This is a genomic window from Paenibacillus radicis (ex Gao et al. 2016) (assembly GCF_014641555.1).
Lineage (GTDB): Bacteria > Bacillota > Bacilli > Paenibacillales > Paenibacillaceae > Pristimantibacillus > Pristimantibacillus radicis.
In genome coordinates, this window is record NZ_BMHY01000002.1 from 173,015 (window position 1) to 230,685 (window position 57,671).

Annotated in this window: 50 protein-coding genes and 1 riboswitch (1 of these 51 cut by a window edge); of the genes, 38 read left to right on the top strand and 12 right to left on the bottom strand. The window is 48.7% G+C overall.

Annotated features, from left to right (window positions below; translation table 11 throughout):
* Positions 1-472 precede the first annotated feature (472 nt).
* Positions 473-715, bottom strand: coding sequence for a hypothetical protein (locus tag IEX98_RS06400; protein WP_188888118.1), 243 nt, complete (start codon positions 713-715; stop codon positions 473-475).
* A gap of 116 nt (positions 716-831) precedes the next feature.
* Here IEX98_RS06400 and IEX98_RS06405 point away from each other — a divergent pair, with 116 nt between their 5' ends.
* The 11 genes from IEX98_RS06405 (at position 832) to IEX98_RS06455 (ending at position 15,603) form a co-directional block, all read left to right on the top strand.
* Positions 832-1,878, top strand: coding sequence for a response regulator transcription factor (locus IEX98_RS06405; protein ID WP_188888119.1), 1,047 nt, complete (start codon positions 832-834; stop codon positions 1,876-1,878).
* The gene (locus IEX98_RS06410) at positions 1,879-3,675 is read left to right on the top strand and encodes a cache domain-containing sensor histidine kinase (protein ID WP_188888120.1); all 1,797 of its coding nucleotides are present in this window, start codon (positions 1,879-1,881) and stop codon (positions 3,673-3,675) included.
* Between the two features lie 127 nt (positions 3,676-3,802).
* Entirely contained in the window at positions 3,803-4,723 is a 921-nt protein-coding gene (locus IEX98_RS06415) for an ABC transporter permease (RefSeq protein WP_229692053.1), read from the top strand.
* 12 nt (positions 4,724-4,735) lie between these two features.
* Entirely contained in the window at positions 4,736-5,605 is an 870-nt protein-coding gene (locus tag IEX98_RS06420) for a carbohydrate ABC transporter permease (RefSeq protein ID WP_188888122.1), read from the top strand.
* 114 nt (positions 5,606-5,719) lie between these two features.
* The gene (locus IEX98_RS06425; protein WP_188888123.1) at positions 5,720-7,312 is read left to right on the top strand and encodes an extracellular solute-binding protein; all 1,593 of its coding nucleotides are present in this window, start codon (positions 5,720-5,722) and stop codon (positions 7,310-7,312) included.
* An 834-nt stretch (positions 7,313-8,146) separates the two neighbouring features.
* Positions 8,147-10,693: a glycoside hydrolase family 2 TIM barrel-domain containing protein gene (locus tag IEX98_RS06430; protein ID WP_188888124.1), complete on the top strand. Its 2,547-nt coding sequence runs from the start codon at positions 8,147-8,149 to the stop codon at positions 10,691-10,693.
* Positions 10,694-10,696: 3 nt separating this feature from the next.
* Entirely contained in the window at positions 10,697-11,818 is a 1,122-nt protein-coding gene (locus IEX98_RS06435) for a glycoside hydrolase family 88 protein (RefSeq protein ID WP_188888125.1), read from the top strand.
* Positions 11,819-12,499: 681 nt separating this feature from the next.
* On the top strand, positions 12,500-13,042 hold the full coding sequence (locus tag IEX98_RS06440; RefSeq protein ID WP_188888126.1) for an NADPH-dependent FMN reductase: 543 nt from the start codon (positions 12,500-12,502) through the stop codon (positions 13,040-13,042).
* A 104-nt stretch (positions 13,043-13,146) separates the two neighbouring features.
* Positions 13,147-13,284: riboswitch (cyclic di-AMP (ydaO/yuaA leader) on the top strand.
* 142 nt (positions 13,285-13,426) lie between these two features.
* Positions 13,427-14,599 carry a KamA family radical SAM protein gene (locus IEX98_RS06445; RefSeq protein ID WP_374705325.1) on the top strand — a complete coding sequence of 391 codons (1,173 nt, stop codon included), beginning with the start codon at positions 13,427-13,429 and terminating at the stop codon, positions 14,597-14,599.
* 140 nt (positions 14,600-14,739) lie between these two features.
* Complete coding sequence (locus IEX98_RS06450; RefSeq protein ID WP_188888127.1) at positions 14,740-15,084, top strand: hypothetical protein; 345 nt, start codon at positions 14,740-14,742, stop codon at positions 15,082-15,084.
* A 33-nt stretch (positions 15,085-15,117) separates the two neighbouring features.
* Entirely contained in the window at positions 15,118-15,603 is a 486-nt protein-coding gene (locus IEX98_RS06455; protein ID WP_188888128.1) for a hypothetical protein, read from the top strand.
* 313 nt (positions 15,604-15,916) lie between these two features.
* On the opposite strand, the gene IEX98_RS06460 is transcribed toward IEX98_RS06455, so the two are convergent.
* Positions 15,917-16,198 (bottom strand): ArsR/SmtB family transcription factor, encoded by a 282-nt coding sequence (locus tag IEX98_RS06460; protein WP_188888129.1) that lies wholly within the window; start codon positions 16,196-16,198, stop codon positions 15,917-15,919.
* 227 nt (positions 16,199-16,425) lie between these two features.
* Here IEX98_RS06460 and IEX98_RS06465 point away from each other — a divergent pair, with 227 nt between their 5' ends.
* The 13 genes from IEX98_RS06465 to IEX98_RS06525 all read left to right on the top strand — a co-directional run bounded on the left by IEX98_RS06465 (position 16,426) and on the right by IEX98_RS06525 (position 29,923).
* Entirely contained in the window at positions 16,426-17,319 is an 894-nt protein-coding gene (locus IEX98_RS06465) for an ABC transporter permease (protein WP_188888130.1), read from the top strand.
* 2 nt (positions 17,320-17,321) lie between these two features.
* On the top strand, positions 17,322-18,218 hold the full coding sequence (locus tag IEX98_RS06470) for a carbohydrate ABC transporter permease (RefSeq protein WP_188888131.1): 897 nt from the start codon (positions 17,322-17,324) through the stop codon (positions 18,216-18,218).
* 66 nt (positions 18,219-18,284) lie between these two features.
* The gene (locus IEX98_RS06475; RefSeq protein WP_188888132.1) at positions 18,285-19,958 is read left to right on the top strand and encodes a hypothetical protein; all 1,674 of its coding nucleotides are present in this window, start codon (positions 18,285-18,287) and stop codon (positions 19,956-19,958) included.
* 99 nt (positions 19,959-20,057) lie between these two features.
* A complete protein-coding gene (locus IEX98_RS06480; protein ID WP_229692010.1) occupies positions 20,058-21,869 on the top strand; it encodes a cache domain-containing sensor histidine kinase in 1,812 nt (603 codons plus the stop codon).
* 1 nt (position 21,870) lies between these two features.
* Entirely contained in the window at positions 21,871-23,517 is a 1,647-nt protein-coding gene (locus tag IEX98_RS06485) for a response regulator transcription factor (protein ID WP_229692011.1), read from the top strand.
* Positions 23,518-24,383: 866 nt separating this feature from the next.
* Positions 24,384-25,217 (top strand): hypothetical protein, encoded by an 834-nt coding sequence (locus tag IEX98_RS06490; protein WP_188888133.1) that lies wholly within the window; start codon positions 24,384-24,386, stop codon positions 25,215-25,217.
* A gap of 288 nt (positions 25,218-25,505) precedes the next feature.
* Positions 25,506-26,060: a helix-turn-helix domain-containing protein gene (locus tag IEX98_RS06495; protein WP_188888134.1), complete on the top strand. Its 555-nt coding sequence runs from the start codon at positions 25,506-25,508 to the stop codon at positions 26,058-26,060.
* Positions 26,061-26,103: 43 nt separating this feature from the next.
* Positions 26,104-26,844 carry an AzlC family ABC transporter permease gene (locus tag IEX98_RS06500; RefSeq protein ID WP_229692012.1) on the top strand — a complete coding sequence of 247 codons (741 nt, stop codon included), beginning with the start codon at positions 26,104-26,106 and terminating at the stop codon, positions 26,842-26,844.
* On the top strand, positions 26,835-27,155 hold the full coding sequence (locus IEX98_RS06505) for an AzlD domain-containing protein (protein ID WP_188888135.1): 321 nt from the start codon (positions 26,835-26,837) through the stop codon (positions 27,153-27,155). Before IEX98_RS06500 ends, IEX98_RS06505 begins: the two co-directional genes overlap by 10 nt.
* Positions 27,156-27,322: 167 nt before the next feature.
* Positions 27,323-27,472, top strand: a complete 150-nt coding sequence (locus IEX98_RS06510) for a hypothetical protein (RefSeq protein WP_188888136.1) — start codon at positions 27,323-27,325, stop codon at positions 27,470-27,472.
* A 7-nt stretch (positions 27,473-27,479) separates the two neighbouring features.
* Positions 27,480-28,358: an alpha/beta fold hydrolase gene (locus tag IEX98_RS06515; protein ID WP_188888137.1), complete on the top strand. Its 879-nt coding sequence runs from the start codon at positions 27,480-27,482 to the stop codon at positions 28,356-28,358.
* A 117-nt stretch (positions 28,359-28,475) separates the two neighbouring features.
* A complete protein-coding gene (locus IEX98_RS06520) occupies positions 28,476-28,928 on the top strand; it encodes a helix-turn-helix domain-containing protein (protein WP_188888138.1) in 453 nt (150 codons plus the stop codon).
* Between the two features lie 80 nt (positions 28,929-29,008).
* Positions 29,009-29,923 (top strand): hypothetical protein, encoded by a 915-nt coding sequence (locus tag IEX98_RS06525; RefSeq protein WP_188888139.1) that lies wholly within the window; start codon positions 29,009-29,011, stop codon positions 29,921-29,923.
* Positions 29,924-29,935: 12 nt separating this feature from the next.
* On the opposite strand, the gene IEX98_RS06530 is transcribed toward IEX98_RS06525, so the two are convergent.
* Positions 29,936-31,366, bottom strand: a complete 1,431-nt coding sequence (locus IEX98_RS06530) for an aldehyde dehydrogenase family protein (RefSeq protein WP_188888140.1) — start codon at positions 31,364-31,366, stop codon at positions 29,936-29,938.
* Between the two features lie 229 nt (positions 31,367-31,595).
* Between IEX98_RS06530 and IEX98_RS06535 the strand changes: the two genes are divergently transcribed.
* From IEX98_RS06535 to IEX98_RS06540, 3 genes are read left to right on the top strand one after another with little or no spacing between them, the layout of a single operon-like run.
* Positions 31,596-32,006 carry a MerR family transcriptional regulator gene (locus IEX98_RS06535; protein ID WP_188888141.1) on the top strand — a complete coding sequence of 137 codons (411 nt, stop codon included), beginning with the start codon at positions 31,596-31,598 and terminating at the stop codon, positions 32,004-32,006.
* A 33-nt stretch (positions 32,007-32,039) separates the two neighbouring features.
* Positions 32,040-32,369 carry a hypothetical protein gene (locus IEX98_RS29420; RefSeq protein ID WP_308421754.1) on the top strand — a complete coding sequence of 110 codons (330 nt, stop codon included), beginning with the start codon at positions 32,040-32,042 and terminating at the stop codon, positions 32,367-32,369.
* A 6-nt stretch (positions 32,370-32,375) separates the two neighbouring features.
* Complete coding sequence (locus IEX98_RS06540) at positions 32,376-33,155, top strand: pyridoxal phosphate-dependent aminotransferase (RefSeq protein ID WP_308421755.1); 780 nt, start codon at positions 32,376-32,378, stop codon at positions 33,153-33,155.
* A 184-nt stretch (positions 33,156-33,339) separates the two neighbouring features.
* Here the strand turns inward: IEX98_RS06540 and IEX98_RS06545 are convergent, their stop codons facing one another.
* The 3 genes from IEX98_RS06545 to IEX98_RS06555 all read right to left on the bottom strand — a co-directional run bounded on the left by IEX98_RS06545 (position 33,340) and on the right by IEX98_RS06555 (position 37,416).
* Positions 33,340-34,434, bottom strand: a complete 1,095-nt coding sequence (locus tag IEX98_RS06545) for a GerAB/ArcD/ProY family transporter (RefSeq protein WP_188888142.1) — start codon at positions 34,432-34,434, stop codon at positions 33,340-33,342.
* 262 nt (positions 34,435-34,696) lie between these two features.
* A complete protein-coding gene (locus tag IEX98_RS06550; protein WP_188888143.1) occupies positions 34,697-35,914 on the bottom strand; it encodes a Ger(x)C family spore germination protein in 1,218 nt (405 codons plus the stop codon).
* The gene (locus tag IEX98_RS06555; protein ID WP_188888144.1) at positions 35,911-37,416 is read right to left on the bottom strand and encodes a spore germination protein; all 1,506 of its coding nucleotides are present in this window, start codon (positions 37,414-37,416) and stop codon (positions 35,911-35,913) included. The genes IEX98_RS06550 and IEX98_RS06555 overlap by 4 nt, the downstream gene beginning before the upstream one ends.
* Positions 37,417-37,618: 202 nt before the next feature.
* Between IEX98_RS06555 and IEX98_RS06560 the strand changes: the two genes are divergently transcribed.
* Entirely contained in the window at positions 37,619-38,293 is a 675-nt protein-coding gene (locus IEX98_RS06560; RefSeq protein ID WP_188888145.1) for a cyclase family protein, read from the top strand.
* A 51-nt stretch (positions 38,294-38,344) separates the two neighbouring features.
* Positions 38,345-39,112 carry a polysaccharide deacetylase family protein gene (locus tag IEX98_RS06565; protein ID WP_188888146.1) on the top strand — a complete coding sequence of 256 codons (768 nt, stop codon included), beginning with the start codon at positions 38,345-38,347 and terminating at the stop codon, positions 39,110-39,112.
* Between the two features lie 86 nt (positions 39,113-39,198).
* Here IEX98_RS06565 and IEX98_RS06570 read toward each other — a convergent pair whose 3' ends face one another.
* Positions 39,199-39,543, bottom strand: a complete 345-nt coding sequence (locus IEX98_RS06570) for an ArsR/SmtB family transcription factor (RefSeq protein WP_188888147.1) — start codon at positions 39,541-39,543, stop codon at positions 39,199-39,201.
* A gap of 114 nt (positions 39,544-39,657) precedes the next feature.
* Here IEX98_RS06570 and IEX98_RS06575 point away from each other — a divergent pair, with 114 nt between their 5' ends.
* The gene (locus IEX98_RS06575) at positions 39,658-41,034 is read left to right on the top strand and encodes an MFS transporter (RefSeq protein WP_188888148.1); all 1,377 of its coding nucleotides are present in this window, start codon (positions 39,658-39,660) and stop codon (positions 41,032-41,034) included.
* A gap of 75 nt (positions 41,035-41,109) precedes the next feature.
* Here IEX98_RS06575 and IEX98_RS06580 read toward each other — a convergent pair whose 3' ends face one another.
* Complete coding sequence (locus IEX98_RS06580) at positions 41,110-41,886, bottom strand: alpha/beta fold hydrolase (protein WP_188888149.1); 777 nt, start codon at positions 41,884-41,886, stop codon at positions 41,110-41,112.
* 185 nt (positions 41,887-42,071) lie between these two features.
* Here IEX98_RS06580 and IEX98_RS06585 point away from each other — a divergent pair, with 185 nt between their 5' ends.
* Positions 42,072-42,719, top strand: a complete 648-nt coding sequence (locus tag IEX98_RS06585; RefSeq protein WP_188888150.1) for a hypothetical protein — start codon at positions 42,072-42,074, stop codon at positions 42,717-42,719.
* 881 nt (positions 42,720-43,600) lie between these two features.
* Here IEX98_RS06585 and IEX98_RS06590 read toward each other — a convergent pair.
* Entirely contained in the window at positions 43,601-43,801 is a 201-nt protein-coding gene (locus IEX98_RS06590; RefSeq protein WP_188888151.1) for a hypothetical protein, read from the bottom strand.
* A 75-nt stretch (positions 43,802-43,876) separates the two neighbouring features.
* Between IEX98_RS06590 and IEX98_RS06595 the strand changes: the two genes are divergently transcribed.
* From IEX98_RS06595 to IEX98_RS06610, 4 genes are all read left to right on the top strand, one after another.
* Positions 43,877-44,785 (top strand): ABC transporter permease, encoded by a 909-nt coding sequence (locus tag IEX98_RS06595; RefSeq protein WP_188888152.1) that lies wholly within the window; start codon positions 43,877-43,879, stop codon positions 44,783-44,785.
* 15 nt (positions 44,786-44,800) lie between these two features.
* Positions 44,801-45,745, top strand: coding sequence for a carbohydrate ABC transporter permease (locus tag IEX98_RS06600; RefSeq protein WP_229692013.1), 945 nt, complete (start codon positions 44,801-44,803; stop codon positions 45,743-45,745).
* A 65-nt stretch (positions 45,746-45,810) separates the two neighbouring features.
* Positions 45,811-47,370 carry a DUF3502 domain-containing protein gene (locus IEX98_RS06605; RefSeq protein ID WP_188888153.1) on the top strand — a complete coding sequence of 520 codons (1,560 nt, stop codon included), beginning with the start codon at positions 45,811-45,813 and terminating at the stop codon, positions 47,368-47,370.
* A gap of 171 nt (positions 47,371-47,541) precedes the next feature.
* Positions 47,542-49,779: an AraC family transcriptional regulator gene (locus IEX98_RS06610; protein ID WP_188888154.1), complete on the top strand. Its 2,238-nt coding sequence runs from the start codon at positions 47,542-47,544 to the stop codon at positions 49,777-49,779.
* A gap of 44 nt (positions 49,780-49,823) precedes the next feature.
* Here the strand turns inward: IEX98_RS06610 and IEX98_RS06615 are convergent, their stop codons facing one another.
* From IEX98_RS06615 to IEX98_RS06625, 3 genes are all read right to left on the bottom strand, one after another.
* The gene (locus IEX98_RS06615; protein WP_188888155.1) at positions 49,824-51,176 is read right to left on the bottom strand and encodes an MATE family efflux transporter; all 1,353 of its coding nucleotides are present in this window, start codon (positions 51,174-51,176) and stop codon (positions 49,824-49,826) included.
* Between the two features lie 147 nt (positions 51,177-51,323).
* On the bottom strand, positions 51,324-51,779 hold the full coding sequence (locus tag IEX98_RS06620; protein WP_188888156.1) for a MarR family winged helix-turn-helix transcriptional regulator: 456 nt from the start codon (positions 51,777-51,779) through the stop codon (positions 51,324-51,326).
* Between the two features lie 95 nt (positions 51,780-51,874).
* On the bottom strand, positions 51,875-52,783 hold the full coding sequence (locus IEX98_RS06625) for an AraC family transcriptional regulator (protein WP_188888157.1): 909 nt from the start codon (positions 52,781-52,783) through the stop codon (positions 51,875-51,877).
* A gap of 120 nt (positions 52,784-52,903) precedes the next feature.
* On the opposite strand from IEX98_RS06625, the gene IEX98_RS06630 reads away from it, so the two are divergent.
* From IEX98_RS06630 to IEX98_RS06640, 3 genes are all read left to right on the top strand, one after another.
* On the top strand, positions 52,904-55,963 hold the full coding sequence (locus tag IEX98_RS06630) for a glycoside hydrolase family 2 TIM barrel-domain containing protein (protein WP_308421756.1): 3,060 nt from the start codon (positions 52,904-52,906) through the stop codon (positions 55,961-55,963).
* A gap of 119 nt (positions 55,964-56,082) precedes the next feature.
* Positions 56,083-57,051 (top strand): ABC transporter permease, encoded by a 969-nt coding sequence (locus IEX98_RS06635; RefSeq protein WP_188888158.1) that lies wholly within the window; start codon positions 56,083-56,085, stop codon positions 57,049-57,051.
* Between the two features lie 18 nt (positions 57,052-57,069).
* A protein-coding gene (locus IEX98_RS06640) for a carbohydrate ABC transporter permease (protein ID WP_188888159.1) crosses the window boundary here: on the top strand, positions 57,070-57,671 show its 5' portion. Its footprint extends 274 nt past the window's final position; only the first 602 of its 876 coding nucleotides appear in the window; the start codon lies at positions 57,070-57,072; its stop codon lies off the right edge, out of view.

Here is a 57,671-nt window from a genome sequence, read left to right on the forward strand (position 1 = left end):
CCTCGTGCGACCTGCTCCAAGGCTGCAGCGAACTAATTTTCGCTAATCGAGAACCTAGGTTCTCGATTAGCGAAGCTAGCTTCGCTGTAGGCTGGCAGCCAAGCTGCTGCCTCTAGCGCAGCGAACTTGCCTTCGCAAAATAGCGAAGCCAGTTCGCAAAATGCTGAGACCCGTGCGCCAAACGAACTCAGCTTCACTAATAGCGAAACAAGCTTCGCTGTAGACGAGCAGCTAAGCTGCTGCCTCTAGCGCAGCGAACTTGCCTTCGCAAAATAGCGAAGCCAGTTCGCAAAATGCCGAGCCCCGTGCGCCAAACGAACTCAGCTTCGCTAATAGCGAACCATGCTTCGTAAAAAGCTGAGTGGTTTTGAAAAGTAACATTGAGTTTGGCTAGAGCGAAGCAGATTCGCAAAATAGCGAAGTTAAATTCGTTGTGCGGCGCTCGTGCGACCTGCTCCAAGGCAGCAGCGAACTAAATTTCGCTAACCGAGAACCTAGGTTCTCGAATAGCGAAGCCAGCTTCGCTGTAGGCGAGCAGCCAAGCAGCTGCCTCAAGCGCAGCGAACTTGCCTTCGCAAAATAGCGAAGCCAGTTCGCAAAATGCCGAGCGGCGTGCGCCAAACGAACTCACCTTCGCTAATAGCGAAGCTAGCTTCGCTGTAGGCGAGCAGCCGAGCTGCTGCGCCCCAAATTTTCCCGTGTCCCACCTCACCAACCCCCATTTTCCACCCCCCAAGGATCATATTGTTAATCCAATTATCGGAATCGCATATAGGAACTGTATGCAACCTGAGCTATTATATAGGGAGTCTTTCTTAAGGGGGCAGGGGAATGCATATTTTAATTGTCGACGATGAAATGATTATTCGGAATGGCCTGAAGCATATGATGACCACGTACAGCAAACCGTTCACGAGTGTGCGCGTAGCAGAAAACGGTGAGGAAGCGCTCGCCCGGATCGCCGAGTATCCTCCTAATATATTGATTACCGATATCCGGATGCCGAAGATGGACGGACTGGAACTTTGTAAGCGGATACAGAAAACTTACCCCTATATTCGCGTTGTCGTGATCTCCGGTTTTGCCGAATTTGAGTATGCGAAGCAATGCGTGGCGTATGGCGTAAAGGAGTATATGCTCAAGCCTGTTGTGAAGGCGGACATCCATGAAATGCTGGACCGGATACTGCCTGCGATGGAAAAGGGAGTCGTTACGCCAACGCAATCGAAGCAGTGGCTCGACGACATAACGGAGCATATTTGGCAACTGCGGATCGAGGAGTTGGACAAATGTCTCGACGAGTGGCTGCGTTATTGCGCCGAACGAACCGATCATCCGAATCAGCTCAGAGAGCTGCTGAATGATTCTTTCCAAGCGGTGCTCGACCGACTCCAAGCGAAGGGCCACAATTATTCGGAGGCCAAAACGAGTACTCGAACGGCTGAATCCGGCTCTGGCGACACCGAAAAGTATGGCCTCAGCGGTATTCAAGAGCAGTTCCGCCACAAGATTCATACGGTAACTAATGAGCTCGCATTGCGAAGAGACGGCTTCAAGGACATGATGTCGGAGGTTAAAGCCTATATCGAACAGAACATCGCGAGGGAAGTCACACTGGAGGAGGTCGCCAATCTAGTAGGACTCACCCCGAATTATTTTAGCCTCTACTTCAAAAAAACGACCGGCGTCACCTTCATCAATTACCGCATTGCCAAACGAATCGAATTCGCCGAGCAGCTGCTCGCTTTGCCGCATTACCGGATTGTGGACGTTGCTCACGAGATCGGCTACGAGGATTATTCGCATTTCGCCAAAACGTTCCGCAAAGTCAAAGGGATCACGCCGACCGAATACCGCAGCAGTCTGGGGATTAAATAGATGGCGGGACATAAGCGCAGGAAGGGGCTTTTCGTACGGCTGTATACGTATTTCGTCATCGTCATTTTCGTGCCGCTCGCCGCGCTTGGGCTGTATACGTACTATGGAGCGACAGACAAGCTGCGCGCTCAGGCGGAAGCGAACATGGCCCAGGTCGTCAACATTGCATCCTATCATTTGGAGCAGTATATCCACAATTACGAGAATTCGACCTTATCCTTGTTGTCCAACTCCGATATTAAGTCGTTTTTAGAAATCGATCCCGATAAATATTATGAAAAATATTACTACACGTCCACAATCAAGACGAACGCGCTGGAGCCGATTATGATCCGCCATCCGGAGGTGATGGCCTTGTACGTGGTCGGCCAGGACGGGCGAACCGTCAGTGTCAATAACGGCGCATCTCTTGATTTTACAAGTCCATCTGCCAAGGCATACGTGGACAAGCTGTTCGCAGACATTCCGGATAACGGTCAGATTATGCTCCTTAACGCCAGCATCAGCCCGGGTCAGCAGGGGCAGACCATTACGCTCGCTCGCAAAGTCAGAGCGCCTCGGTCGTTGACCTATAATGGTGTGCTTGCCATTGAAGTGCGTAGTACTGAATTATCGGCTCTGTGGCAAGGCATCGATTTGGGGCCGCGGGGTTATTTTCACATCGAGGACAGAGAGGGTAAAATCGTCTACCATACCGATGCCAGCAAAATTGGACAACAGCTGTCCGCTGCCGACCGGAGAGGCTTGTCCGACGGGAAAACCCAGTCGTTCATCGGCAAGGAGGACGGCGAAGAACGGTTCACGATCGCCCGCCACTCGTCCTATACAGATTGGAATTTGCAGATTTCGATTCCGATGGAGGATTTGCGCGAGCCGATTATCGGCATACGCACGAATATTTTTTGGATCGGCTCGATTACATTGGTGCTTGCGCTACTGCTCGCTTACCGGTTCGGCCACTCCCTCACAAGTCCCATCCGCAAGCTGAGACGGGGAATGAAGCAGGCGGAGAAAGGCGACTGGAACCGGATTCCGCTCAACGGCACGCAGGACGAAGTGGACGAGCTTATCGTCAGCTACAACTCGATGGTGAACAAGTTGTCCGATATGATCGAGCAGGTCTATACGGCCGAGAATACGAAGCGGGAAGCGGAGCTGGAACGGCAAAAGGCCGAGCTTCAGGCGCTTCAATTGCAGATCAATCCGCATTTTCTATATAACACGCTGGAGACGATTGTCTGTTTCCCTGCCGTTCAAGACTCCGATGAGGTGTCCGAAATTGTGAAAAGCATGGCCCATATGCTGCGCTATGCCGTTCAGACGAGTCTGGAGGAAATTACCGTCGTTAATGAGCTGAAGCATGTGCTTAATTATATGGCGATCCTGAAGCATCGCTACGGCAAGGATTTCGAGATTGAAGTCGAGATTCCGTCGGACTTCCTGCTGAAGAAAATGGTTCGGCTCACGCTTCAGCCGCTGATCGAAAATATTTTTCAGCATGCCTTTTTCGAAGGGCTGGAGGACGGCCATCGGATTCAGATTCAAGCGACCGAGACCGATCAATACTTCGTCGTATCCGTTATCGACAATGGATCGGGGATGAGCGAGTCCGCGCTGCTGCAACTAAGAAACCGGCTGGAGACGAAACGTCTGACGGAGGCGGAGGGCAAGGGCGGAATTGGTGTCCTCAATATCCACCGCCGTATTCAGCTTGTATTTGGCGACAACTACGGTCTCGAAATTGAGAGCAAGCTGGGCGAAGGAACGGTCATGCGCATGAACATGCCTAAATCGTAAAAAAAGCCATACCGCCAAAAATCACGCCATCGTAAGCGCCCGGCGCCATAGTGTACGATTGTCGTACAAACTATGCAAGGAGTTGACTCCCATGGCGAAAAGCAATATCGAAGCGGAAATCGGCCCGATGCGATTTCGAACGGCCAAAGAACGATGGGCCTATCTAAATAAGTATAAGGCGCTGTATTTTATATCGATTCCCGGCATTCTTTATTTCTTGCTATTCAAATACGTGCCGCTGTTCGGCTCGGTCATGGCTTTTCAGGACTACAATATTTTCAAGGGCTATCTGGGAAGCCCGTGGGTAGGGCTGGAGCATTTTCAGAAGATGTTTCAGTACACTGACTTTTTACGGATATTGAAAAATACGCTCCTGCTCGCCTTTTACAGCTTGGCTATCTCGTTTCCCGTACCGATTATTCTTGCACTGCTGCTCAATGAGATCCGCAAGGTGTTTTTCAAGCGGGTGCTGCAGACCGTCTTTTATATGCCGCACTTTCTGTCCTGGGTCGTAATCGGCGGTATCGCGATTGAGATTTTGTCGCCGCGTAGCGGAATTGTGAACAATATCATTACATCAATGGGCTTTGAGCCGATCTACTTTATGGGCGAGGAATCCTACATCCGTACCATTCTCGTCAGCTCGGGCGTATGGAAGGATGCAGGCTGGGGCACGATTATTTACCTTGCTGCGTTGACGAGCATCAACCCGGAGCTGTATGAAGCTTCCGAGATTGACGGAGCGGGGCGCTGGAAGCAGACGTTGTCCATTACGCTGCCTGCGCTGATGCCGACGATTACGATTTTGTTTTTGCTGCAAATCGGTCATTTCATGGACTTTGGTTTTGAAAGGGTCTCCATCTTTTTGAATACGCTTAACTCTGGCAAAGGTGAAATCTTGGATACGTACATCTATACCGTGGGCCTTCTTGATCGGCAATACAGCTATACGACAGCCATCGGTCTATTCAAATCGGTAGTGGGGCTTGTCCTGATTATGACGGGCAACACGCTAAGCAAGAAAATGACCGGAGAAGGATTATATTAAGGAGGAGAGCCCATGGTAAGAACAAGCATCACTCAACGTTGGTTTAATGTATTTAACTATATTTTTCTGATCGTATTAGGCTTAAGCATGATATTGCCAATCCTGCATGTCCTGGCGCAATCCTTCAGCAGCAACGCAGCGATTAACAGCGGCAAAGTGTATCTGTGGCCGGTCGATCTTACCCTTACGAATTATAAAGCGGTTATTGGCGAAAAGCTGATCTGGCGCTCCTTCGGAGTGAGCGTGATCGTGACGGTGGTCGGTACGTTTATCAATCTGGCGATGACCTCGTCGCTGGCTTATCCGCTGTCGCGTTCCGAATATGTCTATCGCAAACCGGTACTCATTATGGTGCTGCTGACGCTTATTTTCACGGCTCCGCTTATTCCGAACTACTTGCTCGTTAGAGGGTTAGGACTTCATGACACGTTATGGTCATTGATGATTCCCGGTGCAATTAGTGCGTTTAACCTGTTTGTTATGCGTTCGTTCTTTATGGGACTGCCCAATGAGCTCATCGACGCTTCGCGAATCGACGGGTGCGGCGAGATGCGGATTCTGTGGAACATTATATTGCCGCTTTCGAAGCCGGTTATGGCGACGCTGGGAATTTTCTATTCCGTAGGGCATTGGAACAGCTATGCGAATGCGCTCTACTTTATCAACGACCGGATGCTTTATCCGCTGCAAGTGAGATTGCGGGAATTCATCATTACGGACAGCTCATCGATCAATGTACCTGCTGAGGACGCGCTGATGTCTTCTCCTGAAGGGATCAAAATGGCGGTTGTTGTTATTGCCACTATACCGATTATGATCGTTTACCCGTTCCTGCAAAAGTATTTTACAAAGGGAATGATGGTCGGATCCGTCAAATCGTAATAGCGTAAAAAAAACCATTGCGCCATAAATGAGCCCATGTGAACGGTTTTTATACCGTGATAAGGTAGTAATTGTAAAATGTAAGCGCTATTACAAAATGAGGGGGATCTAGACATGAAGAAAAGTATGATCAGCTTATTATGCGTTATACTTCTCGCTGGCTTGCTGGCGGCTTGCGGAGATGGCGGCAAAACGAAAAATTCGAATGCGGGTACGGACAAAGGCAACGGGAAAGAGGCTGCTGCTGCGCCAACCAAATTCACGATGGCTAAAGGCACGCTTGCTATGAAGGCGATCGAATCCGTCGAAGATTTAAATAAAGACAAATGGGTTCTGGAGCTGGAAAAACGGACGAATACCGATGTGAATATCACGCTGATTCCGCATAAGGATTTTGGGCAAAAGGTTTCGCTGATGTTCGCGGGCGGCGATGTGCCGGACGTATTGGTTGGCAATACGACACCGTCCAGCAATGCGATGAAGGATGCCGTTGATGCGGGCGTATTTATGCCGCTGGACGATATCCTCAAGACCCACGGTCAAAACCTGCTGAATTCGATTCCGAAGGAAGCTTGGGATTCCGTTACGTATGACGGCAAAATTTACTCTATTCCGCAATATTTGAGTGTACAGTCACGCCGTGCAACATTTGTACGTGCTGACCTGCTGGAGAAAGCGGGAATCGAAGCACCTAAAACGATCGACGATCTGCTTCCGATGCTTCGCGAGTTTAAGAAGCTTGGCGTGGAACAGCCATTTGGCTTCCGCGAAAACTTCAAGTATGCAGACTTCATCTTGGGCGCTTATGACGTCCTTCCTTACAGCACGATGTACGAAAAACAAGGCGATCAGATCGTTCCGAAGTTTTTCGATAGCGAAAATATGATGAAAGCACTTGGCGTCTACAAAGCCATGTACGACGAAGGCCTGATGGCGAAGGATTTCGCAACGATTACAGGTGCAATGTGGACGAAGGGCCGCGATTCCGGCAAAATCGGCATCTACAACGCCAATGCGAATCAGCTCGGCATCTATGAAGCAGAATTGAAAAACGCAGTACCAGACGGCAAGCTTGCGATGATTGCATCGCCGACCGGTCCTGACGGCAAAGGCGGCATGATGCTCTACAACAGCACATTGGAGCAGGCTTATCTCAATGCGAAGCTGAGCAAAGAAAAAGCGGAAGCGATCGTGAAGTTTTTTGACTACATGGTGACGGAAGAAGCGGCGACGTTCTTCTCCTTCGGTATCGAAGGCGAGAACTACACGAAAGAGGGAGACAAAATTAACTACAAGCTCCCTGAAAGTGAAGAAGATCGCTTCTCCGAGCAGCGCCGCGACTGGCTGTGGCTCATTAAAGACGGTGCATACAACGCAGATAAACTTCCATTGGAGCCAAAAGGCGAAGAAATGCTGAAAAGCTTCGAATCGATCTTGCCGCATGAAGGACGCGGCGGCTTCTCCTTCGCACCAGAGCTGAAAAGCTATACGCAATACCCGGATCTGGCTCCAAAATTCGATGAGCCTTCGAAGTTCATTCTGGATCACATGATCAAAATGATCTACGGCAAAGAGAACATCTCCGACTGGCCGAAGGTTATTGAAGAGTGGAAAGCGAACGGCGGCAACGAAATTATTAAAGAAGCAACGGACCGCTTCAACAAACAAGAAGGCGTGGAGATTGGTCCAGGCGCTAACGTACAATAAGCGGATTAAGCAAGAAGAGTTGGCGCTTAACAGTACGAGTACGATGACTTAAGCGCCACGAATGATGTGATAGCAAGCCGAAGAGCGTCCGCGAGGGCGCTCTCACATTTTCAGAAAGATTGGAGAATGTACGCAAGTCCTCTGATCCACGCGGTACATGGGCAACAAAATGTAAAAATGCAGGCTGATGAAGCCAAAAAGCTCCGAAATCGTGATCAAAATGCAAAAGTGCATGTGAAATGACCCGATTTCGCGCTATAAGGCCATTTTTGACCAATCAAACTGCACATTTGCATTTTGAAGCGCTAAATCGTCGAAAAAGCGGCTGACAACCTGTACTTTTACATTTTGATTCATTGCAACTGGCCCACAGCAGACTATTCGCAGACGTAAAAGTGACCTGGGAGCGGCGAAATGATGATAGCGGTGGTTAACCAGCTAAACGTTTAGTTAAATAAACTTTTTATGCAATTGGTCAAAAGCGTTTTATTTGTTCCTGAACATGCTAGCTTTCCTAGTAGTATTGCTCTATCTGCATTGCGTGAAATGGGAGTGGAGCGGAGCGTTTTGAGTTCAGGATGACTTTTTGAAGATTTTATCCATTTGCATCGGAAAAACGATGAGGTAATGAAATCAAGAATGGCAGCATGAACCAAAACGCGCAGCGAAACTCTTTTCTCGACAGTGGAAGAGCATCGCGAGGACGCTTTTTTTGAAGATTTTATCCATTTACATCGGAAAAGCGATGGACAATGAAATCAAGAATGGCAGCATGAACCAAAACGCGCAGCGAAACTCTTTTTTTTAATAGACAGAAGATAGGAGAACAACGGCATGCATAAACAGAGGCTCATAGATGGATGGCAGCATTATACCGGCGGTCTCGGCGGCGTCTGGGAAGTATGGCGCAGCGACAAACTGAACAATCATTACAATGTCCCCTGGCAGGAAGTGACGCTTCCTCACAGCTATAATGCTTATGATGTGATGGACCCGGACCGGACGTATTATCAAGGCCAAGGCTGGTACCGGCTTAAAGCGAATATCGATAATCCTTATCCGGGCGGACGCACCTTGCTTCACTTCGAGGGGGCTGGTCAGCGTACGGATGTGTATGTATATACCAATAAAGCAGGCTCGCATCTTGGCGGCTATGATGAATTTACAGTGGATATTACGGATGCAGCGAAGGAAGCCGCCGGAATGGAGCGTTACGCCGGTAGAGTGCCGATAGCGATTTGCAGCGACAACAGCCGTGATCTGGAGACGATCCCGTCGGATGCCAATGACTTTCATGCGTACGGCGGTGTTTACCGGTACTTGAATCTTGTGTATGTACCGGCCATATCGATTGAACAGGTGCAGGTGACGACGGAATGGACGGGGGTGCCGGAAGAGGCGAAGGCAGGCAGAGGCCCGGTAAAAGTGCGGGTTAATGTCTCTTTATATAATCCCGAGCAGCATCAGGAAGAGCTGACTGTTGCAGTTATTCTCCGTAATCCACAAGGGGAGGAGGCAGGGTGCGCCACGATTCATTCCAAGCCTTGGGAAGGAACGCAGCCGATTATAGAATTTGAATTAAACGATCCAGATAGATGGTCGACTGATACGCCTAACCTGTATTCGGTTACGGTCATGCTGGAGAGCGCTCATGGGCAAACCGAGCTCAGCGAACGCTTTGGCTTCCGTACATTCGAATTCGTCGAGCACGGTCCTTTCCTATTAAACGGCGAACGGCTGCTGCTGCGGGGAACACATCGGCATGAGGATTATGCAGGGGTTGGACCTGCTATGACCGAAGCGATGATTCGTAAGGAGCTGCAGGTCATCAAGGATATGGGAGTGAACTTCATCCGCTTGGGGCATTATCAGCAATCGCGGATCGTGCTCGACCTGTGCGATGAGCTGGGCATCTTGGCTTGGGAGGAAATCCCGTGGAGCCGTGGCGGCTTGGGCGGGGAAGGCTACCGCCAGCAATGCCGGGATATGCTGGAAGCGATGATTACGCAGCATCGGAATCACCCGTCCATAGTGCTCTGGGGCCTCGGCAACGAAAATGACTGGGAATGCGATTTCGATTACTTCGATCAGAATGAGATCAGAGCTTTCATGAAGGAGCTGCATGAGCTGTCGCATCGGCTGGATCCTTCCCGGCTGACGGCTATCCGGCGCTGCGACTTTTGCAAGGATATCGTCGATGTGTATTCACCTTCTATCTGGGCGGGCTGGTACCGCGGCATTTACACCGATTATGAAGAAAGCTGCAAAACGGCTGCTGCTGACGTTCGTTCGTTTTTCCACGCGGAGTGGGGAGCAGATAACTTGGCAACTCGCCATGTCGAGACACCGTATACTGGCTTTGCTTCCATAACAGGCGGAGCGGGCAAGACGGACGAGCGGGACGGGGACTACTTGCTGGTTGGCGGCGAGCCGCGGGTCTCGCGTGACGGCGATTGGTCGGAGACGTATTTCTGCGAAATGATCGACTGGTATTTAAGCGCGCAGGAACGGATGGATTGGCTGACCGGTGCGGCACAATGGGCGTTTAAAGATTTTGCGACGCCGGTTCGTCCCGATTCGCCAATCCCCTATTTGAACATGAAAGGCGTCGTAGAGCGCGACCTGACGAAAAAGGATGCTTATTACGTTTTTCAGTCGTATTGGGCTGTAACACCGATGGTACATCTGGCCGGGCAATCGATGCCAGTGCGGTGGGGAGCGGCGGGAGAGCGCAAGGTTGTGAAGGCTTACTCCAACTGCGGGTCGGCTGAGCTGTTCTTGAACGGTATTAGTCAAGGAACGAAGCGGCGGGACTCGAATGATTTTCCGGCGGCAGGCTTGCGCTGGGAGGTTCAGTTTGCGGCAGGCGAGAACCGTTTGAGTATCGTTGCGGAACGTGACGGCGCGGTCGTCCGAGATGAGCTGGTGTTCCGCTATCAGACGGAGACTTGGGAGGAACCGGCTGAAGTCCGGTTAACGGCTGAGCGGCAGGATAAGACGGGGCTATATGAGGTAACGGTTAAAGCCTATGACCGGCATGGCGTTTTTTGTCCCGATGCAGCTGGTTTTATCCGTTTCGGAGCATCGGGAGACGGCAAACTGCTCGACAATCTCGGCACGGTGCGAGGCTCAAGACTGGTGCAGCTTGCCAGCGGCCGGGCGAGCATATTCGTGGATCCGCATGGAGCACCGCCTCCGCGTATTGCGGTAGAGGAATTTTTCACTGCCGGAGGACCAGCCTCCTCTTTGCAGCAGCATAAGAATACCCAAGGTCAAATATCTCATACGATCGTCAGCGCAGCCTGTGATGGTATGGCAACGGTATTTGCAACCATTAGCGCTAGCCGTGAAGGCATCAATGGCAATGAGGAAGGAGAGTAGAAGATGACGGAGCAGCAGGTATTTGATTTTAAGAAGCCATTTGCGATGATTTTGGATAAAACGGAACGTATGATTGCGCAAATTGGAGATAAATCGCCGCATGTAGCCAAAGCAGACGGACAGTATGACGATATGCGCCACGATTGGTGGACATCCGGTTTTTGGCCAGGTATGCTATGGATTTTGCATGATATGACGGGGAAGGACATTTATAAGAACGCCGCATGGGGCTGGGATGAGAAGCTGGAGCGCAAAATGATGCAGCCAAGCAATTTCCACCATGACGTCGGCTTTCAATTTCTTCCGACTGCCGTTATGAAGCATAAGCTGACTGGCGATGAGGACGGCTTGCGTAGGGGATTGTTTGCCGCTAACTTTTTGGCAGGCCGCTACAATATTGAAGGCCGGTTTTTGCGGGCGTGGAATCAGGAGAAGCTGGGCTGGTCGATTGTCGACTCGACGATGAATCTGTCTCTGCTGTTCTGGGCTGCGCAAGCCTCGGGCGATCCGCGCTTCGCACATATCGCGAAGGCGCATGCGGACACGGGCGTGGACCGGTTTGTCCGGGCGGATGGATCAGTCCGCCACATCGTCAGCTTCGATCCGGAGACGGGCGAATATTTGGGAGCGATCGGCGGGCAGGGCGCCGGCCCGGATTCGGCTTGGAGCCGCGGTGCAGCATGGGCGCTGTATGGCTTGGCGAACACCTACCGCTATACGAAGCAAGAGAAATATTTGCGCGCTTCCCAGCGGGTCGCCAATTTCTTTCTCGCCAATCTGCCAGAGGATTCCGTTCCGCATTGGGATTTCCGTGCGGCGGAAAGCTTGGAGCAGGAACCGAGGGACAGCTCAGCCGGTGCTTGCGCTGCGTCGGGATTGCTAGAGCTTGCCTCTCATCTGCCTGAAATTGAAGGCGGTATCTATCGCAGCGCGGCAGAACGTATGTTGAAGTCGTTGCATCACAATTACGCAACTTGGAATCAGCCCGAGCATGAGGCGATTTTGCTGCAAGCGACGGGCAACCGTCCGGCTGGTGTAGACGTGAACGTGTCGCTCATCTATGGCGATTATTTCTTCGTCGAGGCGATTGCCAAGCTGAACGGCTGGACGAATCGGATTTTCTAGACCTCTTACCCGAAGGTGCTAGGTCCATCAATCAGCAATGGTAAATAAAGAAACTGCTTCTATCGTAAAATCCAGCCATCATTTTACGAAGGAGCAGTTTTTTTGTTATGCTCTGAAGGAACGAGAGATGGTGTATTGCGTGCTTGTGTAGCGAAGCGTCTTCGTAAAATAGCGCAGGTAGGTTCGCTCATAGGTGAACGGTGAGTTATAGCAAAGACAAGTCGGCTTGTGGGAGAGCTTGTGTCTCATAGCGAAGCGTCTTCGCAAAATAGCGAAGACAAGTTCGCACGTGGGAGAGCTTGTGTCTCATAGCGAAGCGTCTTCGCAAAATAACGAAGACAAGTTCGCTGACAGGCGGCGAATTGCAACGCTAAAGTCGATCAACGAACCAAATTTCGCTATTGGAGAACCGAGGTTCGCGAAAAGCGAAATTCTCTTCGCTCCGAGCAAGCTCGTATGCTGCATACTGGAGCTACAGCGAAGAATGGTTCGCAAAATAGCGAATCAGGTTCGCTCGGGAGAAGAGCGAGCTGCCGGAACGAACCCGCCTTCGCAAAATAGCGAACCAGGTTCGTTCGGCGGAAGAACGAGATGTCCAAACTAGCGAGTATGCGCCACATGCAAACAGCAGCAGTTTGTCAGGCTTCCAATAAGAGTACTAGAAAGGATGAAGAAGCGAACATGAGCAAAACAATAAATATTATTGCAATCTCGGGAAGTTTGCGGCAGAAGTCATCCAATACGGCATTGATGAATGCCATTATTGGCTTGGCTCCTGATTCTATGAAGTATACGATTTATAACGGGTTGGGCGATCTGCCGCATTTTAATCCTGACTTGGATACGGATGAGGGGCCAGAATCGGTATTGTATCTCAGAAATCAGTTGGAGGCAGCAGATGGCGTGCTGATTTGTACGCCTGAGTATGGCAATGGTGTGCCAGGTGTGTTGAAAAACGCGCTGGACTGGCTCGTATCGTCCACTGTTATGATGAATAAGCCGGCAGCGGTCATTAGCGCTTCACCAACCCCAATGGGCGGGGATAAGGCGCATGCTTCATTGCTATTGACGCTGAATATGATTAATACAAATGTTGTTGAAGGCGGTAAGCTGATCATTCCCCACATTAATTTAAAGCTGAACCAGGAAGGTGCAATCACCAACGCGGAGCTGGAACAAGAACTAAAAGCGGTGCTTAAAGCGCTTGAGGAAGCTTGCTCTTGATGGAGTCCACTTGCCATAAGGCAATCATCCTTTTTTCAATGCAATAATCAAAAAGAAGGTTACCTAAACCATTCTTTTTGACTTCTCAGACTGTAATCGCTTACAATATAGCTACGCTTAGTTTTCGGCCACCCGGCCGAGAAGCGGGGGAACCAGTCAATTGGGGCGAATCATTCGTGAATGTAGGGTACCATCTTACCCGAGCCCGTCAGCTAACCTCGTCAGCAGTGGATGGGTCTGCTTCTAATTGAATGTGATCAACCAGAGACCCTATTTTTTATATGGGTCTCTTTTTGTCTTTTTTTGGACCCTGCTGGCGGCACACTGGCTTCTTGACACAAAAGGCTCCCTTTATTCTCACATTATGGGACGAAGGAGAGAGATATGGTGCAGAAGGTACGGTACATTACAGATGTTGCGAAGGTTGAGATGTTGTCTGAACGCGAGAAAGAGGCTTTGAAGCCAATTACGGACAAATTCGTGTTTCGCGTCAATGATTATTACCTCCAGTTAATCGATTGGAATGATCCTCATGATCCGATCCGCAAACTCGTCATTCCTAATGAGGGAGAACTGTCCGAATATGGACGCTGGGATGCTTCTGATGAGGATACGAACTATGTGGTCCCCGGCTGCCAGCACAAATACCGGACGACGGCGCTGCTTATTGTCTCGGAGGTATGCGGATCTTACTGCCGCTACTGCTTCCGCAAGCGGTTGTTCCGCAACGATGTGAAGGAAGCGATGTCTGATGTAGCGCCAGGTCTTGCTTATATTGCTCAAACGCCCGAGATTAACAATGTGCTTCTCACCGGCGGGGACAGCCTCATTCTGGCAACCGCCAAGCTGCGTACGATTATTGAAGGACTTCGAAGCATCGACCATGTCAAAATCATCCGGCTAGGCTCGAAAATTCCGGTGTTCAATCCGATGCGGATTTACCAGGATGAGGAGCTGCTGGAGCTGATCCGGACGCATTCGACAGAGGAGAAGCGGATTTATGTAATGGCGCATATCAACCATCCCCGTGAAATTACGCCCGAAGCTAGAAGAGGGTTCAAGGCTTTGCATGATGCAGGAGCGATTGTCGTGAACCAAACTCCGGTTCTTAAGGGCATTAACGATGATCCGGCTGTATTGGGCGAGCTGCTGGACCAGCTGTCATGGGCAGGCGTTACGCCTTACTATTTTTTCGTAAATAGACCTGTGGCCGGCAATCGTGAATTTGTGCTACCGCTTGAGCGGGTTTACCAGATTGTAGAGGAAGCAAAGGCGAGAACCTCCGGTTTGGGCAAAAGAGTACGTTTATCCATGAGCCATACATCCGGCAAAATCGAGATCTTGGCGATTGAGAACGGCAAAGCCTATCTCAAGTATCATCAGTCAAGGGACGAGGATTATGGGAAGTTCATGATGCTGGATTGTCCGCCCGATGCCGAATGGTTCGACGATCTCCCGGGCAGTGAGCACTATTGGACGAAGCCGGTGAAAAAGAACGATTCTATCATTTCTGTTAACGAACTAGCGAGCAGGCAAAGCTGCGCAGCTTTTGATTAAATGAATTGAATCTACCAATCCGCAGGGCAGCAAAGTCATTTTAGGACTTTTGCTGCTTCTTTTGTTTTCCAATTATTGATAAAGTGGTAAACTGGAAGGTAAAATGTAGCAAATTGGAAAAGAAAGCGGAGAGATCAGATATGAATAGCAAAATAGTAGTCAAACTGACAAATCTAGTTGGATATACGGCGAGCATTTCGACGATTTTATTATGGATTATTTTTGTATGGGTGAATCCGTATGGTCCTGGAATGGAAAAAACGAGCGCATTTATTACATTTATGATGCTTGTGCTTCCTGCTGTTATTTTTGGAACGGGTCTCATGCTGGAGAGAAGTATGATTTTATTAGCAGCTTATATATGGAGTTTTCCGTATAGTATATATATGGTTGTTACGCCAGGCGTGTTTATGCTGTTTGGCATGACAAGCTTTATCTATTTTATTTGTTTTATGATGTATCGGTTTCGCGGAGTCAAATATTGAGGCATCCAGAGCAATAAGAAGAGGGGGCCCAGCATGAGAAAACGGAGTTTTACTCTATTTATTCTGATCGTTCTAGCATTGGCAGGGTGCTCGTCAGGCAGCCGGCTCATTTTTGAAGATGAGGATATTAAAATAAAACTAACAGCTTTCCAAGTGAAAGAGGACTATACCGAATATGAAATCGAGGTGAAAAATGACGGCAAGGTCGAAGTGAGAAATCTCAATTTCTATCTTTCTTTTCCTGTGATTACTACGAGCGGAACAAGCGAAAATCCGTTCAAGCTGGAAGGTAGAACAGGCCGAGATCGGCCAGTTGTACTCAGCCCGGGCGAAAAAACCATATATACGTTTAAAGCGCCGATTCAAAAGGTATTCGGAGATTCCAAGCTCCTTAACTTCAATCAGCCTTTCGTCGATTTAAACGGTACGATTTTATATAAGAAGAAAGAGATTCCTTTTAGTAAGGGAATGGGCTTGGGGCTCGTCGAGGACAGCGATAAAGAGAGCAGCAGCCAATAACAATAAAAATAATTTCATCAGGGGGAATGCCCATGTGGCTGATCATTGGCTTAATATTTTTTGTTCTATGTATCTCAAGCATTATAGGCAACCAAGTGGTCTCTTTGCGAAAAATGGATGACATGCAGAAATCGCTGGAGGAGCTGAACCAGAGTCTCCGGGAGTTGAACAGGAAGCAAGAGCATTGATGGAAGGGAGCGGCAGCTTAACAGCCAGCGCATAAATTTTCATGCATTCGACAGGGATTACTGCCCTCCTTTCGTTCTCAGAATTTCTATATTTCTAGATACATAGAATCAATGAACGAAAAAAATTACTCCAGCAAATAAGGTGCGTATCGTTGCGCCACTTCGCGGTTTACACGGTAGTAGATATACGTTCCGTCCTTGCGTTGTTCAAGCAACCCGCAATCTGCCATTTGCTTCAAGTGATGTGAAAGCGTTGAACTAGCTACCGTTACGAGTCTGGTTCCAATATCGGTGCAGCATAAATCGGCCTCTCGCGTAAGAAGCATAGCGATTTTGATCCGGGTAGGTTCTCCAAGTGCTTTATATACTTTAACAGCTTGACGAACGTCTTTATGTTCTCCTGCCATCGTAAATTCACCTTTTTTCAACCGTAATATTTCTGAATCCGTAGAAACAAAATAGCATACCTAGTAAATACTTGCAACTTTTCGTTTATCTATTTTCTCTAAAAGCCCGCCTCGGGCTTTTTTGTCGTTTCTATCGTTTTCTCCAATCAAATTGATGAAAAACCAATCGTTGTGATATGGTTCCGCTTTCATTTCCTCCCTATACTTTTAAACAAAGGGGTGACACGATGCTTGCAAGTCTGAGAAAATACCGCTGGCAGTACATGATGATTTTACCGGCCTTCGTACTTTTATTCCTATTTAATTACGTACCGATGACCGGCATACAAGTGGCATTCAAAGATTTTCACATCGGCCTGACGGTATGGAACAGCCCGTGGGTCGGCTTTGAAAACTTTGCATTTTTGAAAGATGAACAGTTTTGGATTGTGGCTCGAAATACGATCTACATCGCGGCGCTAAAATTTGTGTTCGGTTTCCCGGCACCAATTCTATTGGCATTGTTGATCAATGAAGTTCGCAACAGCGTCTTTAAGCGGTTTGTCCAATCGGTCAGTTATTTGCCGCATTTCTTCTCATGGATTGTTATTGCTTATATTCTGCAATCCCTGCTTACGCTCGACGGCGGATTGGTCAATCAGCTCATTACGAATCTGGGCGGCGATCCTGTTTTCTTTCTAGGTTCGACCGAATGGTTTCGGCCAATGATTGTCGTAAGCGGCATGTGGAAGGAAGTAGGCTGGAATACGATTCTGTATTTGGCGGCTATTACGACCATTGATCCGCAGCTGTATGAAGCGGCTAAAGTGGAAGGTGCCGGCAAGCTGTCGCAGATTCGTCATATTACGATACCAGGCCTGATGCCTACAATTACGATCATTCTCATTCTGAGTATGCCAAGTCTGATTGCTGTCGGAATGGATCAGATTTATCCGTTGATGAATCCGGCGAACCAGCCGGTAGCAGACGTACTCGATACGTACATTTTACGCAGCGGCTTGCAGCAGGGCTACTTCGGACCGGCAACGGCAGTGGGCCTTATCTCTTCGCTCATCAGTCTGATCCTCGTCGTAACGACCAATAAGATATCCAACAAGATGAACGGGGAGGGGCTCTGGTAAGCATGAAACTTTCAACTGGCGAAAAGGTAAGTCAGATAGTTATAGTTGTGTTTCTGGGCCTGCTATGCGTATCTGTTATTTATCCGTTTATGTACATGCTGGCGATATCGCTAAATGTAGGCAGTGATGCTGCAAAAGGCGGTGTATACTTATGGCCGCGGGAGTTCACTTTGTACAATTATGAAGTCGTTCTTGGCAATTCGGTCATTCAGCACGCTTATATCATTACGATTCTCCGCACGATTATCGGCACCATTTGCGGTTTGTTTATTACATTGATTGCAGCATTTGGCCTGTCCTACCGGGCGCTGCCACTGCGGAATACGCTGCTCGGCTACATTCTGGTCACGATGCTGTTCAGCGGCGGTTTGATTCCGTTCTATATTCAGCTCTATAACTTAAATCTGATCAATTCATTCTGGGTCTATATCATTCCAACTGCTTTCTCAGCCTGGAATATGTTCGTTATGATGAAATTCATTCAAGGCATTCCGGATGCGCTTATCGAGTCCGCTGAAATCGACGGCGCCAACCCGGTTCGCATCCTATATTCGATCATTATTCCGCTTTCTAAGCCAATGCTGGCGGCGCTTGGTTTGTTCACCGCCGTTATGCACTGGAACGACTGGTTCGCAGGGGCGTTCTACGTATCCGACCAGACGCTGATTCCGGTACAGACCTTCCTGCAGCAGCTGCTTTCCGCCCAGGATATATCGGTCGTACTTGGCTCCAATAACAATCAGGAAGCGATCGCCCGGGGCTCGATGTTATCCAACGTCACTCTGATGTCGATCAAAATGGCTACGGTCATGGTCAGTGCGCTGCCAATCCTTTGCGTCTATCCGTTCCTGCAAAAGTATTTCGTTAAAGGTGTATTAATCGGATCGGTCAAAGGGTAAGCCATAACTAACGGGTATAGGGCACTACAAAATACCAATTACAAGAAGAGAGAGGGGAAGCATGACATGAAAGTACAACGGGGAGCAAAAGGATGGGTCGCTTTAACGCTCGCAGCTTTGATGCTCGTTCTTGCAGCTTGTTCGTCAGGCGGCGGGGGCAAAAAAGAAGAGGGAAGCCCGAATGCCGGTGCTACAGCAGCAGCAGGAAACGAATCCAAAGCATTTAAGCTTTGGCTGGGCTGGACGGCAACGATCAATAACGACAGTATGGTACAAACGTATTGGAGAGAGAAAGAGCCGGGCATTAACGTTCAAATCGAGGCTACGCAAGGCGATGCCATGACGGCGCTTAATCTGAAATTGAATACAGGCGGATTCGAGGATGCGGCGATTTTTGGCCGTACCGATATCGTCACTTCCGCTATGATTAAATCCAATACGGTTCTGCCGCTGGAGCAATACTTCGATATGCCGGATAAATATCCGGGTCTGGCTGCCATTCCTAAGGTTTATCTGGATAAGATGAAGGATAAAGACGGCCATATCTGGTCGATTCCGGCTTGGTTTGACCAAAATCCGCAAGACCCTTGGCCGGGCTGGGCTTCACTTGGCTGGTTCGTCCGTTCGGACGTGCTGGAGAAAACAGGCATGACGGTGGATGATCTGAAAACGATCGACGGCGTTGAAAAATATTTGAAAGCTGCTTCTCAGCAAAAGGATGCTTCCGGCAAAAACCTCATTCCGCTCAGCTTCTTGTCTGACGCGAACGATGAGAATGTCATTCTGAGCACCTTCGGCGTGACGGTTGCATCGGCAGGCGGCGTCGTTCCAGTTGAGAAAAAAGGCGACGGCTTTGAATTCATCTACGATAATCCGCAATACAAAGCTGCTTACCAATGGATGAACAAGCTGTACCGTGAAGGCTTGATGGATCACGAGGTTATTACCGACAAGAAAGAACGCTACAAAGAGAAAAACAAAACCGGTCGTGTTGCATTGAATGCCGGCGGATTCTTCAATATGGATGCTCAGCTGTGGGAAGTACTGGACGGTCCAACAGAACCGGCTTGGTACTATCAAGCGATTCCTTACCCGCAAGTAGAAGGCGTTAGCAAAGTGGGCGCGAATCAAATCGTTAACCCTTACCCTGCCAACGACATCTTTATCAATAAAGATACGAAAAATCTTGGCGCTATCTTGAAATTCTTTGATTACACGCTGACGCAAAAACCAGAGCAGCAGCAGGTTGTAAGCGAAGGCCCTCCAGGCGTGTTCTGGGATTGGGTTGATCAATCGCTTGGCAAATGGACATACACGGATGAGAAATACCAACAGGCACATGATTCCGGTGATGCAGCGAAGGTTGCAAGTACGAACCCAGGTTTGTACGGCGCTGCGTCTTACAGCAATGAATGGTACCCGTGGTGGAACTACGGCGTAACGAAGCCGGAAGGCCGCTTGAAAACGATCCAATTCACGGAGAGTATCGGTAAAATGGGCGGTATCCGTGTCGCTGAATCCTACGATATGGTGAAAGCAGAATCGGGCGGCTTGTGGGAGAAATATTTGCCTGAGCTTGAGAACGTAAGAAAAGAGTTCAAAGCTAAGCTGTTGATGGCTAAGGACGACGCTGCGTTTGAAGGCGCATGGAAGGACTTCCAAGCTGCTCTTGAGAAACGCGCGCACTGGACGGATTTGAAGAAAGAATGGCAAGCAACGCTTGATGCAACGAAAGCTTAATGGAATAAAAAAAGGGACAGGGGAAGCCGCATCGCGGTTTCCCTTTCGTTCCCGTACGGCGCGCGTGCTATACTGAACGTGTGAAAGGGGTCAGGCACCGTGAGATTATGGCTGGAGAAACAAGTGATTCGCTTCACCCGTGGAATGAACCTGCGCAGCAAAGTGCTGGTTATGTACGGGCTCATTTTAGTTTTGCCTACTTTAGTGTTAGGGGGCAGCGCCATTTATTTGGTCATTCAAAGCTTTCATCAAAGCTATTTGACGACGGTAGATGAGGCTGTAAGACAAACGGCTCAAAACGTCGATTTTGGCAAAAAAAGCTATGATTTGCTCGCTGTTCGGACGGCGACTGATGGTGAGCTTATATCCAGACTCGGGCGCAGTTACGCCGATATGACTGAAATATTGGATACCGTCAATTATGTGGACCGCACATTCCTTATTACGAGCAAGTATTTGCCGGGAATTGCGGATTTTCGCATTTATCATACGAATGAAACGCTGGTGCAGGACGGTCAGCTGCTGTGGCGGCCAGAGAAGCGGTCGCTGGTTGGCATGGATGAGCAGACTTGGTATGAAGAGGCGGCCAGCAGCGATCAAGCGCTGCGCTGGAGCAACGCGCCAAGCAATCCGAAGCAAATTGTCATTACGCGCAAAATTATGGGTGCCGACGGCAGCCTGCTGGGCATGGTCTACATTTTACTCAATTATGACAGCGTTTTCGGCGAATTACTCGATAAACCGTTCAAAGGTGCGGGAAATTTATTTGTTGTCGATAGCAGCCGGCATGCGATTGCGGCGACGGAGACGGCGAAAATCGGCAACCGTATCGTCACAAAGGAATGGCCGATGAGTGACACGGAGGAAGAATCGGCAGCGGAGACGGATGGCTCGCCAGCCGTGTATGACCTCACTCCAACTAAAGAGCTGTTGATCGCCAAGCCGCTTTCCTCTGGCTGGGAGGTCGTCGCGCAGCTTCCAATGCAGTACATGGACAGTCAGAACCGGAGGATCTTGTTGCTCAATGTTTCGATAACGGCGCTCTTTCTTTTATGCTCGCTATTTCTGATCATGACGATCGTCAAAAATATGGTATGGCGGATCCGCAAGCTGGGGACGCGAATGAGCGATCTATCGCGCGGACAGTTTGAGGTCAGCGTTCGCCATAATAATAACGATGAGCTGGGCGACCTTGAGAGCATGTTCAATTCGATGTCCGAGCGGCTGGGCAAGCTGGTGGAAGATATTACGAAGGCGGGGTTGATGGAGAAGGAGCAAGCATTCAAAGCGCTTCAAGCGCAGATCAACCCGCATTTCATTTACAATTCCTTGAGTCTGCTTCGCTGGCGTGCGCTGGATGTGCAGGATGAAGGGCAAATTCAGATCATCGACGCACTGACGACCTTTTACCGGCTGGCGCTCAATAATCAGATTAGTGTCATCCGTATTCGCGATGAGCTGGAGCATGTCAAAGCCTACTTGGATATTCATCAGTTCCGCTATCCGGATCGGGTTCGGGTGGAATGGGACGTTGACAGTTCCGTGCTCGACTTCTATACCATTAAGACCGTGCTGCAGCCGATTGTTGAAAACTGTTATTTACATGGAGCGATTACTCGTAAGAAGGACGCATTCATTCGCGTCTCGGTGAACCGAGAGGGCGATAATATTCGAATGTCTATCCTTGATAACGGCAATGGCATTGCTGAGGACGTTCTGAACGGAATCGAGGCGGGAACGCATATAGGAAAAGGCAATGGATTTGGCACGGCTAACATTAAGGAACGGCTATCGCTTTATTTTGGCAGCAGGGCTTCATTCATCATAGAAAGCGAGGCTGGCGAATGGACGCGGGTAAGTATCGTATTTCCGGCATCCGCGGAACAGCCTGCCATTAGGAGGGAAATATAACATGCTAAACGTGATGATCGTAGACGATGAGCCTTCCAACATTCAAGGACTGGTCCGTTATATTAAGTGGCAGGATCATGGGTATGCGCCTCCGGTGACGCATGAATCGGGAGAAGAAGCGCTGGAGGCACTTCAAGAGACGGAGTTTGACGTTCTTATTTCCGATGTATCTATGCCAGATATGAACGGTATTGAACTGGTAGCAAGAGCCAAAGCGCTTTATCCACATATTCAGGTTCTGATGATTAGCGGCTACAATGAATTTGAATTTGTTCAGGATGCCATTCATGTTGGTGCTCAAGCTTATGTACTGAAGCCGCTGAAGTTTGAGGAAGTGACGAGCCGTCTGGATACGTTCCGGGCTACGCTTGAGAAAATGCAGCAGATTGTCGAACAGACGAGCGAACTGGAGAAAAAAGTATCCGGCAGCCTGAAAGTCGTCAAGGAACGTTTCGTTAACGATCTGATCGCTGAAATGGTGCAGACCGACGACATGCTGCTCTCGTGGAAAAGTTTGATGGAGCTGCCTCAGATTGCCCATGGATTGCGAGTCATCCTGTTTGGCCTCGATCATTTCTTGTCCTTAAGCAAGGATGCCAAGGAACGAATGGTGCTGGGGAGCGGTTTCCGCAAAACGGTGGATGTTGGCTTATCCGATCTGGAATCGCTGTATGTGGCGCAGACAGCTCCGGATGAAATAGCGGTGCTGCATGTCAATCCGACGCCGGAGGAAAGCGCGGCGTTAGAGAAGCAGATGGTTTTCATCCAGCGCATGATGGAGGAGCAGTATGGATCTACCGTAACAGTCGGTTTAAGCCGAACGGGTGACGGCTGGGTGGATGCGCCGCTCTGCTATAAGGAAGTAAAGTTCAAAATGGCTCAGGCGCGGCTCATGTCCGACGGTCAGATTGTCCATTACGATCCGACGGACTCGCATGAGTTCAAGGAATATCGGCTGCGCGAGGAATTTATGCCGAATATCGTTAAGCTGATGGAGTCAGGAGACCGGGCCAAAGTGGGCGAATATATGAACCGGGTATTCGACTTGCTGCAATCCCAGGAGCCGTTCTCTTTCTCTTACGCTCAAGCGTTTGGCATGAGCTTTCTTAGCGAACTGATCCGCATTTTGAAATGGCAAAACGGAGCAGAGGGCGAAATCAATATTTTAATGTGGCGCAGAATGCTCGATTGCAGCAGTACCAGCCAAATTATCGAGCTGTTGGTCGAATACGTAGATCGCTATATGCTCGTTGAGAAAAAAGAGCAAGGACATCAGCTCCATAATCTGATTCGACAAATTGCCGCGTTTATCGAGGAGCGTGTCCACGAGAGCTGGACGGTGAAGCAGCTTGCCGAACAGTTTAATCTGAACGCCAGCTATTTAAGCGTGTTGTTTAAGAAGGAGATGGGGAAGACGATTTCCGAGTTCGTTCAGGAAACCCGCATCCAGCTGGCGAAGCAACTGCTTCAGGACCCGGGCATTAAAGTGTACGAAGTAGCAGACCGGGTGGGCATTCAAACCTCAGCCTACTTCACGTACCTGTTCAAAAAGATGGTCAACTGCACCCCGCAGGAGTTCAGGGACCATCACTATTCGGTCGATGGATCGGGAAGCGGCGGCGGAGCCAGGCCGGGGGCTGGGCGTTAGGGGCTGGCTTTTCCTTACGGCAAGCGGGAGGCTTGAAGCAATTCATTCGTTTGTATGCGTGTAAGTAGCGAATGAGGAAGAGCTCGATTCTTTTTCGTGAATTAAAAGATAGAGAGTTTATCCGCATGGTATCACGTTGGAAATATCCAACGTAGAAGCGGGAAAGCAGCAAAGAATGCGCCTTACGTTGGAGAAATCCAACGTAAAGGCGGGTAGTGCAGCGGAAGAGTAGCCTAACGTTGGATATTTCCAACGTAGAGGGGGGAAAGCAGTAAAAAATGTGCCCTAGGTTGGAAAAATCCAACGTAGAGGCGTTAAACTAGCAGAGAATAAGCTCTATGTTGTAGGAAGTACATGTTGATTGGCTGCAGCATTTTGATAATCCTTAATAGCTCCAAAGCAACGATCAAAATGCAAAAGTGCATTTGAAAAGCCTCCATTTCGCTCTATCGAGGCTTTTCAGGTCAATCAAACTGCACATTTACATTTTGAAGCGATAAAGCGACTGAAATATGGATATCACATTCAGTTCTACATTTTGATTTCCTAGCTCAGCGGGAGAGTACTATTGTGACAGGGTAGGGGTCAGAAGTTAGATGGCAGAAAAGAGCAGACGGACTCGCTTCAGCGAACCGTACTGCTCTTTTCTTATTCTGTGAGCATCGTTTCAGAGCGTATTTCTAAGAGGATAATGTGTTTTTTTATCGAGTTTGATAAGGGACATTGTTGACTTGAAAATGGAGTGATAACCTGATTTTGTAAGATTAAATTTACAATTAAAGGAGGAAGATGACACAAATTCACTGAGGTTGATAGGGCAGTGTGTAGGCGGCTTAAAAACTCAAATGGAGAAGGAAGTGTAGATCTTGAAATTGAAAAAATGGCTGGTTGCTTTGATTGCCCTTATGCTGCTGATTCCGGCGATGTCGGCTAATGCGGCGACAGGAGCTTATGTAACAAACGTCACTTCCAATTCATTGACCTTGTTGTGGACGCTTCAATCTGGAGAAAATTATGTTCATGTTTATAAGGACGGGACCTTTTATTCCACAATGGCGGGGAATGGCATCAATGTTACGGGGCTCAGCCCTTGCACGACGTATAATTTCAATGTTGTCAGCGGCCAAAGCGGGTATTCCAGCACGTCGACATCCGCAACTACATTGGGCTGCGATCCGACTCCAACTGCTCCAGTCATTACGTACACAACCGGCCCTTATTACAATATCAATCTTTCATGGACTGCGACGAACGCGACCAGCTATGACATTTACAAGGATAATGCGTTTGTGGCCAACACGACAAATACGTCTTACACGATTTCGGGCTCAATGAGCACGACCCATGCGATTAAAATCGTCGCCAAAAATAATACGGGACAGTCGGCCTCTTCAACGATTTCTGTCACGACCCCCGGCTTCTCCAATTCATGGACGGCAGCATTGAACGCAGGAAACATCAGAGTAGGTACGGCAATAGCTAACCAAAGCTATACGTCTTCCACGACCATGTATATGGATCTATATCGCGTAACGGCTTCGGGAGACGTATTTGTAGCGAGCACTAGCGTATATCTTAACCCTTCGCAATCGACAGGAGGCTGGTACAATCTTGCCTACGGTCAGCCTGCGGGAACATACAAAGTGACGCTCCATTCTACTTATGCCAGTACATCCGGAGCTTCGTTGGGGAATTTCTAAGGACTGAAATGACAGTAAGGAACAAAGAGCAGACGGGATCGCTTCAGCGAAACCTGTACTGCTCTTTGCTTTTTTTTGAGAGCATTGCAGCAAAGTTTAATTGATAGAGGTTCTACAGCGATAGTTTGTGCAATGAGGGAGCGGAGCGTTCTGAGTTCATGATGACTTTTCGCTGATTCGCTCCATTTTGCATCATGAAAGCAATCGGAGATATTTTTTTATTCTTGTTGTATGTTATAATGCACATATGTATTGTATAACGCACATTCATAATCAAGGGGGACCATCATGCATCCCATTAATATTAGCATTAGCAAAAATGTATTAAGGATAAGGAAGGACCGAAAGCTCAGCTTAGATCAAGTTGCAGAACTATCAGGGGTCAGTAAAGCGATGTTAGGTCAAATTGAGCGGGGCGAGACGAATCCTACCATAACAACGCTCTGGAAAATCGCGAACGGGCTGCGTATTTCTTTTTCTTCCCTGATCAAGGAAGAGTCAGCGCTGGTTACCATCATGTCTAAAGAAAGTGTAGTTGCGCTTACGGAGGATGAAGGAAAGTACCGCGTGTACCCCTTGTTCCCCTTTGATCCCAAGAAGCAGTTCGAAATGTATGCGATGGAAATCGACCCGCAATGCTGCCATGAATCAGAGCCTCATCATGAGGGTGTAGAAGAATATATATCGGTAACCGAAGGGACGTTAGAGCTATTAATAGAGCAGGAGCTATTCATAGTGAACCCAGGCAGCACGATTCATTTTCAAGCGGAAAAACCGCATGCCTACCGAAATTCGGGAGAATCAACGGTCAAATGTATGCTTACGGTTCATTATCCGGGCTAACGGCTAGAGGCAAGTTAGACGGTTTAGGAGGGGAAATAGAGACTTGGAAGCTCACAAAGATTATATTCCAGCACCTGCACATGCAGTAGAAGTAACCGAGGATACTTTCCTTCAGGGGATAAAAGATTGTATTCCAACTCTGCTCGGTTACTTAAGTATAGGATTTGCTGCAGGTGTTGTTGGTCATACTTCAGGCTTAAGCATCGTTGAAATTACGCTAATGTCTTTGCTGATCTACGCCGGTTCTGCGCAATTTATCGTTGCCGGAATGCTTGCGGCACAAGGATCGGCGATTGCTATTATCGCGACGGTATTCATTGTCAATCTTCGTCATATGCTGCTTAGCGCAGCTTTATCGCCTTATTTTCGCCAATTAACTCCCTTAAAGACGATGTTAATCGGCTCGTTGCTTACAGATGAGACATTTGGCGTTGCAATCAATCAGACGGCGAAGAGAGCAGCTCTTAGTGCGAAATGGATGAATGGACTTAATTTGACTGCTTATCTCAATTGGATTGTAGCCACAGTAGCCGGAGCTTTTTTCGGTCAATGGATTACAGATCCAGAGAAGTATGGTTTGCACTTTGCTTTGCCTGCCATGTTTATCGGTCTTCTCGTCATTCAAATCATGAGCCGGGGCAAAATTCGTAAAGATCTGGTTGTCGCAATCAGTGCAGGTGTCATCGTTATCGGAGCAAGCTTTGTGCTATCTGGAAGCATGGCTGTCATTGCTGCAACTGTTGTTGCCGCAACATTAGGAGTGGTGGTGGAAAAGTGGAAGTAAGAGGGGATGTGCTGCTGGTCATTATTGGTGCAGCTCTTGTCACGCTAATTCCGAGAGTAGTGCCGCTTATGGTACTGAGTCGCATGAGGATACCGGATTGGGTCATGCGATGGCTGAATTATATCCCGATAGCCGTCATGGCCGCATTGGTGGGGGAACAATTAATGACGGCAGAGGGCGGCCTTTTTCAGAATAAGATAGAACTGCTTGCAGCGCTGCCGACATTTGCAATGGCCATACTTACACGCAGCCTATTAGGAACCGTTGCGGTTGGAATTGTTTCAGTGATGGTGCTTCGTCTTCTTTTATAATCGGTAGCTGCCAAGACTAAATTTCGAATTTGTAAAATAAGGAACATTTTTACTTCGTTTTTTGATAAAATGAATAGATACTAACGCTAATACGACAACATACGACTCTGCCTTTAGGATTGATTATCTTAGGTAGGGTCGTTTTTTCATAGGAGGGAGGACCTTGCATGGAATATCTATTTATTGCAGTTGTGGTGTTCTTTATCATCGCATTGGGGGTTCGCGTCGGAGTGGACTCTTCTAAGAATGCGCAATATACGAAAGAGTTATTGAAAGAGTTAAGGGAAATGAAAGAGCTACTGCAAAAAGGAGAGTAGACCATTCATGCAAAGGTATAAGTCCGAGCGAGGCCGTGAGCTTATTTATGAATCGTATAATAAACTGTTGGCAGCATGGGGCGTTGCCTATGAAGAAGCCGATATTCCGACTACATATGGGAGCACACATATCATAACGGCAGGCTCGTCTGCAAATCCTCCATTGCTGCTGTTGCACGGTACGGCGGATAACGCTGCTATGATGTGGATTTACAATATTCAGCCATTGTCCGAGCAGTTTTACATCATCGCCATTGATGCGGTGGGCGGTTCGGGAAAAAGCGAACCGAATGCGGCTTACAAGAAGCAGTTTGATCAGGCGGTGTGGCTGGATGAAGTGCTGGATGCTCTGGCAATCCGTCAAGCCGATATTGCAGGCGTATCCTATGGTGCTTACTTAGCCTATCATTATGCGATCATGCGTCCATCTCGAGTGGATAAAATCGTCTGCATGGCGGGAAGAGTGCCAAGCAGTCAGTTCGAGGTGATGGGCAAAATGATGAAAGCCTTTCTGCCAGAAGCCTTGTTTCCTACCGAAGCCAGCTGCAAAAGACTGCTCAGAAAGCTCAGCGGACCCAACTATGCCGTCTTTGAAGACAACAAGGAGCTTATGCAGCATTGGTTTTATTTGTTGAAGCACTTCAACAACAAATCGATGATGCAGCATAAAATAACGATTTTTCAAGCAGAGCAGCTTGCATCTATTCGGGATAAGGCACTGTTCTTAATCGGCGATCAAGATAGGTTAAGCTACTATCCGAAGGCCATCACCAAGCTCGAGGAGCATCGTTTAACGTATAAGATCATTCCGCAAGCGGGACATGCCATCAATCATGAACAGTCGGAGCAGGTGAATGCCGAAATCATCCGCTATTTAATCGGTTAAGCGATCTTTATATGTCCGAATAATTACACATTGATACATATTATGACCTTTTGTCTAGACAGAAGGTCGTCTTTACGTTACAATCTCCTTGAAATGGAATGATATGGAGGAGATCGGATGTACAAAATCGATGATTTGGCAGAACTGCTGGATATGCATACACGAACCATTCGAAGATACATTCATGAAGGAAAGCTCAACGCGATGAAGGTCGGCGGAGAATGGCGAGTAAGTGAAGAGGAGCTAAACCGGTTTATGGGCAAAAAAGTGCAGCAGCTGCATGAAGAGTCCCTGCAGCATGTTGATGAGTATTTGGGCAAAGGCACGTCTGAGATTGACGGGATCTATCAGGTCTGCTCCATTATCGATTGCTACGTTGATGGCGCTAAAGCGGCATTGATCTCGCAGGAGCTGATTCAATTGCTGAATGCCGATGATCCGGAGCGGGGAAAAGCCAAGTTTCAGTACTTTTATCTTCAGGAAGAAAAGAAAAGCCGGTTCATCGTATGGGGAAAACCCGGATTTATGGGCAAGCTTCTGCTGACAATCGAGACTTTATCCAAGCTTTAGTAAACTTATGTACTTTATCTAAACAAAAGCGCTTTCTCCCTCGTCTATGTAGAAAATGGAAGAAGAGCGGAGTTGAACGTATGAAATATCGGTATGTTTGGATGAAGATGGCTGCGATTGCAATGCTAATGTCAGGCTGTGGCACCACGGAGCCGGAGCCTATACCAGAGCAGCCGATTAACGGGCAGCAGCAGAACTCGTCTGTGACTGTGCAAAATGAAGCAGCATCCGGCGATGCCGCTGAAGAGGAACAGGCGCTCGATGCTGCTGATATATTGTCCCCGTTGCCCGACGAATTTAGCTTGTCATTCGCTGCCTTGCAGCTGGAAGAGCTGCAACAGGGAGGGCCGGATGAAGAATGGACGCTCATGCGGTCGATTCCTTTCGGGAAAATCAACAAGCATGACGCTGTATTGAGTATCTATGAGGAGAACCGGGAAAATGAGATGCTGCCCCGTTCTTATTCCGGTGTGCTGCTCGTCAATAAAACCTCTTATTGGATTCGAGACGTATCCTCTTCTCTAGCAGTGGACAATGAAGAGGCAGATCAAACCCGTCTCTTCCAGCGAATGCTCCCTGGTCAAACTCGCTATGAGTTGATCGGAGGATTGGAGCTGTTCGCCAACGGACCCGGTCGAGCACTATACCTGATTTACGATCATGAACATAATCGGCTAACAAGCTTCGAGAGTTGGGGCAAGCCCGACTTTATCGACCTGGATGGAGATGGAGAGGATGAATTCTTCATCGAGTTTCAAGGTCTGCATTTATCTTGGCCGGATCTATCCATTCTGAGAGTGAATAATGGAGTTATTGAGCTCAGCTCCTCTGTCGTCGATCCGATCAGACGCAATCAAGGCGACTACGCCGCTTTAATAAGGGATCAGCAGCCGCCTCTCATCCGATTGTCCAATATTCAAAACGAGGAAGTAATGGATGACTATTTATATTTGAACGGAAAATTAATCAGGAAGCCGCTCAACCCCAGTCCATAAGTTGCCCCTCACTCACACTTCATCATAACCAAGAATCGCTTTCGCCTCGACATGCTCCAGCAGTCCATAAACACCGGAATCTCTTCCGATCCCGGATTGCTTGAACCCGCCGAATGGTGCATACGGGTCGTCATGAATACCTTTGTTGATGAGCACGCGGCCGGCTTCCAATCGGGAAGCAACCTCTCGTGCTCGTTCTAAGCTCGAAGAGCTGACATAAGCCGCCAATCCAAATATCGTATCATTGGCAATCGCAATCGCCTCTTCTTGGCTTGTATAGGAAATGACGGAGAGTACAGGCCCGAATATCTCCTCGCGAGCGATTGTCATCTGATTCGTAACGTTAGCGAAAACCGTCGGTTTAACGAAATAGCCGCCCTCCAGTCCTTCGGGATGTCCCAAGCCTCCGGCAACGAGCTCCGCGCCTTCATCCAGTCCGGATTGAATGTAACGCTGCACAGTATCGAATTGCTTCTGATTCACAAGCGGCCCCAAGACGGTATCTTTTTCAGCAGGATAACCTAACTTCATGGAGACTACGGCTTTTTGAATCAGTTTTTTCGCTTCCTCCATAAGATGCTCCGGAATGAGCAGTCTCGAACCGGCATGGCAGGCTTGACCGGTATTGCTGAAAGCAATGCCCATAGCCATCGGAATTGCCGTCTGCAAATCAGCGTCATCGAGGATGAGGTTCGGCGATTTGCCGCCTAGCTCCAGCGTCAGCCTTTTGATCGTATCAGCAGCATTTTTACTAATTAACCGGCCGACAGCTGTAGAGCCGGTGAACGATATTTTGGCAACATCCTGATGACGAGTCAATTCAGCGCCAACGACGCTGCCTGTCCCATTCACGATGTTAATGACACCTGCAGGAATGCCAGCTGCATTGATGCACTCCATTAACAGCTGCGTCTGTAACGCGCTGATCTCGCTTGGTTTGACGACGATGGTGCAGCCTGCGGCCAGTGCCGGCGCTATTTTACCGCAAATATGCGTATAGTTGGCATTCCACGGAGTGATCGCGCCAATGACGCCCAGCGGCTCCATAACGATTCGGGTGCTGCCCGCTGTTCTCTCGAACTCGAAATCCTCCAGCGCTTCTTTGGCATGTAGGAAGGTTTGAGCAGCGAATGCTGCACGTCCGTAAGAAGCCGCAGCCGGAGAGCCGTATTCTTCAACAGATGCAGCGGCGAGAACTTCCGCTTTGTCCATCACGGCGTCATGGAGCCGCTGCAGCATATCGCTTCTCTCTTCCACCGATGTTTTGGAGAAGGCTTTGAGCGCTGTTTTTGCCGCTGCTACAGCCAGTTGGGTGTCCGCCTCATTGCCTAGCACTACTTGGCCGATAATCTCCTTCGTTGAAGGGTTGATTAAAGACTGAACCTCAGTGCCTTGGGCTTTCACAAAACGTCCGTCTATATAATGCTGATCTATGATTCTCATTTGTCATGGCCTCCTATTGGGTGGATTATCTTCAGCGGCGACAAACCATATAGCCAATCAGCGCTGCATGAACAGCATAAGCCTTAAAGCGTACTTGAAAGCAAGCTGGGAATAGATAGGCTTTTTTCTGTACGAAATGCTTGCGTTAATGCTCGGTTTAAGGTGTATACTAGTTTAAAAAATATGCGGATTTATTTCCTAAACAACTACAGAACTGGCGGTGAAACCGATGAGCTTTTCCATTAAAGAAGCTTCGGAGCGGCTGGGTTGTCCTGCCCATACGATTCGTTATTATGAAAAAGAAGGTCTGCTGCCGTTTATTAAGCGCGATGAGCACGGCAACCGTCTATTTGAGCAGCAGGATCTCCATTGGATTAAGCTGATGACCTGCTTCCGGGCAACTGGCATGCCCGTCGCCGCTTTGAAAAAAATCGTCGATCTCGCCATAGCAGGTCCGCAGACGATTCCGGAGCGGAGGCTGCTTCTGGAAAACCATAAGCAGGAGCTGAAGCGGCGTCAGCAAGAGCTGGATGATGCGTTCGAAGCGGTAGACTACAAGCTGTCCGTCTATAACGAGATTGAAAACGGCAAGCTGGATGCAAAGCATGGGGATTTTAAGATGGATGATGGAACGCAATAATAAAAATTCGCCATATAAGGGAGAGGCGTTAGAATGAACAGCAATTCCGATACGGACAAAGAGCAAGTGACACCGCGGCGGGCGTTGGGCCAGTTGAAGCCCTATACAGCCGGCAAGCCCATATGGGAAGTACAGCGGGAATATGGGGTGGAGCGGGTCGTTAAGCTCGCTTCCAATGAGAATTCGTTAGGTCCTTCGCCCAAAGCCGTGCAAGCCATGCAAGAAGCATTAACAGAACTGCATCGCTACCCGGATGAGCGGTCTTCTGGTCTGATTAGCGAATTAGTCCGTCAATATGACCTTTCGGACAACCATTTCATCGTCACCAACGGAGGCGACGAGCTTATTCTGCTCATCTCGTAAGCGTATTTGGAGGAAGGCGATGAAATAATTGTGCCCGAACCGACGTTTAGTGAATACGCATTTGGCGCTCATCTTATGAACGGCGCTGTCGTAAAAGTTCCTTTTGACGAAAAATACAGCTATAACGCCGATAACTTGCTTGCGGCAGTGACGAGTAAGACGAAATTAATCTACTTGTGCTCGCCGAATAATCCGACTGGCACGTATTTACCGGAAGCGGATCTCCGCCGTCTTCTGGAGCGCCTACCGGCACGAGTGCTCGTCGTGATCGATACCGCTTACCGGCATTACGCTACAGCTTCCGACTATTCGGATGGTGTGGAACTTATCCGCGAGGGCTACCCGCTGCTGGCGCTGAATACCTTTTCGAAAATATACGGTTTGGCCGGAATACGCGTCGGCTTCGGTATCGCGCCGGAAAGTGTCATCCGCACGCTGTTGAAAGTGAAGGAGCCTTTTAACGTTAACGCTCTTGCGCAGGCGGGAGCGCAAGCCGCTTTGACCGACTATGAACATATCGAAGCTTCGCGTGCAATGAATGAGGCAGGCCGGGAGCAGCTGTATAGCGGATTACGGAAGCTGGCAATTCCTTTTACGGAGAGCATGGCAAATTACGTGCTGGTAGAGCTTGGTGAAGAAGCGGACCGCATCTACAATCAACTGCTTCAACGAGGGATTATTATTCGGTCAGCCAAAGGCTGGGGATTGCATCAGCATGTGCGAATTTCGGTAGGTACGGAGAAAGAAAATCACATCTTGCTAGAGGCATTGGCGGAGTTAGTTTAACGCTGAATAACGTATTTCAATAATAATAGAGGACAGTTGAGCCGGAGGGTTCAAGCTGTCCTTTTTTGCTGTTTTCCAGTTTTTTTGTAATGTTATAAACTGTTGGAGATTAGGAAAGGGGAGGTTTGAAATGGACATTTCAACAAACAGCATACCAGAGGCAGCGATTCGGGGAACGTTGCCATCACATTTTACCGCCCATCCCTTTCCTTACCGACAGCGTGAGCAGAAGCAGCAACGGTACAAATATCATAAAGATGGTCGAAAAAGGGGACCAGTTTTTGGATAAAAAGTCTTGTATGAAGATCGTATTCGGGTAGCATAGCAAGGCCATTACAATCATGCCGAAGCCGACAGGGATTACGAGTGGTTTCGATTCCTTTAATTTGCATACCTGAGCCAAGCCGAGAACGGCGGCATCAAAGGTAATAATCACTTTGATCACAATCGAAATGATCCATATAAACATCATGACACCTTCAATCCGCTCTAGAAAATGCCCGATGCTTATTTTTTTGGCAAGCACATAGGCTGGATACAACTGGTTGGATGTCACCAAGGAACTCATGACGCCGATGCAGCAAGCCGTAGTAATAATGAGGAAGATACCGCCAACCATTACGCCGCCGACAAATGCGTTTTTACGGCTGCCCGAGCGCTTAACATAGGGGTACAGCATCAATAGGACGATAATTTCCTGCAATCCGTAAAAGGAAAAGCCGCCCTTCAGTACCGGCTTTAATCCGAACTCCAATGCAGGCTGGAAATTCCGAAAATCGATAATATGCAGCATCGACATAATAAGTAAGCTGAACATGAAAACCAGCAGCGGAAAAAAAATTTCGGCCGCTCGCGAGTAAACGACCAAGCCGGCCCGTATGACGGCAACGACGACGGCAACGAATAAAATTTGTAAAATCTCAATCGGGGTCTCCGGCATAATTTGCGTCGTCAAGAAAAAACCAAGATCCCCAATCATTAGCGAGGCAAGTATAAAGAAAAAAACGATATAGCACAAGGCTAGCAAGGCGCCCGCCCATTTGCCGAAAGCGGCAAGACATAGCTCAATCAGCGTTTTATGTCCAAAACGCTCTCCGAGCATAACGTAGAGGAGCGCCAGCATGCAGTCAATAATGACGCCTGCAATGGCTGCGATCCAAGCATCTTGTTTTGCTTCATTAGCAAGTCCTGCGGGGGTAATGAGGATTGAGGTGCCAATCATGAAAAAAATAACGAGTATCGTAAATGTGCGGACGTTAATCATAGGATTTGTCGTCATTGCTTGACCCCCTTTCAGGAGAGTAGGCTGTAAATGGCTTTGGAATAAGGTGAGATTGCCGATTCGATCCATTTCAACGGATTTGGCGGATTATTCATATACATATAAGCAAGACTTCCCGCTGTAAAAACGGCCATTAACAGAAGGTGCAGCAGCAACGCTCCTCGTTGCTGCTTTCTGATGAGTTCAGGTATATCCTTAAACCCTGACCAAAGCCATACGCTGATTATGCCTACCAGCAGCCACAATATCGCTCGTCTCCTTACCGGGTCTCTTTCTCCAAGGAATGAACCGTTGTACCGATTCTCCGAATCGTAACTAAAGACCGCACATGGATTTCTACATTTTCAAACGTTTTGTTCCAATTCTTGATCATGCGCCACTTCTTGGGGGAGGTGCGATGCAGCACATCGCCGAACCCGTATATATCCACCTTAAGCTCCTTCTGTGCTTTACGGATCGATCGTTCTAACAGCTTTTCGAACTCCTTCTGGGCTTTCTTCTCCAGCTTTTGCACGTTAGCCGGCTTGGAGATGTCAAAATCGCAGCCGACATCCCTGATGTCCTGCTCCGTTTTCAACAACACATCAAAAACCGGCTTGCCATTCTTATACTGAACGTGAATATTAGCATGCGAGTTCACGATCTGAAGCGTAATCAAGTCCTCCGAATCCGGACACGTCATTACGGCAGTCGTTTGTGAAATGTTGTTATGGAGGTAATTGAGCACTTTCGTATCGTTCTCGTTAAGCCAGCCGGTCATTTTATCTAAGTTGAAAGCGGCCATGCCAGAGTACTTTAATGTAACGGTAGGGTCGATATAATTCGCATCCGCATAATTGTCGCCCTTGGACGGTTTTCCTATAATTTCAAGAGCCGTCAGTGAAGGCGCTTTGCCTTGTTTGGACAAGTCTTGAATAAGCTGATCGAGCGTGATTTTGCCAGTGGCTGCCCACATCTTGTCGGACGTTTCCAGCTTCGTGAACAGATTGTTGGAAGGGATGGGGTCCATCGGGCTGTAGGTTTCCAAAATCTTATCCGCCGTTGTATTTCTCGCTACGACAAGATAAAAGTCAGTTCGCATTTCCCGGTTTCGGGCGATAAAGTCGAGCGGCTTGCTAATGCCTGCTCTCGCAACCTCCTCTCCAACAATTAAAATACGCAAATGGGAGAAATAGAGCTGACGAGCAGCCTTAACGGTCATTCGGCTCAGCGCCTCCGGAACGGTAGCACCTATGGCGTCATAGGTAACGACCGGACTAAAGTTTTTACCGCTGCCTTGCCGGTTGCTTACTTGGCTGGGATTGACGATTTGGGCGCTTACTTTGTATTTCTCTCCCTTTTTATCAATCCCCAGACCAACGACGATGCTAATATCATTCAGCTCATGACGGCTCCAGCAAGAGGATAATAATCCGGTGCAGCAGGCGACAGCAAGGGTGACAAGCAGGAAGCGGGTTATGCTGCGGATGCGGCTCATGATTTTTTTTGCCTTATAAGCTCTTTAGGATTCAGGCTCTTTGGTCTCGTAATCAGTCTTGGGATCGGGAAGCGAAAGAACGTATCCTTCTGATCGGTTAGTTTGAAGGGAGCTAGCGGTGCCATATAGGAAACCCCGAAGGAGCTGAGGCTGCATAGATGAAACACGATTGCGATCACTCCGATAAATACGCCGTATAAGCCGAAGGAAGCAGCTAGCATCATCAATATAAACCGGATGATACGAGCGGCTATACCTAAGTTGAAGGCTGGCAATACGAAATTTGAAATGGCGGTAATCGAGACGACGATAACCATTGCGGCGCTGACAAGTCCGGCTTCTACCGCCGCTTGTCCCACGACAAGAGTGCCTACAATCGAAATCGATTGCCCAATCGTCTTCGGCATCCGGACGCTGGCCTCTCGCAAGATTTCGAAAGTAACTTCCATAATCAGCGCCTCAATAAAAGCCGGGAAAGGCACGCCTTCCCGCTGACTGGCTAAATTATAGAGCAGCGTAGTCGGCAGCATTTCTTGATGGAATGTCGTAATCGCGATATAGAAAGAAGGCGTGATCGTAGCGAGGAAAAAAGAAACGAAACGAAGCAAGCGGATCAGCGTGCTGAAATCCGATCTTTCATAATAGTCCTCGCTGGATTGAAAAAACTGCGTGAACAAGGCAGGCACAAGCAGCACAAAGGGAGTTCCGTCCACCATAATGGCTACCCGGCCCTCAAGCAGTCCGGCTGCGATAACATCCGGTCTCTCTGAGTTAAAGATCGTCGGAAATGGGGAGTATTTCTTGTCCTGAATATGCTCCTCCAAGTAATTGCTCTCCAGAATGCCGTCGATATCGATGGTTTGCAGCCGCTCGCGGACCTGCTGGAGCACGTTGTCCGCAACAATATTGTCAATATAAAGGATGGCTACTTTGGTTTTCGTGATGCGCCCGATTTGGAGCGACTCTACCCAAAGATGCCTGCTGTTGATTTTTCTCCGGATCATGGCTGTATTCCAGCTAATTACTTCGGTAAAGCCTTCCCTCGGCCCGCGTACGACCGATTGGACATTGGGTTCTTCGACGGAACGGGCTTTTAGATCCCGCGTAGAGACGCCAAGAGCTTGGGAGCAGCCCTCTAATAGCAAGATAGTGTTTCCGGTAAGGAGCAAATCGTACATATCATCAAAGGTATGGATATCCTGTACGGAGCCTTCCGTAATGACGGAATCCTTGCAATAGTTCAGCAGCTCAGCCGGGGTTTTACAATGGTTGTTATCATCGCTGCCGGCAAATATCGATTGCAGCATGGAGGTGGAATTCGACAGTCCGTCCATATAAAGAATGGCGCCCTGCAGAGGCAGATCATTGGCTAATTTTACTTGCAAGTAGCGGGTAATCAGGTCGGGACTGTGTCCGATGCCTTCGTTGACTTCATCAATATTTCGTTTTAGCTCGCTATATAAGGAATTGCCGGTAACCTTTGTGTCGGCCTTCTTCACCATCGTTGTCCCACCCGATTCCGCTTCGAAATAAAACCCGTTTCATTAAATTGTCCAATGTGTCCAAAAAAATACATTTAGGGAATCGCTCCGCTATCATTCAAAACATCTATAAGAACGATAGACAAAACCGTATTGATGAATAAAGACACGTATCACTACAATAGAAACAATTAATAATTAACGAAGAATGTGGGGGAGCAAAATGGGAAAACAGATTGTAGATCTTAGCCATACCATTGAGCATGGCCATGTTACGTATCCGGGAATGCCGGCACCGCAGGTATCCGATTTTTTAAGCTTTGAAGACGCGATGGGAAAATATGCGCCTGGTGTCGCATTTAACATTGGCCGTATCGAGATGGTTGCCAATTCGGGGACGTCCATTGACAGTCCCGCCCATCGTTATGAAGGCACGGACGATGTAGCTGAATTGCCGATTGCTGCTATTGCAGATCTTGAGGGGGTTGTCATTCGACTCGAAGGATTTAAAGAGCGAGCCGTCACTCGTCAATACTTAGAAGGACATTCGATTCGCGATCGTGCCGTATTAATCGAGACTGGCCGGGGGCAAGCTTGGGGACAGTCTGGCTATTTTGAAGATCATCCTTATCTGACAGAGGATGCGGCCGCTTATTTAAAGGAAGAGGGTGCGCTTCTTGTTGGTATCGACAGCCATAATATTGATGACACGTCTGATCCGGTTCGTCCTGTTCATTCAATCTTGCTTGCAGCAGCAATTCCGATCGTCGAAAACTTAAACAATCTGGAGCAACTGCCCCTCGAAGGCTTCTATTTCACGGCTGCGCCAATGAAAATTCGAGGCATGAGCGCTTTTCCGATTCGGGCATGGGCAAGATTGGATTCGCATAACGGTTAAGATGCTGGGGCATTTTATAGTGACAATGTTAGGGATAGGTGGGACTATAAAATGAAATGGCTATTGGCTTCGTTGAGCCTTGTTCTTTTATGCGGCTTTCAAGCTCCTGTAGAAAAAAAGGATCGCTATTTTTACGAAAAAAGAGGAGAGGTCATCTGGGAAGTGCCTCTGAATGAGAAGAAAATCGCACTAACCTTTGATGACGGCCCCAATCCGGAAACGACCGAGCCGATATTGGATTTATTGAAGGAATACGATGCGAAAGCGACCTTTTTCGTGCTAGGCAACCGGGTCCGCAAATATCCTGATCTGATCCGCAGGGAAGCGGAGGAAGGGCATGAAATTGCGAATCATACCTTCAACCATATTTATTTCAAAGGCAATACGACATTGGTTACGATCGAAGACGAAATTGTTAAAACCGAGGAGCTGCTCGTTGAGTTAACGGGAAAAAAACCGATCCTGTTCCGGCCCCCCGGTGGATTCTATAACGATAATACGATTCAAGTAGCGAAGAAATTAGGGTATAAGACTATACTATGGTCTTGGCATCAGGATACGAATGACTGGAGAAAGCCGGGGGTCAACAGCATCGTCCGGAAGGTGCTGGGCAATGCAAGGAATGGAGATATCGTATTGCTGCATGACTTTACGCCAAGCTCGACCCAGACCGTAGCAGCGCTGCGTACGATTTTGCCCGAGCTGAAAAAGAGAGGTTTCAAAATCGTTACGGTTTCTGAATTAATCGACGGAGAGCCGAATGAAGGCATTCCGCTTCAGCAGCAGCATGACGATGCAGAGCGCTCAAGCACCGAATAAGAAGTTAACAACATTGAGAACATAAGAAAAAGCATGCGATTAGGGAAGGCTCAATCGCATGCTTTTTAATTTCAGTGCCGCCGCTGTTACTGTTCGAGTCCCAGCAGCATTTGCTGCTTCTCATCCGAGTTCTCATAAGCGTCCAGAATCGATGTGAGCAGGCCGGGAAACCGGATTTCTAAATCATCGGTTCTAATAGATATGAGACGCTGGGTGCCAAGACTGCGCACGTTAACGACCCCAGACTCTCTTAGTGTTCGGGTATGATGGGAAAGCGTTGATTTGGCAACGGGTACGTCAAAATCACCGCAGCTTCTTTCTTGATGCTTGCGCAACTCGGATAGAATGAACAGTCGTACGGGATCGCTTAATGCATATAATACGGAGGACAAATGGATATCTGCCCGGTCGGGATGATGTAATATTTTCAAGCTAAAGCCTCCTTTGAAAAAGTTCAAACGGATGATTGCATTATAACATAACGCATGCTATGATTCTATTGTTCGATTATGATCGAACTTTAGAACTTTGGAGGTGGAGAACCCATGACAGCCGAGACTTTGAGTCAGGCTAATAAGCCGGCAGAGCAAGCAGCTATGAAAGAAGGCACGGTCATTGGCTTGTTAGGATTAACGATTGTTCTTGTCATCATGAATACGATGATGTTTAATTTGGCTTTGCCGGACGTTGCGGAATTATTTCAATTATCCGCTTCCTCCACTTCTTGGATCGTGACCGGGTACTCTATCGTATTCGCGATCTCATCCATTACGTACAGTCGATTGGCCGACTTCGTGCCGATTCGCAGGCTGTTCATTATCGGGATCTTATCGCTTAGCTTAGCTGCGATTGCCGGTATTTTCAGCAACAGTTTTATTATGCTGATCATCGTCCGCATTTTGCAAGCCTCAGGGGCAGGCGCGATTCCATCGCTTTCACTCGTACTCATTTCAAGGTACGTTCCGCTTGAACGCCGGGGCAAAGCGATGGCGCTTATTATGTCCTCGGTATCCCTTGGGCTAGGTTTGGGACCGGTTGTAGGCGGAGCGATCGTCGAATATTTGGGCTGGCATGTCTTGTTCATCGTAACGGCGGTAACGCTGCTGCTCGTACCTTTATTTGTATCGCTTATCCCTAAGGAGAAGCCGCAAAAGGGCTCATTCGACGCGCTGGGCGCTTTATTCATAAGCATAGGTACAACCGGACTGCTTCTGTTTCTAACGAACCAATCCTGGCTGGCGCTTATTATCGGCCTCGTATCGCTTATTTTGTTTATCATACGCATACGTTCGGCCAAAAATCCTTTCGTGCTTCCGTCCTTATTCCGGAACCGCTCGTATTTAATATTAGGCAGCGTCGGGATTGCCGCGTATCTATGCAGCTTTGCAACGCTGTTCCTGATGCCGCAAATTTTGGTTAAGCAATACGGCTTAAGTGCAATTCAGGCCGGTCTTGTTATTTTTCCGGGCTCGATTCTCGCTATGTTCGTCTCCCGTAAAGTAGGCCGTTATATCGATACGTACGGGAACGGCTCGATTATCCGTTATGCTCCGCTGCTGCTGCTGGCTGCGGTCATCCTGTTTGCCTTATTCGAAGGGGTATCCTATTTCGCGATATTGTTTATCTACATGCTGTTAAGCACGAGCTTCACCGTTCTTACGAGCAGCGTGTCTAATGAGATGTCCCGAATATTGAAGCCTGAGCAGATCGGCTCGGGGCTTGGCTTGTTCCAACTGCTTCAATTTTTCAGCGGCGCGTTTGGTGTAGCGGTATCGGCGACTGCCCTCGTCTGGCAGAAGAACCTTACGCTTGCACATGCCTATAGCAATATCTACTGGGGTTTGACAATTGTTGTCATACTGGCAATCGTCTGCGCATTGACTTACTTCCGTATGGTGCTCAGCAGACCTCAAACGCCTTGATATAGATTCTCTAGTACAGCCTCAGGACTTTCCATAAAAAAGCGCAAGATGCCATCCTCGGCATCTTGCGCTTTTTTACGTAATCAGCTGGCTATCGTGTGGAACCTGTCCGTTATCTAACCAACGCTCGATCATTTGATTGAAATATGCGGGCTTCGCCAAGGAAACGCCGTGGCCGATGTCCGGTATGACCACGCCGATGCAGCCGGTATTGCCTCTAACAAGAAGAGCTACCGATTTTTGCATGACGGATTTTTCTTTTTCTCCGACGGTTACTAGCAGCTTGCTTTGTGCTTTATGGAAGCCGGCAGGCAGTTCGAATGACATATTTTCTTCCAATATGCGTACGAGGGAATCCGGCTTCATCCGGCAGCTTTCCTCATAATAGTTGTTCAAATGATTGCTGCTCAAGTAAAGTTGTTTCGCTTGGAGCTTGGAGAAACTCCTGTTGCGGATAAGCGGAAAGGTTAGACGAACGGACAGAGGAATCCACCGTTTCATCGAAGGCATGGGGATTACGAGCGCACTGTTGATAATGGCGTAATCGATGAGGTCTGGGCGCATGCTGACCATCTGTACCGCAATTTGAGCGCCCAGAGAAAACCCAATTATAATGACTGTTTTTCCTGCTCCGATCGCTTCGATCCGCTGCAGCAAATACTCGGCGCTGGCTCTGATGGAGAATGGGGCATCACCTAGACTTTGTCCGTGTTCTGGCAGATCGGGTACGACGCAATGATAATGAGGCGAAAAATGCCGGATTTGTTCGTCCCACATCCAGCCGCTGACGCCGCCGCCATGGATAAAGAGCATCAGAGGGCCGTCCAGATTTCCATACTGTTGTTGATGCATAATTGGGTATTCACCTCTTTCCAATAAGTATTGTTATTTGGATAATTATAACATAGGAGGATGCTGGCAGACGGCTTGTGCAACAAATATAGCCTTTATTCGCGTCATGATAGGGATGAGATGCTCTACCACAGTATGGGACTCGCCAATTGTTTAATAGAAGGATTTTAAGGAGGAATTTATAGATGCCTTGGCCTATGGTGCATTTTGCGGTGGCGGAAGAAGTATGCACAGCGGAGCCTTCCCCTCATTTTTTACTAGGAAGCATAGCTCCAGACGCTATACATAGAAGGGAAGCGTCTACCCGAGAAGATAAAAAGTTTACTCATTTGTTCGAGTCCGGCAAATTCTCCACTATCGAGCGGCTTAAGGATAGATGCTTGCACTATTGGGTGCAAAATACTGATGCGGAGTGGAGGGATTTCGTGCGGGGCTATTTCGCTCACATCTACACTGACATAAAGTGGACGCAGACGTTGTACAGCCCATTCGCTATAGAATATCAGGGAGAGCGCGACGAAGCGAAACGCGTTTACTATAAAGAAGTGAGCCAACTGGAGTTTATTCTGCTGCGGAATGAAACTTGGGGAGCAAGTGCCCTTGAGCGATTGCGGCAAGCTTCCGGCTATGGCATCGAGCCGCTCGTCACACAGACGGAGGTGGAGCAATACCGGGACGACAAGCTGCAATGGTTTGCAGATCAGCATAATGAGCCGGGGATTGAGCTGGTTTTTTTTACGGAAGCTAAGGTCAAGCCATTCGCCAGCCAAACCGCAGCCGAGCTCCGTCAGTTCTATAAGGAATGGGGGATGGATAGCTCGACTGGCCTTTAATCGCGTTATCAGATTTTGACCGGCAAGTAGCTAAACAGGTTTTCTGTTTTTGCAAATGCGCAGTTTCACTTTTGGAGACAAGATGAACAAAATGCAAAAATACATTTTGATCAGCTATAAACAGCCCGAAACAGCCATCAAAATGCAAAAGTACATTTGAAATCGCTCAATTTCGCCCATTTGAAGCTGTTTAGCCCGATCAAACTGCACATTTACATTTTGATGCGAAATATCACCTATAATATGGGAATCAGCCTGCACTTTTGCATTTTGATAGGAAGGATATGCCCCACAACAAACCTGCTTCGCTAAACAGCGAAACAAAGTTCGCTATTACGACAACTGAATGTTAGCACTAGTGCTGCAGCGAACCAAATTTCGTTTTTGGAGAACGCAGCTTCGCCATTTGCGAAAATCTCTTCGCTAATGGCTGCAGGCTGCTTGATTCGGCATATTTAAAGTGAAATTTACGAACCACTCTTCGCTATATAGTTACCCCTGATAAATGCCTTGATTTTTTCAGGGGTAACTATATAGCGAACCAGGTTCGTTGTCCGTTCACATTGAGCAGTTTTGATAATTAGTTGAGGTATCAGAGTGCATGACTGCTTTTGGGTGTTTGTTTTGCAAGTATTCGCTTTAATACTTGCCTCGATAAGCATTGCTCAGCATTGCATAGAGCTTCATTAATTTATTTACTTTTCTTGTAAGATGTAATGGTGTGCGTGCGGGATAGGGTGAGCGGAGCGTTTTGAGTTCAGGATGACTTTGAGCAGATTCGGTCCATTATATTTATCGTGTTAGCGATGGGGGGAATGGAATCAAGCATGGCAGCATGAACCAAAACGCGCAGCGACCCCGGCTGTTCGGAACATACAGAGTTACTGATGCTGTATCGCATTCAAATCAAAGCGCCGCATTTGCAGCGCTTTTTTTGCTGCGTTCAACTGGCATAACGCACTAGCAGCTGCATACTGACCGCCAATCCGAGTTCCAAATCCGCGCATAAGTTTCATATCTGCTACCATTCCGAGTCCCAGAAGCGCGCAATCGCCCAATGTAGCAGGATTAGAACTATTCACAGCCGCTCCGATTCCTTATCGTTAGAGGCAGTTGGAGCCAACGTCAACGGAAATCTGGGAAGGAGCGATGCGCTCATGGGATTCATCAAAGAGATCATGAAAAATCGCCAGCTCTACACGCTGGCCATTCCAGGAATCGTATTTTTGGCCCTATTCTCCTACATTCCCATGTTCGGGCATTTGATTGCGTTCGAACGCTTTCAGCCTGTTAAAGGAATATGGGGGAGCGAGTGGGTGGGGCTGGACAACTTCAAGTTTTTTTTCGGGAGCCAGGATTGGCTGCGAGTAACGTTTAACACGGTATATCTAAACGCGTTGTTTCTTATATTCGGCATCGGAATTGCGCTGTTGCTCGCGATATTAATTAACGAAGCAACCTCGACGCTGCTGAAGAAAATAAGCCAGTCGCTTATTTTTCTCCCTTATTTCATCTCCTGGCTGGTCGTCAGTCTGATGATTATGGCGTTTATGAGCACGGACGGTTTATTGAACCAATGGCTCGGGCAACTGGGCATTTCGGAAGTTAACTGGTATCAGAACGCCAAGCTATGGCCGATTATACTGACGCTAGTCTATGTGTGGAAGTTTTCCGGCTATTATTCCGTAATCTTTATGGCTGCAATCGTCGGCATCTCAAATGAGTACTACGAATCGGCGAGAATCGACGGTGCGACGCGGCTGCAGCAAATCCTTCATATTACGATTCCGTCGATTCGATCGGTCATCGTCGTGCTTCTATTGCTGGGCGTCGGCCGGATCTTCTTCGGAGACTTCGGGATGATCTACGGCATCATCGGCGACAACTCGATTCTATTCCCGACGACGGACGTTATCGATACGTATTCGTTCCGGGCACTGCGTCAGCTGGGCAACTTCGGAATGTCATCAGCGGTCGTCCTGTATCAGTCGATTATGGGCATTGCAGCCATCCTCATCTTCAATAAAATCGCCAAAAAAATCGATCCCGAATCGAGACTGTTCTAGGAGGTAGCTTAGCTTATGACGAACCCATCCATGCCTGTAACCAAAGACAAGCCGAAGCCGAAGATGAAGCGGAACAAAATTAAGAATGACCAATCGTTTGGGGAAAAAGCATTCCTTACTTTCACGTACCTCATCATCGTGGTGTTTAGCGCCGTCTGCGTCATCCCGTTCTGGATCGTACTAGCTGATTCCTTCGCCTCAGAGGCCAGCTTCTTGAAGAACGGCTATCAGCTGCTCCCTAGCGAATGGAGCCTGGACGCCTACATTTATTTGCTGCAAGGCAGCCAGCTGCTAACGAGCTATAAAAACTCGCTGATCGTTGCCATTGTAGGCACGCTGCTGGCGGTCGCCATTACTGCGATGTTTGCCTACGTCATTGCACATCCGAGAGTGAAATACCGCAACGTGCTTGCGTTTCTGACTTATCTCGCGATGGTGCTTGGCGGCGGATTAGTCGGTTTCTATATTATGATCGCCAACTGGCTGCATCTGAAAGATAGTATCTGGGCGCTCATTCTGCCATACCTCATGAACCCGTTCTATGCGTTCATTCTGGTCGCCTTCTATAAATCACTGCCTTACGAGATCAACGAGGCGGCGACGATTGACGGAGCAGGAGACATCAAGCTATTTTTCAAAATCATACTTCCGATCTCGACGCCGGTTATCGCGACCGTATCGCTCTTTTACGCCATCCTGTATTGGAATGACTGGTATTTGTCGCTGCTCTTCATCGATGACCATAATCTGCATCCGCTGCAGCTGATGATTCGTCAGTTAATCTCGAATCTCAACGTAGCCGCCTATGTCGGCGGGGGCGCAAGCTACCAGGTATCGGCACCATCCAACTCGATTCAGCTGGCAACGGTATGCTTAACTATTGGTCCTATCGTCCTGCTCTATCCGTTCCTGCAAAAATATTTCGTCAAAGGTATTACGATCGGCGCTGTTAAGGGCTGATATAGGCTTGATTTATCCGAGTTTCTCGGTTAAATATAACAATAGATACAGGAGGTCATGTGACAATGAGAACGAAAAAAGGAATTGCCGCTATTCTCTCCATTATTATGCTCGTAGGTTTGCTCGCCGCTTGCTCCGGCAAGACAGAAAACAATGCTCCGTCTGCTAGCCCCGATGGTGCAGCTGCTCCGGAAGCAAGCACAAAGCTGGACCCTGTAACGCTGAAAATTATGATTCCCGGCGACCGCCCGAGAGATTTTGATGCGGTTGTAGCGGAAGCGGAAAAACGGATGGCCGGCACTTTGAACGTGAAGCTGGACGTCGTATTTGTACCTTGGGCCGATCTGGCACAAAAAACGCAAGTGACGCTGTCCTCCGGCGAGAATATCGACCTGATTTTTGATGCGCCATGGCTTCACATTACCCAGCAAATCGCTGCAGGCAGCTATGCGCCGCTTGACGATCTGCTTCAGCAATACGGACCGAATATATTGAAAAACCGTCCGCAAGCCATGTGGGACGCCAATAAATTTGACGGTAAAATTATGGGCATTCCGAATGGTATTACGTTCGTGCAAGGCCGTGTCTACTACGTCAGGAAGGATATCCGCGAGCAGCTTGGCATCGCGCCGATCCAAACCTATGATGACCTGATGAAGTTTGCCTATGCGGTGAAGGAAAAGGTGCCAAATATGACACCAATGATCCCAGCCGGTCAGGATGTAACAAAGGGATTGTCGGAAGCCTCCTTCCGCCATTATTGGAAGGACAATACGGCGAACATTACGCCTAGCCCGGCGTTGTCGGAATCGCTCGTCCTGTACACGAAGAACAACGACGGTAAAGTGTACAACTTATTCGACGAGATGGAGCCGATGGTATGGTCGTGGATCGAGAATTCCCGCAAGCTGTATCAGGATAAAATCATCCACCCGGATGTGCTCGCAATTAAGGATACGGGCGAGCTGGCGAAGCAAGGGAAAGCCGCCATTATTCCGAACAATGATTTCGGCGTGAAAAATGATGTGCAGCAAGCGCTCAAGAGCGTAGATCCTAACGCAGAATTCGAAGCCGTAACGCTAATGAATCTGGATAAAGGCGCTGTGCTGACCAATGCACTGCAATACAATTTCATCAGCGTACCAGCCGTGAGTAAAAACAAAGAGCGTGCCATTCAGTTCCTGGACTGGGCGAACCAGAAGGAAAACTATGACCTGCTCGCATACGGTGTGGAAGGCAAGAACTGGGAAGCGGTCGGCGACGACCAGTACAAGTTTTTGAATGACGGGTATACGTGGTTCCCGTTCGCCTGGATTTGGAATCCGGCGACCGATCGTCAAGATGCCGGACAAGATGATGTGACCAAGCAGTTGAATCAGTGGGGAGCGGACGTTAACAACTTCACGCTCGATAAGCTTGCTGGCTTCACTTTCAACAATACGGCAGTCGTGAACGAGATATCCCAGTACACCAGCATTGAAGCCAAGTACTATACCGCAATGTTCAACGGCGTTGTGGAACCAAATGAGTATTGGGCGAAATTCAAAGCGGAAGCAGCGCCGCTGGCGAAAAAAATTCAGAACGAACTGCAAAAGCAGATCGACGCGTTTCTCGCTGCGAAATAATTAAAAACTTAGCGCGACTCCAGTCTTTATAAGGCTGGAGCCGCGTTTTTTGACGTTGTCGGAGGCAGCTACTAGCGGATTTGATACCTCATAATCAAAATTCGAACAACCTGAATTGCAAAATATATGTTTTAATGAATGGGAACAAGAACAGGAGAAGGGGAGTTCGGATTGCGACGACTGCTGCCTAAGAAAACATACATTCGAAATTTTCTAATTATCGGAATTTTGTTCACCATCATCATTCTTCTGTTTTCTTATTTATTGAGACAGCAATATGCGAATCAGGCTTACGACGATGTGAATCATCTGATGGAGATTAAGACGACCAGCGTCAGTCAAAGCTTTGAGTATCAATTGGATCATCTGCGTGCTTATGCGCTCACGATCTATCAGGACCCTGAAATTTTCAACTGGCTGATGTCGGAAGACGGCGATCCGCTGGTTATGTCCTCGGCGTTGAAGTCGGTATCCAAGTTTATGAGCCTGCAGTCCTTCATCGACTCGACTTATTTGGTCAACATGAAGTTGGAGAAAGTCATTCATTCCAGAGATGGAATCCATACGTTTACGGATTTCATGGATCAGGATATGCTGGATCAGCTGCAGCATCATCCGCCTTCCACCTTGCGGTTTTTCAACCATACGAATAAAACCGGCTCTTACCTTGCGCTTATTGCGCCTGCCTATTATTCCAAAGTGGCCAGCCAGGGATATATCGTCATTTTATTGGACAAAAGTCTGCTGGAAAAATATTTGCTGCAAAATTTAAATGATTCGACGACGAGCATCATGGTGCTGGACGGGGATCAGAACGTCATTCTCGGCGGCTCAGACGACTTAGACGTCAAGCAATTGATCACACAAAACGCACAAGTGAATGATAACAATAGATATTTAATTCATTCTCATGCGTTTAATATTGAAGATTGGAAGCTTTATTCCACCGTTAAAGTAAAGGACATTAGCAAAAATATCGATAAAATCATGTTTAGGATGTACGGCATGTGCTTCTTCCTGCTGCTCATACTATCGGCTTTGACGTATTGGAATTCACGCCGTCAGTTTATGCCGATCAGCCAGCTTGCGGGGCAAATCCGCAAAACCGTCGCCACTGGTGCTGCGAATGCCGAGCAAAGCTCTAATTCGGAATTTGCCATTATTAAAACCGGCGTGGACCATATGGTAAAGACGATGGAAGAGATGAACAGCATGATCCGCAATCATCAAGAGGTTGTCAAAAATGAGGTGCTGCGGCAATGGCTGCTGCAGGGCACCTACAATAACGCTATTCAGGAGCTTGGCAACGGGAACGTATCGCAATTGCTGGCGGGTAATATCCGGCTGGCCGTCATCCGGATCAACCGGTTCCAATCGTTTTCGGAGCGGTATGCCTATGCTTCCAGAAAGCTTCTCTTGTATGCGATGGGCAATATTGCAGGAGAGACGCTGGGCAATCAAGGCTTCGTTACCGAAAATGTCGATCTCGGCAGCGATCATCTCGTCATTCTGATCGGGGGAGGCACAGCGGATCAGAACCCGGCTCCTGCTCTAGAGGAAGCTCGGTTAGCCATCGACAAATGGCTTCATATCCAGGTGACGGCGGCGGTCAGCCATCAGACGGCGATCGACGAAAATATGCGCAGCTTGTATGATCGCGTCTGCGATCTGACGCTGCTGCGGTTTTTCGAGACGGAGGAGAAGGTTTACGTCGAGGGAGATCTGGGCGACTATTTGCCGGAGCGGCAGTGGGATTTGGACGAGAGCCGGATTCAGAAGCTGATCCAGGCGGTCCGCAAATCGCAGAAGGAGCAGGTGCGCGAGCAGCTTGATCTTATTTTCGGCCAACTGCAAAGCTTGCCTTATTCGGAATGTCAGTTCCAACTGAAGCTATTGTTCTTCTATATTGTGAAAGCGTTTAACAAGGTGATGGGTGAGCAGGAGCAAGGCGGCGTTGATCTGCTGCTGCAAAAATTTGATACGCTGATGGATGTCCGGGATTGGCTCGATAATCAGTTCATGCGGCTGATCGACAATGTGGCGCAAAGCCATACCGCCTCCAACCGCAAGGAGGAGCTGGCGGCGGAAATTTTCGACTACGTGAAGCGGCATCTTCATGATCCGATGCTGACGCTGGAGAGCATTGCCGATTACTTGGTGCTTTCCGTCAGCTATGTTCGATTGGTGTTCAAGGAGACGTATCTCATTACGCTGTCTGGTTTCATTCATCAGGAGCGGCTGGAGCAGGCGAAGCAGCTGCTCGTATCGACGGATTGGCCTGTACTCGACATAGCGGAGAGATCCGGCTTCCAGTCGAAAACGACGTTCTTCACCTCGTTCAAGAAATATACAGGGCTGACGCCGAACCAATTCCGCGAGCAAAATAGCAATACCGGTACAGATTTTTAAAGCTGTGCCGGCTGCTGGAAAGCAAGCCGCTGCTTAACTATATATTATTGCGCCAGCTGCTCTAAATCCGGCTGCAGTTTATTCCGCAGCACATAGAGCATGACCGCCCCGACGAGGAAGGCAACCGCATCCGCTATGACGAGCGACCAGACAACGCCGTGGAAGCCATTCAACAGATTCGCGAGATACAGAACAGGGATGAGCGTCACACCTTGCACAATTGACATGACGAAGGCGGCTGTTCCTTGACCCGTCGCTTGGAAAATTCCCGTGAAGAGCGTTGTCGTCCCCGAAATGAATAGAGACAAGAAGGTGACATGCAGGATATAGCTGCCTAGTTCAATCATTTGCGGGTCGTTCGTGAAAAAGCCGATCAGATGATCCGAAGTAAAATAGACGATAACGCCGAAGACAACAGCCAAAGCGGCAACGATCTTGATCGTAAAGCTGATCGTTTTCTTCATCCGCAGCTTATTCGCAGTGAAGGAAAAGGCGATAAGCGGCACAACGCCTTCACATAGCCCCATCAGTATAAATTCAGGGAGCTGCAGGAGCCGTGATGAAATGCCGTATCCAGCAACGGCTTGATCGCCATATTCGATAAGGTAATGGTTGAAGATAAGTCCCATTGCACCTAGAAAAATGCTCATAATAAATACGGGAACGCCAATTTTGAGGATGTTGCTTATAATTTCTTTTGATGCTTTGAACCATTTCAACGATACACTGAGAAATGCACTTTTTCTTCCTATATAGATAGCGAAGAAGACGCTTGCCGCCACGTTGGAAATGACAGTTGCTATTGCAACGCCCATCACATCACCATGCAAAACAAAGATCACGAATGCATCAAGCATAATATTGACGATAACGCTTAGAATCATCCCGATCATGGAGATGATTGCGGACCCTTCAGCACGGACAATATTCTCCAGAGTGAAAAATAAAACGACAAACGGAGAACCGATGAGCATTACGGTGACATAGTCTTTAGTGAATGCAAAGGAGCCGGCCGTAGACCCGAGTCCATGAACAATCTGGTCGATTAATGGCAGTCCGGCAAGCATTAACAATAAACCGAGAACAAGACTGGAATAAAAGGCGAAGGAGGACACGTGCTTCACTTTATCATAGCTTTTCTCGCCTAATAATCGGGATATGAACGTACCTGCGCCCATGCCGATCAGATTGCCCAAAGCCATAATCGCTGCGAACAACGGCAGGGTAAGAGCCAGCGTTGTTAGCATTTCGGTATTGTGTAACGTGCCAAGGAAATAAGCGTTAAGGATAGAGTAAATAACACTCATCGACATACCGAGCATCATCGGAACAGCGAAATGAGCGATCGCTTTATAAATCGGTGCTTTTTCGAAATAATGGAGGTTATCCGTTTCCATGCGGGTCACCACTTTCTTAGGTTTGGAATGTATTGTTTACTCTTCATTACTTAGAATTCTAAGTAAATGGTTAGAGTTCTAACTATATATCGATCATAACCCCTTTGCTTCATTCGGAAGCTAGGGGACTACGAGAATTTGCGGGAATTAACGTCTGTGGTCAAAAGTTATCTTATCTTCATTGATATTGTCTTCGATGCGTTCAAGAAATCTAAACAGCAGGTTTGCTTCATCGGGTGTAAAGCCGTTCAGCAGCGTATGCTCAAACTGTTCAAAATATTGATCAAACGCTCCGACAAGCTCTTTCCCGGCGGGGGTTACACGCAGTAGCTTGCGGCGCTCATCCTTCGGATCAGCCTTCCGCACGACTAGAGCCTTCTTCTCCAAATTGTTGACCAGACTGCTGATCGAGGAGCCCTTGCGGTTGAAGCTGTTTTCTAAATCCTTCTGGGAAAGTCCGCCTTCTTCATGTCCATCAATGTACCGGATCGCCAGTCCCTGCTCTATCGTAAGCCCTAGCGACTCCAGCTTTTTATCGGCGCTGATCTTCATCATTAGGCCAATCATACGAAACTGATGCTGCAGGTTGCGCTCTTGCTGCATGCTTATCACCTTCAATCTGATCGATTCGTTAGAGTGCTAACTAAATATAACGTGACGGATTTTGTTTGTCAAATCGTTTTTCTTTACAGCTGCTTTCAAGGACTAGCTGTCGTCTTTTGCTGACCGCCTAAACCGGCTACAAATGCCGAAGGCGTTGCGCCAAACGTTCTGCGAAACAGGCGGGTGAAATAAACCGGCTCCATCCCGACATGAGCGGCTGCTTGCCGGATCGTCATTTCCGGATGCCGTTCCAGCAGCTGGATGGCGGTATGCAGCCGAATTCGCTGCAAATATTGAAGCGGCGTCGTGTCCAGCGATTCTCGGAACAAGCGGGTAAGCTGTTTGGGCGAATAGCCGACATGAGCGGACAGCTCGGTTACTGTAATCGGCCGCTGCAAATGGTCTTGAAGAAAACGAGTGGCCTGACTGACGACCGAATGGGGGTAACGCGACGCTTTAGACGTCTCTGGGAGCTTCCCGGCAGAGCCTTCTTTCGGCACAGTCTGACGTTTGATCTCCAGACAAAAGGCGAACAACAGCTCTGCTGCCCTCCAAGGATCATAGTCGGGCCCTGAATACTGCCAGATCTGGTGCAGAAGTTCATACAGCCGCCCCGTCTCCTGCAGCTCGGAACGTAAGAACGCAGCACCGAAGCCGTATTGCTCCAGCAGGCCGTAACTTTGCTCGACAAACGTAACATAGCCGATCATCCAGGGCTCCTCACCGATTGGGCCGTACTCATGGGGCAGCCCTTCGGGAATATAAAGGAGCGTCCCCGGAGGAACGAGGCTCCATTGATCAGAATTCGAGCCGGAATCGGAATCCGAGTTCAACAGCCGAAAGTGGCCAGTCCCGGAAAAGGTGAAAAAAAACTGATGGGCCGAATAGCCCTCCAGACGTGTCATCAGCGGCTGATTTTCCGTTCCGACCGTATACACCACAAACGGTATTCCGGGGTCCATAGGTATGGAGGATAGATTGCTTCGAAGCTGTAAAATGTTCATGCATTCACCTCGAATGTCCGTTTTGTACTAGATGTTGTTCGCTTTGGTATCTAGGAGAGTGGTGCTTGTGATTTTATAATTTTAGCATAGGCAACTGATTATACAAGCTGGAAAGCGAGCGTGAGCGATTTGTTCAAGAACAATCCTTATTGGGAAGACTTAAATGTACTGGAAGTGAACAGGGAGAAGGCCAGAGCTGCTTATATCCCTTATGCGGATGCCGCAAGCGCCAAATCTGGCGTAAGAGGCCGCTCGCCTTACTATCAGACCCTGAACGGCAATTGGAAATTTCAATATCACGAGACGGTTCATGCCGTAGAGGACGGCTTCTATGCGGAAGGTGCAGATGTGGACGGCTGGGATGATCTGCTTGTTCCATCCTGCTGGCAGCTTAAAGGGTATGACCAGCTTCATTATACGAATGTAAATTACCCGTTTCCTTGCGATCCGCCGTTTGTGCCGGATGCCAATCCTGCCGGTCTCTATGTGAGAGATTTTAATGTACGGGAGCCATGGTCGGACAAACGCCAATATATCGTTTTCGAAGGCGTCAATTCCTGCTTTTATCTATGGGTAAACGGCCAGTTTGTCGGCTATAGTCAAGGCAGCCGGGTTCCGGCTGAATTTGATCTGACGGACTATCTGCGGCCGGGCAGCAACCGGCTAGCGATGATGGTGCTGAAATGGTGCGATGGCACTTATCTGGAGGATCAGGATGCGTGGCGTTACTCCGGCATTTTCCGGGATGTGTATTTGTTGGCCCGTGAACAGTCGCATGTAAGCGACGTCTTCGCAAGACAGCAGCTTGCGGAGGATTACCGCTCAGCTCAGCTTGTAGTAGAGCTGGAGACGAAGGGAAGCGGCCCTGTCGGGACGAAAGCAGAGCTGCTGGATGCCGGAGGCAAGGTTGTCGCTTCTGCTTTGGGAGCTGTGGACGGCCAAGGCAGTCTGGTGCTTTCACTAGACCAGCCGACTCTATGGAATGCAGAGCGCCCCTACCTGTACCAGCTTCTCGTATATGGCGGCGGAGAGGTCATTCGCTTTCCGGTCGGCTTCCGCCGTATTGCAATCGAGGGCGGTGTGTTCCGTATCAATGGTCAAGCTGTAAAGCTGAAAGGGGTGAATCGGCATGATTCTCACCCTGAGCTAGGCCAGACGATTCCGGTCGCGCATATGCGACAAGATTTGGAGCTGATGAAGCAGCACAATGTGAATACGATTCGGGCCTCGCATTATCCGAATGATCCGCGCTTCCTCGATCTGTGCAATGAATATGGCTTCTATGTCATCGATGAAGCCGATCTCGAATGCCACGGCATGGGCATCGCCGAGAGCTGGGCGGATGGAGCCGTGCATAAGCTGTCCGCGAATCCGGACTGGCGTCCAGCATTCATCGACCGGGCGCGGCGGATGGTGGAGCGCGACAAGAACCAGCCTTGCGTCATCATTTGGTCGATGGGCAATGAATCCGGCTATGCGGAGAATCATATCGCTATGGCGGAATGGACGAAGGGGCGCGACGACTCACGGCCGATTCATTACGAGGGAGCGGCGCCAATCAACAAAGGGCTGGACAATGATGATTGTCTGGACATGGTGAGCCGGATGTACGCATCGCCAGCCGAGATGAAGGCTTACGGCGAGGACGAAAGTCTTAATAAGCCGGTGTTCCTGTGCGAATACAGCCATGCGATGGGCAACGGTCCCGGCGATTTGCAAGATTACTGGGAGCTGATTTACCGCTATCCGAAGCTGATGGGCGGCTGCGTCTGGGAGTGGTGCGATCATGGCATCGCGACGGTAACAGCCGACGGCAAACCATTTTTCGCTTATGGCGGAGACTTCGGCGATAAACCAAATGACGGCAACTTCTGCATCGACGGTCTGGTCACGCCGGACCGGATTCCGCATACGGGCCTGCTGGAATTGAAACAGGTGATTGCGCCGGTTCGGATTGACGGGCATGACTTGCAGTCCGGCGTTGTAAGGATTGCCAATCTCTATGACTTTATCGACCTTTCTCATCTTGCGATTCGCTGGAAGGTAGAGCAGGACGGGAAAATCCTGCAGCAAGGCACCGTCTGGCAGCTGGAAGCAGGACCGCATGGAGAGCAGCTTCTTCAGCTTCCTTACAACTTCCCGCCTAAGGGAGCGGGCTCACAGCTGCTGACCCTGTCTTGCTGGACGAAGGAAGAGACGATTTGGGCGGAAGCTGGCCACGAAATTATGTTCAAGCAATTTGAGCTTGCGGCTGCAGCTTCTGAGGAGCAACCAGCGGAGGCACTGACAGACAGCGCAATGCATTGGCCTGTACAGGCTGCAGAGAACGATAAACAACTGACAATCGAAGGCTTCGATTTCCGTTATGTTTTTGATCTGCAAGGCGGTGCTTTCGTTTCGCTGCACAAGAATGGAGTTCCTATGCTGGCAGCTCCTTCGGCCATTAGCATTTGGCGGGCGCCAACAGACAATGACATGCAGGAGAAGAAGCTGTGGACGGACCAGGGGCTGGATCGGGCCCAGATGAAGGTGTACGGGGCAGAATGGTCGTTATCGGGCGATCAGACGGTGAAGATTGCCGTTCAATTTTCCCTTGGCGGCTATATCCGTCATCCTTATTTGCACGGAGAAGTGTTATGGAGCATCGGTTCATCCGGGGTCATTGAGCTGTCGGTAAACGTTAAGGTGCGCGAGGATTTGACGTTCTTGCCGAGATTTGGCCTGCGGCTGACGATGCCGGAGGGCATGGAGCAAGTCGAATATGCCGGCTACGGTCCGCATGAGAGCTACATCGACAAGAGGCAGAGCGTTCGTAAAGGCGTGTACCGGCTCACGGTCGATGAGATGTTCGAGGACTACATTATGCCGCAAGAGAACGGCTCCCGGTACGGTACGGAATGGTCGGTTGTCACGAATGCGCTGGGTATGGGGCTGGCGTTCCATGCACCTGAGGCGTTCTCGTTCCACGCGGGTCATTTTACACCGGAGGACTTGACTGCTGCACTGCACTCCCATGAGCTGAAGAAGCGGAAGGAGACGATCGTCCATCTCGATTATGCGATGAGCGGTGTAGGCTCCGCGTCCTGCGGGCCGCAGCTTCTGGAGCAATATCAGCTCAATGAGAAGCAATTCGAGTTCAAGCTTGGAATCATTCCTGTTTTCCAGGAGGACGAGAAATAAATAAGACTTTTACCCTGCTATAAGGTCCTTCACTCCGGTGTTCCTCCCCTCTAATTAACGGTAAATTTATAATGTAATCTTTATTAGCTGCCGGCTAGGAGAGGATAGGAGGAGACCGGATGAGACAGGCGACTGCCGAAATGCCCGGAGCAACGAAAGCAAAACCGGCTGTACGCGGGGGCGTCAACCTATTGGCAAGGAGAGTATGGAAATATAAGCTGCTTTATGTGCTGCTGATTCCGGCAGTGTTGTGGGTATTGCTGTTCGATTACCTTCCGCTGTACGGAATCAGCATCGCATTTACCGACTTTAACGCCATTCAAGGACTTTCCGCTAGCAAATGGGTGGGATTCAAATACTTTGAGATGTTGTTTGAATCGGAGATGTTCCGCAACGCGTTCCGAAATACGCTGATCATCAGCCTCTATAAGATGATAAGCGGCTTTATTTGCCCGATATTGTTAGCGCTTGCATTAAACGAAATTCGAACGGCCTGGTTCAAAAAAACGCTGCAAACCGCCGTTTATTTACCCCGGTTCGTCTCATGGGTCGTGTATGGCGGCATTATCACGATTCTGCTGTCACCAGAGACGGGAATTATTAACAAGGTCATCGCTTTCTTTGGCGGAGACCCGGCTTACTTGCTAGTGGAGCCCGCCTATTTTCGCGCCATACTCGTTATTACAGATGCGATGAAGGAAATGGGCTGGGCAGCCATCATTTACATCGCGGCTATCGCCGGGCTTAACCCGGAGGTGTACGAAGCGGCCATTATGGATGGCGCCAGCCGGTTCCAGCGCATTATCCGCATTACGCTGCCGGGCATTACAAGCACCATCATCGTCATCTTCATTCTCAGAGTCGGTTATATCATGAGCGCAGGGCTGGATCAGGTTATTAACCTGTACAATCCGATGGTCTTCGAGGTAGGGGACATTCTCGATACGTACATCTACCGCGTCGGCATCGAGCAATTCAGCTTGAGCTTGGCTGCCGCAGCCGATGTGATCAAAGGCGTGATCGGACTTGTCATGGTGCTGGTCGCCAACCATATCGCCAAGCGCATCAATGATTCCGGTATTTTCTGACGAGGGGAGAGAGAGCGAATGAAGCTTTCGAAAGGCGAGAAAGTGTTTGTATCCGGCAATTATATTGTTTTAACGATTTTGACCATCATTATTGTGCTTCCGTTCTGGTACGTCATTTCCGTATCGGTTACGCCTTATTCGATCTTTAGCTCGAAGGATGGCATGGTGTTGTTCCCGAGCACGATCAGCTTTGATTATTATGAGTATTTGCTCAAAAAGGGCTCGATGATCTATACCTCTTACGGGAATACGATCCGCAATACGGCGGGCGGCGTAGCACTTGCCCTGTTCCTGACCGTAACGGCGGCGTATGCGCTGGCGGAGAAAAGGCTGCCTGGCCGAAAAATACTCGTTCTGTTCTTCGTCTTCACGATGCTGTTCAGGGGCGGGATGATCCCAACCTATATTACGATCAAAGAGCTGGGGCTCCTCAATACGAACTATGTGCTGATTCTCATTATGGCTTTCAGCGCCTTCAACATGATCATTATGAAATCTTTCTTTGAAGCCATTCCGGAAAGCTTGCGTGAATCGGCAGCTATTGACGGGGCATCAGAATTCAGAATATTGTGGCAAATCGTTCTTCCGCTGTCCTTGCCGGTTATCGCAACGGTTGGATT

What these genes read in the sequence shown, in the direction of transcription:
- IEX98_RS06620 (WP_188888156.1), bottom strand. Translation starts at nt 51,779, where the DNA reads ATGCAGCAAGAGCGCAACCTGCAGCATCAGTTTCGTATGATTGGCCTA.
- IEX98_RS06545 (WP_188888142.1), bottom strand. Translation starts at nt 34,434, where the DNA reads ATGACGACAAATCCTATGATTAACGTCCGCACATTTACGATACTCGTT.
- IEX98_RS06600 (WP_229692013.1), top strand. Translation starts at nt 44,801, where the DNA reads ATGACGAACCCATCCATGCCTGTAACCAAAGACAAGCCGAAGCCGAAG.
- IEX98_RS06580 (WP_188888149.1), bottom strand. Translation starts at nt 41,886, where the DNA reads ATGCATCAACAACAGTATGGAAATCTGGACGGCCCTCTGATGCTCTTT.
- IEX98_RS06460 (WP_188888129.1), bottom strand. Translation starts at nt 16,198, where the DNA reads ATGGCAGGAGAACATAAAGACGTTCGTCAAGCTGTTAAAGTATATAAA.
- IEX98_RS06485 (WP_229692011.1), top strand. Translation starts at nt 21,871, where the DNA reads ATGCTAAACGTGATGATCGTAGACGATGAGCCTTCCAACATTCAAGGA.
- IEX98_RS06585 (WP_188888150.1), top strand. Translation starts at nt 42,072, where the DNA reads ATGCCTTGGCCTATGGTGCATTTTGCGGTGGCGGAAGAAGTATGCACA.
- IEX98_RS06405 (WP_188888119.1), top strand. Translation starts at nt 832, where the DNA reads ATGCATATTTTAATTGTCGACGATGAAATGATTATTCGGAATGGCCTG.
- IEX98_RS06415 (WP_229692053.1), top strand. Translation starts at nt 3,803, where the DNA reads ATGCGATTTCGAACGGCCAAAGAACGATGGGCCTATCTAAATAAGTAT.
- IEX98_RS06625 (WP_188888157.1), bottom strand. Translation starts at nt 52,783, where the DNA reads ATGAACATTTTACAGCTTCGAAGCAATCTATCCTCCATACCTATGGAC.
- IEX98_RS06430 (WP_188888124.1), top strand. Translation starts at nt 8,147, where the DNA reads ATGCATAAACAGAGGCTCATAGATGGATGGCAGCATTATACCGGCGGT.
- IEX98_RS06525 (WP_188888139.1), top strand. Translation starts at nt 29,009, where the DNA reads ATGAAATATCGGTATGTTTGGATGAAGATGGCTGCGATTGCAATGCTA.
- IEX98_RS29420 (WP_308421754.1), top strand. Translation starts at nt 32,040, where the DNA reads ATGAACAGCAATTCCGATACGGACAAAGAGCAAGTGACACCGCGGCGG.
- IEX98_RS06435 (WP_188888125.1), top strand. Translation starts at nt 10,697, where the DNA reads ATGACGGAGCAGCAGGTATTTGATTTTAAGAAGCCATTTGCGATGATT.
- IEX98_RS06470 (WP_188888131.1), top strand. Translation starts at nt 17,322, where the DNA reads ATGAAACTTTCAACTGGCGAAAAGGTAAGTCAGATAGTTATAGTTGTG.
- IEX98_RS06555 (WP_188888144.1), bottom strand. Translation starts at nt 37,416, where the DNA reads ATGGTGAAGAAGGCCGACACAAAGGTTACCGGCAATTCCTTATATAGC.
- IEX98_RS06510 (WP_188888136.1), top strand. Translation starts at nt 27,323, where the DNA reads ATGGAATATCTATTTATTGCAGTTGTGGTGTTCTTTATCATCGCATTG.
- IEX98_RS06515 (WP_188888137.1), top strand. Translation starts at nt 27,480, where the DNA reads ATGCAAAGGTATAAGTCCGAGCGAGGCCGTGAGCTTATTTATGAATCG.
- IEX98_RS06605 (WP_188888153.1), top strand. Translation starts at nt 45,811, where the DNA reads ATGAGAACGAAAAAAGGAATTGCCGCTATTCTCTCCATTATTATGCTC.
- IEX98_RS06535 (WP_188888141.1), top strand. Translation starts at nt 31,596, where the DNA reads ATGAGCTTTTCCATTAAAGAAGCTTCGGAGCGGCTGGGTTGTCCTGCC.
- IEX98_RS06425 (WP_188888123.1), top strand. Translation starts at nt 5,720, where the DNA reads ATGAAGAAAAGTATGATCAGCTTATTATGCGTTATACTTCTCGCTGGC.
- IEX98_RS06520 (WP_188888138.1), top strand. Translation starts at nt 28,476, where the DNA reads ATGTACAAAATCGATGATTTGGCAGAACTGCTGGATATGCATACACGA.
- IEX98_RS06455 (WP_188888128.1), top strand. Translation starts at nt 15,118, where the DNA reads ATGAGAAAACGGAGTTTTACTCTATTTATTCTGATCGTTCTAGCATTG.
- IEX98_RS06550 (WP_188888143.1), bottom strand. Translation starts at nt 35,914, where the DNA reads ATGAGCCGCATCCGCAGCATAACCCGCTTCCTGCTTGTCACCCTTGCT.
- IEX98_RS06410 (WP_188888120.1), top strand. Translation starts at nt 1,879, where the DNA reads ATGGCGGGACATAAGCGCAGGAAGGGGCTTTTCGTACGGCTGTATACG.
- IEX98_RS06420 (WP_188888122.1), top strand. Translation starts at nt 4,736, where the DNA reads ATGGTAAGAACAAGCATCACTCAACGTTGGTTTAATGTATTTAACTAT.
- IEX98_RS06475 (WP_188888132.1), top strand. Translation starts at nt 18,285, where the DNA reads ATGAAAGTACAACGGGGAGCAAAAGGATGGGTCGCTTTAACGCTCGCA.
- IEX98_RS06450 (WP_188888127.1), top strand. Translation starts at nt 14,740, where the DNA reads ATGAATAGCAAAATAGTAGTCAAACTGACAAATCTAGTTGGATATACG.
- IEX98_RS06595 (WP_188888152.1), top strand. Translation starts at nt 43,877, where the DNA reads ATGGGATTCATCAAAGAGATCATGAAAAATCGCCAGCTCTACACGCTG.
- IEX98_RS06635 (WP_188888158.1), top strand. Translation starts at nt 56,083, where the DNA reads ATGAGACAGGCGACTGCCGAAATGCCCGGAGCAACGAAAGCAAAACCG.
- IEX98_RS06560 (WP_188888145.1), top strand. Translation starts at nt 37,619, where the DNA reads ATGGGAAAACAGATTGTAGATCTTAGCCATACCATTGAGCATGGCCAT.
- IEX98_RS06465 (WP_188888130.1), top strand. Translation starts at nt 16,426, where the DNA reads ATGCTTGCAAGTCTGAGAAAATACCGCTGGCAGTACATGATGATTTTA.
- IEX98_RS06495 (WP_188888134.1), top strand. Translation starts at nt 25,506, where the DNA reads ATGCATCCCATTAATATTAGCATTAGCAAAAATGTATTAAGGATAAGG.
- IEX98_RS06530 (WP_188888140.1), bottom strand. Translation starts at nt 31,366, where the DNA reads ATGAGAATCATAGATCAGCATTATATAGACGGACGTTTTGTGAAAGCC.
- IEX98_RS06615 (WP_188888155.1), bottom strand. Translation starts at nt 51,176, where the DNA reads ATGGAAACGGATAACCTCCATTATTTCGAAAAAGCACCGATTTATAAA.
- IEX98_RS06575 (WP_188888148.1), top strand. Translation starts at nt 39,658, where the DNA reads ATGACAGCCGAGACTTTGAGTCAGGCTAATAAGCCGGCAGAGCAAGCA.
- IEX98_RS06440 (WP_188888126.1), top strand. Translation starts at nt 12,500, where the DNA reads ATGAGCAAAACAATAAATATTATTGCAATCTCGGGAAGTTTGCGGCAG.
- IEX98_RS06565 (WP_188888146.1), top strand. Translation starts at nt 38,345, where the DNA reads ATGAAATGGCTATTGGCTTCGTTGAGCCTTGTTCTTTTATGCGGCTTT.
- IEX98_RS06445 (WP_374705325.1), top strand. Translation starts at nt 13,427, where the DNA reads ATGGTGCAGAAGGTACGGTACATTACAGATGTTGCGAAGGTTGAGATG.